The sequence below is a fragment of the Pseudoalteromonas sp. SWXJZ10B genome, assembly GCF_015864475.1.
GTDB lineage: Bacteria > Pseudomonadota > Gammaproteobacteria > Enterobacterales > Alteromonadaceae > Pseudoalteromonas > Pseudoalteromonas arctica.
The window spans coordinates 172,398-230,068 of sequence record NZ_JADYXD010000003.1 but is presented as its reverse complement, the minus strand read 5'-3'; the positions used below and the strand labels follow the sequence as shown (position 1 = coordinate 230,068).

Below are 57,671 nucleotides of genomic sequence, written 5' to 3'. Positions count from 1 at the left end.
TACAAAACCACCTGATGCAATTGCTAAATACCAGTCATGCTGTTTTAGAATTTGACACAGCACTTTAATGCCCGGCATGAGTGGCAATGCACTTTTTAGCTCTTCAATTAAGCTTTTTTCAATACCAGCCAGTTTAGCTACGCGCTGATTTAAACTCTCGCTAAAATCAAGTTTACCCGCCATTGCAAGTGCGGTTACAGAGGCAACTTCGTCGTAAACATCCGCAAGGCGTGCTATTTCGTCTATGCACTCAATAGTTATTGCAGTTGAATCCATATCCATAACCAATAAACCAGGCTCATATAAATTAGGCACAGTAGCAACTTGCACTAATTGACAATCTAGAGTGCTTGAAAACTCTTGTAGTACTAACGGGTTTATAGCTTGATCGGAGTTTTGCGCGTAAAAACACAGTGCTGGAGCTAACCCTAAATCTGGTTGATATTGGCATATAGCAGTGACGGTTTGGTTATGCATAGCTAAAAAATCAATAATGCTAACAATGTGTTTTTCTTCAAAATCACCCGCAAATGCGATGCTAAATAACCCTAATGCTTTGTTTGGTATATAATCAAGAGGTGTAAATGCACCACCACTATAGCTAAACCATTTATTTAGAGTTAAGTGTTGTAATGGTTGCTCAGCAGCTTGCTGTGCCATGTTGATTTGCGACATGGAATCTCCGTGTTTATTTTTATTTTCCTGATAATTGGCATATCATAACTGGTATTATCAACACTAAATTCGCCATCAGGTGGGGTTTAAGGTTATAGTTAGTGTAGTTGTAACATCAAATCAAAATGCTGTCAGTAGCATAAACGGTGACTATGAAAAATAACCATATTAAAAACCCTATTACTGCTTCTCAAAGAAAACGACTTGTTCGCTTAATACTAGCGGCTGGTTGTTTTGTATTACTAAGCTGGGTAGGTGTTAATAGTAGTTTTCAGAGTCATCAGTTACTTTATGATAGTGCCGATAGCACGGCAAAAAGCCTCACTCAGTTTATGGCTTTAAATGTTAAAACACCGCTTATTGAAAAAAACAAACCACAGCTCAACGCCATTTGTAACGATATAAGTAAAGATGAATTTGTACTTTCTGCGACTATTTATGATCAACAAGGCATTTTAATTGCTAGCAGTGACAATTGGCAGTCACATCATATTTATGGACAACTCCCTGACTCTACACCGGGTATTAGTAAACTAAAAACACCTTTTATGGAACCCGTGATAAGCGATGATGACCGCCCTATAGGCTTTGTGTCTGTTACTTATTTAACTCGCGCCGCAATATCCGACAGCCATAATCATTTTCATGACTTAGGTCGTCAAGTATTGTTAATGCTAGTGATTGCATGTATTTTTACGTGGCAGTTAGGGCGTGGATTAAAACGTTGGCAGGTAAATCGCTATATGCAAAAAACATCTGAACAAGAATCGTAAAGCTGCTTTGCAAGCGTCCCTCTTTCACTATGTGGCTTTAAATCACATAACGCGTTAAATACATCAGGTATATGTAATGGCGTGTTAACTTCACCTTGATGACCGCTTAACGGCATTGAAGGTGAGTCGGTTTCAAGCACTAAGTGCTCTGGCTCAATAGCAGCAATAACAGCGCGTGTTTTAACTGCGCGATCATAGGTAATAACACCGCCTATGCCAAGCTTAAAACCCTGCTTAATATAGTACTGCGCTTGTTGAAGTGAGCCCGAAAAGGCATGAATCACTCCCCCGTTTTTTGGCTTACACCGCTTAAACGATTGCGCAATTAAATCATGGCTTTGCCTATGATGCACAATAAGCGGTAAATTAAGCTCATTAGAAAGCCCTATTTGCTGCTCAAATAAATAAGTTTGTTTAGGAAGGTTTTCAATACTTCGATCAAGCCCGCACTCCCCAATAGCAACCAGCTGATGTTTATTTGTAGTCGCGAATTCAAATAACGCTTCTATGTGCGATTCGTTATGTTGCTCTAAAAAGTAAGGATGTAGCCCTGCGGCTATTTTTATACTTGGGTAAGTTGCTTTGAGTTTTATGAGAGTATGTGATTGAGCAAGCGTAATACCCGGCACAACAAACTGATTAACTCCCTTTGCTACACACTCACTTATGAGCGATTCACGATTCGAATCAAACTCGCTAAAGTCGAGGTGGCAATGAGAGTCAATAAATTGCACGGTTACTTACTCATCTTTTAATTAAGGGTTTAAGCGTGTAATTTGCCAGCTGTTATCTGCTTGGCGCTGATATATAAAGCGATCATGCAAACGATGCGCCCCACCTTGCCAAAACTCAATTTTAGTGGGTACTACACAATATCCGCCCCAAAAATCAGGCAATGGAATTTCACCTTTAGCAAACTTACTTTTCATGTTGGCGAAGGTTTCCATTAGTACTTTACGTGATGACACCGGACGACTTTGCGCTGATGCCCATGCAGCTAATTGGCTTTCTTTAGGACGAGATAAAAAGTACTTTGCCACAGCAGAGGTAGGTAATGGTTTAGCCTCGCCATATACAATAACTTGGCGTTCCATGTGGTGCCACGGAAAGTGCAAGGAAATTTTATTATTACCTTTAAGCTCTTGCGCTTTACGCGAGCCCGTATTAGTAAAAAACACAAAGCCGTTATCATCCAAATGCTTTAAAAGCACAATGCGCTGTGAAGGTTGACCGGTTTCATCAACAGTTGCTACAACCATTGCTGTTGGATCGGGTAGTTTGCTTGCTACCGCATGCTCAAGCCATGTTTCAAACTGCTTGAATGGATCATCTTGCAAGTTATCTTCGCTTAACGCGTCTTGCAGGTATTCACGGCGGATATCTTCGAGTTTCATAACAAGTCCTTTAAATAGAGCCTAGAAAAGAGCTTAGAGTAGCGAGCTTAAAACATTAGATGTTGAGTAATAACAAATATTAAGATTCAGGTATATGCGATAGCAATAAACACAGAGCCTCAGGTGCATTCGATAGTAATAAACATAGAGTCTCAGGCGTATCGTTGGGTTTCGTTTCACTCAACCCAACCTACAACGTAAACTACACAACTCAGGTATCTGTAAGTGTAGGAGTGCTAGCAAGGCAAGAAGTTTATTTATGCCAAGGAGCATACGGTTTGTATGTGACTTAGGCTAAATAAACTTCTTAACGCAGCTAAAACGAACTACACAACTCAGATATCTGCAAGTGTAGAAGTGCTGACAAGACGGAGTGCTTTTTTATGCCAAGGAGCATACATTTAGTATGTGACTTAGGCTAAAAAAGCACGACAACGCAGTCAAAGCGAACTACACGCAGCAGAAGGTGATTACATTTGCTCCATGACTTCAATGCCTAGTAGATCCAATCCCGTTTCTAGTGTTTTAGAAACCAAATTACACAGCACTAAGCGGCTGTCGCGCACGCTTGGCTCTACGCCCTCTTTAAGTACTGGGCAGGCTTCGTAAAATGTCATGTATAAGCTTGCTAGCTCATATAAGTAACCACATAATACGTGCGGTGTTGCTTCGCTGATCATTAAATCAAGTACTTCTTCAAGCTGTAGTAGCTTAAGTGCTAGTGCTTTTTCTTGAGGCTCAATAATTGTAACATCTGAATTTAATGTAGCTGCATCAACGCCTGACTTACGGAAAATACTGCGTATACGTGTATAAGCATATTGTAAATAAGGAGCGGTTGCGCCTTCAAAGCTTAGCATGCTGTCCCAGTTAAAAATGTAATCGCTGGTACGGTGCTTAGAAAGGTCGGCGTATTTAACTGCGCCAATACCTACTTTACGTGCAATCTCGCTGCGATCGCTATCACTTAAATCCGATTCACGTTCAGCTAGTTTTGCAGCTGCACGGTTAATTGATTCTTCTAATAAGTCAGCAAGTTTTACTGTGCCGCCAGTACGTGTTTTAAATGGTTTGTTATCGGCGCCCATCATGGTGCCAAACGGGCAAAACTCGTAACTTGTTTCGTCTCGTAATAAACCTGCTTTACGCGCTGTTAGCTCTACTTGATTAAAGTGTAGATTTTGACGTGCATCTACAAAAATTAAGATACGATCAGCACCTAATTTATTTGAACGATAATCACATGCCGCTAAATCTGTTGTTGCATATAAAAAACCACCGCCAGATTTTTGTACGATAAACGCAGATGGTTCACCATCTTTGTTGGCAAGTTCATCTAAAAACACAACTTGCGCGCCTTGCGACTCTACTGCAATATTTTTATCTTTAAGTAGGCTAATAATATCGTTAAGTTCTGCGTTGTATGCGCTTTCAGCCATAATATCAGCTTGAGTAAGTGTTACATTTAAACGCTTGTATACTTCTTCAGAATGCTTAACTGAGGTAGCTATAAACAGTTTCCAAAGTTTTTCACAGTGCGCATCGCCGCCTTGTAATTTAACAACGTAATTACGTGCTTTATCAGCAAAGCCTTCTTCGTCGTCAAAGCGTTTTTTAGCATCGCGGTAAAAGGTTTCTAAATCAGCAAGCGCTACAGAATCTAAATCAACACCTTGGCTAATTTGATCTTCCAAATGCGCGATTAACATACCAAATTGCGTGCCCCAATCACCCATGTGATTTTGACGTACAACCGTATCGCCTCTAAATTCAAGCGCACGCACAATTGAGTCACCAATAATGGTTGAACGTAAATGGCCTACGTGCATTTCTTTAGCAAGGTTTGGTGATGAATAGTCAACAACCACTTTTTGCGGGTTAGCATGCTCGTTTACAGCAAGCTTTGCATCACTGTTAGCGGCTTGTACGCTTTGAGCTAAAAACTCAGGCTTTAAATGAATATTAATAAAACCTGGGCCAGCAATTTCAGTCTTTTGAGCAATATCGCTTACATCAAGATTATCTATAATTTTTTGCGCAAGCTCACGTGGGTTGCTTTTCATTTTTTTAGCCGCGCCCATTGCTGCATTAATTTGGTAATCACCAAATTGTGGACGTGTGCTTTGTGTTACTGCTGGGTTTGTATCTTCAGGTAAGCCTGCGCCCGCCATAGCGGCAATGGCTTTTTCGATTAAAATAGTACGAATATTCATATTTTTTACCTTTGTAAGCCCGCCAAAGCAGGCTTTCAGTTAACTGTAGTCAGTCGATTCTAGTTTTCGCGAGTGTGGTTAAATGTCACTTCTGGGTAACGCTCTACTGATAAATTAAGATTTACACGGCTCGGCGCAATGTAAGTTAAGTTATCGCCACCATCGAGTGCTAAATTACTTTCGCACTTGCGCTTAAAGTCTTCAAACTTTTTAACATCGTCGCTGCTTACCCAACGCGCTGTATTTACGTTTACACCTTCGTAAATAGCATCTACGTTATATTCGGCTTTTAAGCGCGCTACAACTACATCAAACTGAAGTACACCTACCGCGCCCACAATTAAATCGTTGTTTATAAGCGGTCTAAATACTTGCACAGCACCTTCTTCAGAAAGCTGTACTAAGCCTTTTAATAATTGCTTTTGCTTAAGTGGATCGCGAAGACGAATACGGCGGAATAATTCAGGCGCAAAGTTAGGGATACCGCTAAATTTAAGTTTTTCGCCTTGTGTGAACGTATCACCAATTTGAATGGTACCGTGGTTATGCAAACCAATAATATCGCCCGCGTAAGCGTCAGCTGCGCGCTCACGATCGCCCGCCATAAAGGTTACCGCATCAGAAATGCTCACTTGCTTGCCAATTCGCACGTGATTCATTTTCATGCCTTGGCTGTACTTACCCGATACAATACGCATAAATGCAATACGGTCACGGTGTTTAGGGTCCATGTTGGCCTGAATTTTAAATACAAAACCAGTAAAGTTTTCTTCAGTTGCAACAATAAGTCTGTCTTCGGTTTCACGAGGCAGTGGCGTTGGTGCCCATTTAGTTAAACCATCTAAAACGTGGTCAACACCAAAGTTACCAAGTGCGGTACCGTAATAAACTGGCGAAAGCTCACCTGCTAAAAACAGATCTAAATCAAATTCGTTTGATGCGCCAATAACAAGCTCAAGCTCATCGCGTAATTGCGCAGCTAAATCTTCACCAATGGCAATATCAAGTTCTGGGTTATCAAGACCTTTAATGGTACGAACTTCTTGAATTTTATGACCCTGACCTGTTTTGTATAAAACAGCTTCGTCATTATGAATGTGATAAACACCTTTGAACTCTTTACCACAGCCAATTGGCCAAGTAATGGGTGCACAGGCAATATTTAGCTCTGTTTCAACTTCGTCAAGCACTTCCATTGGGTCGCGAATTTCACGGTCACATTTATTCATAAACGTAACAATTGGCGTTGTACGCAGGCGTGTAACTTCCATTAGCTTACGGGTACGATCTTCTACACCCTTTGCCGCATCAATAACCATTAAACACGAATCTACCGCAGTTAATGTGCGGTAAGTATCTTCCGAGAAATCTTCATGTCCTGGAGTATCAAGTAAATTAACAAGTGCGTTGTTATATGGAAACTGCATTACAGAGGTAGTAACAGATATACCACGCTCTTTTTCCATTTCCATCCAGTCAGACTTTGCATGCTGGTTAGAGCCACGGCCTTTTACAGTGCCGGCTCGTTGAATAGCTTGTCCGAATAACAATACTTTTTCGGTAATGGTTGTTTTACCAGCATCTGGGTGAGAGATGATAGCAAAGGTTCGTCGTTTATTAATTTCGCTAAGGAGATTTTGATCTGCCATTAAAAAAGTTCTTTTAGTTTGTATACGGATATTATCCACTTTAAGTATGCTGAGCTTTCAAGGCTTAAATAATACCAATTGCATTAAATTAGCGTTCTATTATAGCGATAATAAAATAGCGCAATAACAAGGCGAAATTATCACATAGAGTTATTCTCTATGAATAATTTTTAACGTAGTTAGTGAGTTATTTAATACGCTAGAACGATCTTGTTTTTAATAAAATTGGTATAGAGCAACCTCGAAAGCTCAACACACCATCAGAAAAGCCCTAAATTGGCCCTTCACATGCGATCCGTTATGTTAATCGTAATTGAAGACTATTTTCGCTGATCTTGGCCTTATAAACAATCAATGGTTGGTTATTAGCTGATCTTTTTTATTAATATGGATTTTGGGAAGCCTAACTGCAAATGAGGTACAAAAAAATCAGTAATAAGCCAAATAAATAGGATCAGCACACAATACACCAAGCCTCTGCACACCATTAGAATTTTTAAGCCTTGCTTGAGAATATAACCTAGTGGCCCGGCTAACAGCCCTGCGTTAACCCACTGGTATTTATAACTAAGAGTAAATTAGAAAATTTAATTTTAAGTGATAGCATTTATCTTTAAAAAAATGACTTTAAAAGATGTAAATTTATGTAAACTTTTTTGAACAATAAAATAACAGTTATAAGCATGTAACTTATTAAATTAAAATAACTTAATAAAATAAAAAAACACCAATACAGAGCTAAATACCATGTAACTACTGATTGTAATTTAGCCACCAAGACCGCCACAAGCTTGTGTAATAAAGTCGTAACGCATATTATTGATAGATTGCATGGAGGATAAGTCGTTTGGTCATGAAAACCAGTAAGTTAAGTATTAGATTATTATGGTATATAACACCCCTTGTTATTCTACCGCTGCTATTTTTAGGTGGCTTTACGCTCACCAATGTAACTAATTCAACACAAAAACAAGCTGATTTAATAATGAGCCGTTTTGTTGAGCAACAACAGCAAAAAATATTTAATTATATCGACTCTTTTCACTCTACAGCAAAACTACTTTCAACCTCGCCAGTACTTAGTGATTTTTTAGCAAACGACATTCGTGCCAACGGTAATTACACCCGAAAACTTGGCGCGCTTATGGATGTATTTGCCAGTTACAGTGAGGCTTATCCCGATATAATTAGCATTAATTTAGTTTCAGCCAGTGGGAAAAGCGATGCCTACTACTCTAACAACCTAACAACAGCGCCTAAAAGCTACCCGTTTTTTAATCAAGTATTGCAAAGTAATTTAAGTAAACAGCAATTTATGATTCAAAAGGATGATGGCACCACTAGTTTATATTTTATTCAACGAATTTATAGTGTTGATTACTATTTAAAACGACCACAGCAGCTTGGTTTTATTGTAATACATATAGAACCTTCAATACTAAACTCTAGTATTTTAGAAGCGCCATATAACAACACGCTTAATTTAATGTTGACTAAAGACGGGAAAATTTTATTTAGCTCCGATTATAATATGCGTGGCCAATACATAAGCGAGTACGAACTTAATCAAGTGCACGACCTCGCTGATATCGGCATGCTTTCAACTATTGAACTCTCAAGCATAGACAAAATAGAGCGAATGATTTTTGCAGTGCAAATGCCCGGCGGATATTATTACGTATCGACCATTCCCAAAGGGGTGCTTTATCAATCAGGTAAAGCCATAAGTTTAATAACAGGCTTAATTGTTATTATTTCGGTGATCACCCTGCCAATATTAATTTTTGTAGTGGTCCGCAATTTATTACTTAACCCAATTGAGTTACTCGGGGCTGCGAGTCATCGTGTTGGTGATGGCGATTTGTCGGTGCACTTACCAGCTCATACAAATGATGAAGTAGGTGTTTTATTTAACGACTTTAACCACATGGTTAATCAAATAAGGCACTACCAACAACAGCTTGAAGAATACAAACACCACCTTGAAGATAAAGTGGAAAGTCGTACCCAAGCACTTGAAGCTATGAACAGCCAACTTGAGTTAGCTATTGGCCAAGCTGAGCAAGCTAATCAACTTAAGAGTCGTTTTTTAGCTAACATGAGTCACGAAATACGCACGCCGCTCACGGCCATTATGGGCTTTACAGAGCAGTTACTACACAACGATAAAGTAGCGAATGACAAACAACACCTAAGCACTATTTTACGTAATTCAAAACACTTACTAGAGTTAATAAATAACATACTCGATTTATCTAAAATTGAAGCTGAAAAGCTGGCTGTTGATTTGTCAGCGTTAAATGTAGTGCAGCTTGTGCACGACATTGAATCAATTATTCAACCACTGGCACAAGAAAAACAATTAACCCTTAATATCGACTATCAACTGCCGCTACCTCGCACCATTTATAGTGATGTGACCCGCTTAAAACAAATACTTATAAACATTGCTAATAACGCTGTTAAATTTACCGAAAATGGCAGCGTGTCTATTTGTGTGCATTATTTACAAGCAAGTCAAAAGCTAGAGTTTGTAATTAAAGATACTGGTATTGGTATGTCTGAGCATCAAATAGAACGTGTATTTAAGCCGTTTGAACAAGCCGATGCCACAACTACACGTCGTTTTGGTGGTACAGGTCTTGGGTTGTGTATTTCTAAAAACTTAGCACTGTTACTTGGTGGCGATGTAAACCTTGAAAGTGAAGTGGGTGTAGGTAGCCGAGTTACAATTAGGGTGGCATGTCAGCTATCTGATGATCAACCCATGCTTGAATTTTTAACGCAAGACAGCCAGTTAATACCAGAGAAAGACCCTCTCTTATCGTTTGCAACCAATAGCTTCGACGCCAATATATTAGTGGCTGAGGATAACCCAGATAACCAACTATTAATTAAATTATTACTGCAAACCTGGGGTCTTGAACCCGATATTGCCAGTAATGGCGCACAAGCTGTAGAAATGGCGCTCGTAAACGACTACCAACTTATTATTATGGATATGCAAATGCCTGTAATGGGCGGATTAGAAGCGACTAAAATGCTTCGTCATGCAGCGTATGATGGCCCTATCATTGCCCTTACTGCCAATGTAATGAACCATGATATAGGCACTTATCTAGAAGCTGGTTGCGACAAAGCACTGGCTAAACCCATTGATAAAGATGCTCTTGAAAATGTACTCGTAAGCTACCTGCATCTTGAAAAAGATAATCAAAATAAATGGGATAGCCTATTAAAGAGCGAAAAGTTTCAGCAAATTGCCGATAATTACTTAGCTAACTTACCTACATATTTAGAAGAAGTTAAAGCTTTGCAGCATTGTGATGATTGGGAAGCATTAAGAGGTATAGCGCACAGTGTTAAAGGCAGTTCTGGATGCTTTAACTTTGATGAAATTTACCATAGCGCTGCGGCACTTGAAGAGAACTTAAAAAGTAACAATAAAGTACCAAGAGACGAGCTGGTAAATGATTTAATAGCAGCCATTGAGCAAGCAATTAGCGACAAAGTAACCTAAAAAGTAAACTTACAAAACGGTACAAATGCAGTACTTTAGCGGCTCTATATTTTAAATGCTAATTACCGACTTTAATTATGAAAAGTTTAAACCTAGCGCCATACCCATTAAAATAGCGTCTTCAAAGCCATTTTTAGCAGGGTTATCGCTTGGGTAGTAGTTTTTACGCACTGACATCTCAGCAAAGCCTGCGCGCTCGTACAGCGCAATAGCACGCGTATTTGATTCGCGTACTTCTAAAAAGAGGTTTTCAGCATTTTGCTGCTCACCATATTCAATAAACTGCGCTAACAACTGCCTTGCAATACCCTTACTCTGGTGACTTGGTGTTACACAAATATCCATAAGTGTAAAATCAGGCCCTGCTTTTTCACCAATATAAAAACCAATCATGCTCGCCTCATCAAATGCGGCAACATTAAAATAGCGCCCGCCTATACATGAACCCATTGTATTTAAAGTCCACGGATGGCTATGACACGCTGTTTCGATGGCCATTAATTGAGGTATTGCAGTTTCATCTACTGATTTAAAGTTTATCAAGGTGTTCACTCATTAAAGCCCATAAAGCACGCTTCTCAGAGGCGTTGAGCTGTGGGGTTGGCAATGTAAGCTTATTGTCGTTTAATTGAATCTCACTGCCCTGTACAACGCTATTTATAATAATAGGTTCTGCACTGAGTTTAATGTCTGCAAGTAGTTGCTCATTTAGCGTTAAAGAACTAGCTATCGCGCTTTGCGATAAAGTATTAGCTTGATCATTTGCTTGAGGACAATAATGTTGATTGAGTTCAAGATTTTCTATATCAAAAATAGCTGCGTAACGTGGATGCATAACAACTCAGTAGATTAGACATTTGAACAATATAAGAAGTAATAAAAACGATGTAAAGAAGAAATGGCAGGGGCGGAGAGATTCGAACTCCCAACCATCGGTTTTGGAGACCGCTGTTCTACCAATTGGAACTACGCCCCTGCAATGACGACGAATTATAGAGAAGTTTCGCCAAAGGTAAAGAGAAAAATCACTCTTTTAGTTTAACTGCTTTTTAAATAAACAAAACGGCGAATTAGCATGCTAATTCGCCGTTTTTTAATCACTTAAAATTAGTTAATTAAAACTAAAATTAATTATTCCCATTCGATAGTTGCAGGTGGTTTACCTGAAATATCGTAAACAACACGAGAAATACCGTCTATTTCATTAATGATACGGTTTGATACCACACCTAAAAACTCATAAGGTAAATGTGACCAGCGCGCTGTCATAAAGTCGATTGTTTCCACACAACGAAGTGATACAACCCAATCGTACTTACGTGCATCGCCCATAACCCCTACCGATTTAACAGGTAAGAATACAGTAAACGCTTGGCTTACTTTATGGTAAAGCTCAGCTTTGTGAAGCTCTTCGATGAAAATCGCATCAGCGCGGCGTAATAAATCACAGTATTCTTTTTTGATTTCGCCAAGTACACGAACACCTAAACCAGGTCCAGGGAAAGGATGACGATAAAGCATGTCGTACGGTAAACCTAGCTCTAGGCCAATTTTACGTACTTCGTCTTTAAATAACTCACGTAATGGCTCAACAAGACCCATTTTCATGTCATCTGGTAACCCGCCCACATTGTGGTGAGATTTAATAACATGCGCTTTACCAGTTGCAGATGCCGCTGATTCAATTACGTCTGGGTAGATTGTACCTTGCGCTAACCATTTTGCATTTTTAAGCTTTTTAGCTTGTTCATCAAATACATTAATAAACGTGTGGCCAATGGCTTTACGCTTATCTTCTGGGTCAGACTTACCTGCAAGGTCATTTAAAAACTGCTCTTCAGCTTCAACTTTAACAATGTTTAAACCAAATTTATTACCAAACATGTCCATTACTTGCTGGCCTTCGTTTAAACGAAGTAAACCATTATCAACAAATACACATGTTAGCCTTTCGCCAATTGCACGGTGAATAAGCATAGCCACTACCGATGAATCAACACCGCCAGAAAGACCTAAAATAACTTCGTCATCGCCAACGGTTTCTTTAATACGCTCGATAGCATCATCGATAATTTTTGCTGCAGTCCACAATTTTTCACAGCCACAAATATCAATAGCAAAACGCTCTAATAAGCGCTGACCTTGATGCGTGTGCGTTACTTCCGGGTGAAACTGTACGCCATAAAAACGTTTTTCTTCGTTAGACATTGCAGCATGTGGACAAGTAGATGTTTTAGCTGTTGTTGCAAAACCAGCTGGAATATCCATTACTTTGTCGCCATGACTCATCCATACGTCGAGTATGCCGTTGCCACCATCGGTAATATGATCTTCAATTGCATCAAACAATGCACAATTACCTACTTTTTCAACTTGTGCGTAACCAAACTCTTTTTTATCAGAGCTGTGTACACTACCACCTAGTTGAGCAGCCATTGTTTGCATGCCATAACAAATGCCTAACACAGGCACGCCTGCATTAAATACGTACTCTGGAGCGCGCGGGCTGTTTTCAAGTGTTGTTGATTCTGGGCCACCAGAAAGAATAATACCTTGTGGGTTGAACTCGCGGATTTGCTCTTCAGTCACATCCCATGCCCATAGCTCACAGTAAACACCAATTTCGCGGATACGGCGCGCGATTAATTGCGTGTATTGTGAACCAAAGTCTAAAATGAGAATTCGTGAATCGTGAATATCTTTGCTCATGGAGTATCTCGTAAAGTCTGATGCTAAATGTCATTTGTTAATGTAAACGACTAAAAAGAGGGCTTGCAAAGCAAGCCCAGTATATTAAATTAATTACGCTGCTTAACCTAAGCGGTAATTTGGTGCTTCTTTAGTGATTTGCACATCGTGTACGTGCGATTCACCCATACCCGCTGAAGTAACGCGTACAAACTGTGGTTTTGTATTAAGCTCTTCAATTGTTGCACAACCCGTTAAACCCATAGCACTACGTAAGCCACCTACTTGCTGATGAATAATCGTTGCAATTGGACCTTTGTAAGCTACGCGACCTTCAATACCTTCAGGTACTAACTTGTCTGCTTCGTTTGATTTTTGGAAGTAACGATCTGATGAACCTTCTTTTTGATCCATCGCGCCCAATGAGCCCATACCACGGTAAGACTTGTAGTAACGACCTTGGTATAATTCAACTTCACCTGGTGCTTCTTCTGTACCAGCGAGAAGAGAACCCACCATTACACACGATGCACCAGCAACAAGTGCCTTAACAATATCGCCAGAAAAACGAATGCCGCCATCAGCAATTACAGGAATGTCGCGACCTTTTAAGCCTTCAACAGCATCTGAAATAGCTGTAATTTGTGGAACGCCACAACCGGTAACAATACGTGTAGTACAGATAGAACCTGGGCCTATACCTACTTTAACTGCGTCGGCGCCAGCGTCTGCAAGTGCAATCGCACCTTCTGCTGTAGCTATGTTACCGGCAATAATTTGTAAGTCTGGGTACTCTTTGCGAGTTTTAGTAACACGGTCAATAACACCTTGAGAATGACCATGCGATGTATCGATAAGTAAAACATCAATACCCGCTTCTACTAATGCAGCAATACGCTCATCAGTACCAGCACCAACACTTACAGCAGCACCTACACGTAAACGACCTTGGTCGTCTTTACATGCGTCTGGTTTGTCTTGGGCTTTTTGGTAATCTTTTACTGTTATCATGCCTTTAAGTTTAAAAGCGTCATCAACAACAAGGATTTTTTCAATGCGGTGTTCGTGCATTAAGCCTAAAATTTCTTCGCGAGCTGCGCCTTCTTTAACGGTAACAAGCTTTTCTTTTTTAGTCATAACGGTAGAAACAGGCTGTTCAAGCTTAGTTTCAAAACGCATGTCACGGCTAGTTACAATACCAACAAGTACATTGTCGCTATCGGTAACTGGAAAGCCTGAAAAACCTTTTTCGTGTGAAAGCTCAATAGCGTCTGCTATTGTTAAATCGGCAGTCACCGTTACAGGGTATGAAACAATACCTGCTTCGTAGGTTTTAACTTTACGTACGTTTTTCGCTTGTTCTTCAATAGTCATGTTTTTATGAATAAAACCAAGACCACCTTCTTGCGCAAGGGCAATAGCTAAACGAGCTTCTGTAACAGTATCCATAGATGCTGAAATAAGCGGCAAGTTAAGTTTGATACCACGCGTTAAGCGAGTTGAAATATTTGCCGTGTGTGGCAAAACAGTAGAATGACCAGGTACTAAAAGTACGTCATCAAAGGTAAGAGCTTCTTTAGCGATTCTAAGCATTTTGGCAACTTCTCACATGTGGATCTAAGATAAGGAATTGCGGCCAAATTTTAACAGCGTTGTTGCCATGAGTAAATAATATTTAGCAAATATTTATGATAAAGTAGTGCAATAAATAGTTTTAGGTTGTTTTTTATGTTTTCGAAGCCTTCGCAGGCGGTTTACACCGTTTCACGCCTTAATAGAGAAATTCGCACAATCCTTGAGCAAGGTTTTGCATCTTTAGTGCTCACGGGCGAAATTTCTAACTTTATTACCCCTGCATCTGGACATTGGTACTTTTCGTTAAAAGACGATAAAGCACAAATTAAAGCCGCAATGTGGCGAGGCAATAATCGCAACCAAAGCTACCGCCCTGTAAATGGCGCACAAGTTACAGTAAAAGCGCGTGTATCGCTTTATGAACCTCGCGGTGACTACCAGCTTATTGTTGAGCATATGGAACCCGCAGGCGAAGGTCAGCTAAAACAAGAATTTGATGCGCTTAAAATGCGTTTAGCCGCCGAAGGATTATTTAGCTCTGCTCACAAACAGCCATTACCCCAAAATATTAATCGCATTGGTGTTATTACCTCAGCAACCGGCGCTGCTATAAAAGATATTTTAACGGTACTCAAACGCCGTGCACCGCAGCTAGAAGTCATCATTTACCCTGCTATGGTACAAGGCAAAGAAGCGCACGTGCATTTAATTAACCAAATTGAATTAGCCAACACACGTGATGAAGTAGACGTACTTATTTTAGGGCGAGGCGGCGGATCACTTGAAGATTTATGGTGTTTTAATCACGAACAGCTCGCCCGCGCTATTTTCAAAAGTGAATTACCGATAGTAAGTGCGGTAGGCCACGAAATAGATACCACTATTAGCGATTACGTTGCTGATGTTCGTGCAGCGACTCCATCAGCCGCAGCTGAGCTTGTAAGCCCTAATACGCAAGAGTTACACAACAAAGTAACGCAATTAGTTAATCGTTTATCTAACGCGTTTAAGCACGGCATTGCCGACAAGCGCGCACTAGCAACGCAGTTACAACACCGCCTTAATTTATGTCATCCGCGTAATCAGCTTAATCAAAAATCACAACGTTTGGATGAGCTAAGCATTGCGCTGCAACAGGCGATGCGTAATCGTTTATACCAACAAGAACGCACACTCAATAACTTAACGCCGCGTTTAATGCGCCAATCACCCGATAAAAAACTCGCTACAGCAAGCCATCAACTTTCGCAATTACAAGCTAGGCTAAACCAAGCTATACAACATCAGTTACAGCAAGCGAATAATAGCTTAGCACTGCAAGCAAGCAGGTTAGATTCAGTAAGTCCGCTTAATGTTTTAGCGCGCGGCTATAGCATCACTAAAACACAACAAGGCAAAGTGGTTAAATCTGTGGGGCAAATTAAAACAGGCGATGTTTTGATTACAGAGCTCGTTGATGGCTCTATAGAATCACAGGTTATACCTGTTACATAAAGTTGGTATTACTTAAAACTCTGTACTTAGCAACAATTTAAGCTCGCTATCGCTTGATGTGGAGGTAGTGCTTTTAAATTGTTGCCAAAACTCTTGCTTCATCAACTTGTCGTTTAGCTCTCGCCATTGAGAATTATCAAATGTGTCGTTATCCGCGGGTGCGGCAAGTTCAAATTCACATATCGTCGTTTTACATTTTGCGCTAACAACATCGGGTATAATCGCTAAATCAGCTGTTAATAAAAAATCTTGTAATGCCATTTCAGTACGATAAGCCCATTCTTCGTCACGCGTTTGCTTTTCAAATTTATCACGTAAAATCTTCTCAAAATCTGAAGGACCTCTCATTTGCTTTAAAATGCTTTTAACTGTCGCTTTCTGCTCAGCAAGTTGCTGCTTAAGCTGAGTTACTTGCTCTTCTAAAGGTAGCTCATCAAGCATTTGGGTTTCTGAATAGGTTGGAGGCGTCTCTTCAGCGGGCTCTATACTAGCGACTTGCTCAGGTACTGCAGAGTCTGCATTACTTAATACCTCATTACTTTGTTGTCCAGTATGAAGCTTTTGCTGTTTTGCATAACTTGGCTGCGACTTAACAGATTCTGGATGACTTGAAGCTGCATTAAAGTAGCTCCAAGTTAAACCTACACCCGCAATAAACCCAATCCCTAGAGCCAATAAACTATTCTTGTTCATGTTAATTCCTTTTAAGTTTTATTATTTTTAATTACTTATAGCATTGCACTCGTGTGCGATTCGTTTTCAGGCTCAGGATTTGCTAAAAAGTTTTGGTTCATACTTTGCGCCGGACACTCACAATCCGGTCGACCAATAATTTTAGCGGGCACGCCAACAGCGGTTGTGTGTGGTGGAACATTGCTAAGTACAACTGAGCCCGCACCAATTCGTGCGCCCTCACCTACTTCAATATTACCAAGTACTTTAGCGCCGGCGCCAATTAATACGCCCGCTCTAATTTTGGGATGACGATCACCCTGCTCATTGCCTGTACCGCCAAGCGTTACAGATTGCAAAATTGATACATTATCTTCAATTACCGCTGTTTCACCAATAACAATACCGGTTGCGTGGTCAAACATAATGCCTTTACCCACTTTACATGCTGGGTGAATATCGACCCCAAACACTTCAGAGTTACGGCTTTGAATAAAGCGCGCTAGCTCTTTGCGGTTTTGTTGCCACAAGCAATTAGCCAAACGGTGCGCCTGAATAGCATGAAAACCTTTTAGATTTAATATAACCGTAAGATAGGTTTCTGATGCAGGGTCGCGGTCTTTTACCGCTTTAATATCCTCAGCAACAAAAGATAGCATACGGTCACATTTTACAAATGCTTGATCGAACAGCTCTCGGATAGTGAATGCCGATACCACCGCATCAGCCAACTTATTAGCAACAATAAAGCTCAATGCCGAACCTAAACAATCATGATTCAAAATGCATGAATAAACATGACTTGCTAATAATGGTTCACGTGTTACTACATCGTTAGCTTCTTCGCGAAGCTGTTGCCAAATTGCATGACGCATAATACTGCACTGCCTTAAGTTGATATAAAATAGCCTTTTCCCAAGTCTAACGGATTTAAAGCCTAAGGTGTTAATCCCTTAGTTATTTGTTCTGGTTATTAGATATAACTAGCACCCAGAAATGATATTTTAAATACGTACCCACTTTTTAGATTAAGCTATACGACAGTTGCTAAAATTTCCAATACATACTTAAAATATAATAAATTAATAAAAATCAAAAGCTAACAACATATGACAGTTCACCTGTCATATGCCAAAATACATACTGGCGTACAGCTGACGGCGTAAATAACAAAAACAAACGCTAAATTAGCATCATCAACTCAACAAGGATAACGATGATGAAAAACGATGTATTAAATACAAGAAAATTAGGTTACAAATTTTACTTTCAAGATGGCGATAATCAAATAGCGTGTTTTGGTAGCTACTTTACAGGGAAAGAAGAAGTATACGTAAATGATGAACTTATAAGTAATAAGCGTAACCAAAGGATTCACAGTGGCCATCAATTTAATATTGGTGACAATGATTTTAAAGTAATGTTTGAAATGCGTAATATTTTAACTGGCAGGTTAGAGTGCTCACTTTATAAAAATGGCCAATTTATAAAAAGTTATGAACAATCATCATTATTAAATAACCCAAAAACTTCGTTAAAAGTGCTTTTTGGCTGCTTTTTTGGAGGCCTAGTTGGTGGCTACTTGCTAATTATAATTTTAGAATTCTTGATTGGGAAATTTTAAAATGCAACTTAATCCTAAAACAATAAAAGAACTTAGGCAGCAATTTAATTGGACGCAACAGCAACTTGCCGATGCCTGCGATGTAAGCTTGAGAACAATCCAACGGGTAGAAAAAGAAGGCGCGGCATCAAAAGAAACCACAATGGCTTTATGCGCGGTTTTAGAAGTACGCCAGGGTAAATTAATTAAGCTTGATGAAGATACAACACCTCTCGGTGGTGCAACAACTTTAAACAAGCACACTATAACCACGGTGTTAGCATTGTCATCAGTAGTCAGCTTCATATTAGGCATGATAACTGTTTTTTTTATTATGAAATAAGGAGCTGCAGCAATGTCAAAATATGAGTCGAAAGAGCTACGTGGCCACATCACTTTAGTTGTAATAATAAGTGCAATGATACTTTTTGGGTTAGGTGTAAAAATTGGTTCAATACTATATCCAATACCATAAAAAATGCCCCAATATATGGGGCATTTTAATTATCTTAACTTATATAACTATTTAAACCTTCATTGAAATACTTTATCAACTTTCATCACTTCAATATTTTTTGCAGGAATTGCTAATTTGTAATCAGCAATTACTTTATCTTCAGCCACTAATTCGGCAGGTTTATCGGTATTGTAAACCATTGGTGATGTTTGCTCAGACGCTAAACGTTTTTGCATATCAGCGCCGTCTGCGGTTATAAACACATATTGAACGTTGTCTGTTTGTAGGTTTTCTTTAATAACGCGATTTACATCAGCAACGCTTAGCGTTTTAAGTTTGTTAGTGACGTAACTTACAAAGCTATCTGTGTTGTAAAATTCGCTATCAAGTGCGTAACCTAATTGGCGGTTTTGACTTGCAACCATTTGCGGTACAAAGTTAATTAAAAAGTTACGCGTGGCTTCAAAGTCATCTTCGCTCATACCATTTTTAATTAGCTTATCTAGCTCAAATAAAGCCGTACGAGTTGCAAAGTGCGCATCGTTATTAGAGCGAAGTGGGCGTAACCACACTTGAAATATTTGCTCAGAGCGCCCTAGGTTTGCATCAGGCTTGGTTTGAAACATACCACGTGGAAAGTATTCAATGTATGCGTAATCGCCGTAGTTCATGCCGCGGGTTTCACGAATGCGCTCATACAAAAAGCTGTTAGAACTACGGTGCTCACCAAAGTACGAACGCACAAGCCAAAGTGCTGTCCAGTCTTCGCTACTTCTTATTGTATCAATAGGAAAACCAAACGATACCGCAGTCGATTGCGCCGACTTTTCTACAATAGTTGCATGATGACCTTTAAGCGCTGGTGCATCAGGAATACTTAAACGGCTTTGATCACCTTTTGGTAGCGTTGCAAAATCGCTCATCATTTTAGCTTTAAGTTTTGCAGGCACAGCCCCAATTAAGCCAACCGTGAGTTTAGATTGCGTAAGCTCGCTGTTATAAAATGCTTTAACGTCATCCAGCGTCAACGCTTCTAAATCAGAAATATCACCGTAGTTGTAGCTTTCATAAGGATGATTTTTGTAAAGCGCGCTGTATAGCACTTCTTTGCCTAGCTCTTCATCGTTAGATGCTTTTAAGCCTGACTTAATACCGTCGATCATTTCTTTTTTGAGGCGTTTAAAGTCATCCTCTCTAAAGCCTGGGTTTAGTAATTGATCGCTCACAAGTGTATACCACTGCGACGCGTTATCTTTATGAATACGTCCTTGAAACGACAGCATTTCTTTATCTATTTGATAACCAAAGCTACCCGCAAGCGGATAAAGTGCTTTTTGAATATCTTTATAGCTTGTCGCCTCTGAGCCACCTTGTGCAAGCATAGCCGCAGTTAACGCAGCAACGCCTTTTTTGCCTTGAGGGTCGGCAGCCGCACCGGTATTGAATAAAAAGTTAACATCAATTAATGGCGAGCTATTGGTTTTATCAAGTACTTTAAATACAGGAGCCGCAGGTGCTTGTTTAAGCTTTGCAGTAAGCGCATTTAAATCAACTTCTTGCTCAAAACTTGGCGCTTCATCAAGTGCCGACATTGTTAATGTGGTACGTGCGTTATCAGTAAAGTATTTATTAGCAACAGCTTTAATATCTGCGCTGGTGATGTTATCTGCCGATTTATACAGCTGGTTTATAACCTCAGGATCGCGCTCAAAATGCATGTAGCTGGCAAGGGTTGATGCAATCGCTTGCGACGAATCTAAACCATTAATAAAGCTGTATTTAAGGTTCGATTTTAAATCACTCAGCTTTTGCTCATCAACAAGCTCAGTGCGTGCTTTTGCATAAGTTCGGTTAATGGCATCGCGTGCAGTGGCTAAATCGTCTGCGTTTTCTACTTTAACAAATACGTGTAATAAACCCGGATCTTTAGTCTCTGGGTTATAGGTAAACATTTGGCTGGCAATTTGTTTGTCGACCACTAGCTCTTGATATAAATCTGAATTACTTGAAAAATAAAGCTGTGAGATTAAATCAAGCGCCGCTCTGTCTTTTTTAGCAGGCTCCCACGCAGCGCCTTTGTACGATACAAGTAACCAATGCCCTGGTAGCGCTTCATCTTGCTGGTGCAAATATTTTGGTGCTTGTTGCACAGGCTCTGCCTTAATGTCAGCAACGTAGTTACCTTTTTTCCAGCTGCCCCAATGCTTTTTAACCATAGCCATTGTTGCTTGTGGCTCTACATCGCCCACAATTACAATCGATACATACTCAGGCTTATAAAATTTAGCAAAAAACTCTTTACCGTACGCCATTTGATCGGGCATCGCTTCTATGTCTTTAAAAAAGCCCATAGTGGTGTGTTTATACGTGTGCTTATCAAACGCTTCTTCGCGTACAGCGCTTAATAATTTACGAACTGGGCTCGCGTTGTTTTTTAAGTACTCACCTTTTACCGTTTGTGCTTCGGTTCTAAATTGCTCTTCGGTGTAGGTTAAGTTTTGAAAAATATCAGCTTCAAGCTCAAGTACTTTATCAAGATGCTGCTTTGAAAAGTTTAAATGGTAGTTGGTGTAATCGTTTGTTGTATACGCGCGGTTATCAACACCTGAATTTTTTAATATGTCTGAATACACATCTTCAGGGTATTTTTGTGAGCCTTTAAACATCATGTGTTCAAAAAAGTGAGCAAAGCCTGTTTTGCCCTCTTCAACTTCGTTACGCGACCCAACCGATACCGGAATTTGAAGCGACACTACATCAGGGTAATCAGTTTTAACAACCATGACACGTAAGCCGTTTTCTAGCTCTTCAATTAAATAATCTTGCGAAAAAACACGATCATCAGCTTTATTTACTTGTTCTTGTTGTGCTGTTGTTTGCGTGCTTTGGTTTTGTTGCATGGCGCAACCTGTTAACGCCAGCGATACCGCTAAGCTGGTTGCTAATAATTTAAATTTCATTGTTGTCCCTTTTTAAATTGAGCAAATTTGTTGTCAGATTTAACTCTTTAATTATGCCCCAAAGCCAATAAATATAAGAGCCCCAAGGGAATTTATTATGTAAACAACTGTGTCAATTATAAATAATGGGAACAAGCACTATGAATAAACATCATGTTAGTTGAAAAACTTTCACTAAATAAATCTATCTAGACGTCTAAATGGCTGCTATATTAAATCCATCAAAACAAACTTAGCTGGAATGAGGATTATGGCTTTATCACTAAAAGAGAAGATAGTGGACACCAACCAAGGTGTTTATCTTATTGGTACTACCCCGCCTAAAATTGGCACCGATAAAGCGCAATTAAAAACCATTGCAGAAAAGCTATTAGGTCGCTTACACGAAATTGAATACGACGGCGTAATAATTTACGACATTCAAGACGAAAGCAGCCGAACCAATCAAGACCGCCCATTTCCATTTAAACAAACCGTTGATCCGCGTGAATACAGCCATTTAATTCGTAATTTATCTGCACAAGATGTAATTACTTATAAAAGTGTGGCGCAGCGTGGCGTGGGTGAATTTAAAGATTGGTTAAGTGAAACTAAAAACGACTACGATTTACAAAATGTAGTTTTAGTAGGTAGCCCGTCATCGGTAGGCGATATCAAGTTAAGTCTGCCAGATGCATATAAAGCATTGGCTGAGCAATCAGATGATTTCTTTTTAGGTGGCGTTACTATTGCTGAGCGCCATTCAAGCAAACGAAATGAGCACGAACGATTAATAGAAAAAACAGCACAAGGTTGTCAGTTTTTTATATCGCAAGCTGTTTACGACGCACAAGCGACTATAGAGTTAATCACTAGTTACGCGCGTACATGTAAAGCACAAGGTATTACACCACAACGTATTATATTAACGTTTACCCCGTGCGGCGGCGAAAAAACCTTAGACTTTATGAAGTGGTTGGGTATTTCAGTGCCAGAAGCTACAAAATGGCGCATGCTTGATGCAGACAATACATTAAGCGAATCAGTGCGTATTTGCCGCGAAAACCTCGACTTAATAATTAAAAGCTGTGCGCATTTAGATGTACCGCTGGGCCTAAATATTGAAAGCTTAACAAACCGTAAAGAAGAAATTGACGCGTCAATTAACTTATACCGTTTATTAAAAGCCATTATGGAATTGAACCTTGCGGAAAAGCTAATAGCTTAAAGGCTAGGTAAGAGCTAATTAACACCCTTCTTGGCAAGCCTCATGGCTTGCTTTTTTATGTCCGTACTTTGAAAAATGAATTAATAAATACAAGTAAAAATTTGCAGCTTAAGCTATTTATTGAAGCTGTTTTTGGTTATTACTCTCAAGCCTTTTTAAGGCAAACCCCATAGAGGAGCACATAACACCAAAAACTATTCCCTCATTAGATATAAATCTAATGCTAGTAAACGTTTCAAATAAGCTTATTATTGCTAAGGAAAAAATAAAACCTATCGCAGAAAAAACCAGCCAAGTTTGTGTGGCATGAGTCATGACGAACCTCCTTTTACTATTGTGCCTTTTTAGCGAGCTTATACGCTTGTTTATTTTTATACATTGCGTGGTCTGCATCATTTAATAGCGCTTCAAAGGGCTGCTTTTGTTTATTAGTAAAACTATAACCAATACTAAGCGATAAATCGCAAACGTCTTCTTTGAGTAAGGCTTTTGAATACTCAGTCGAAATTTTATCCATGATGTAGTTAATCTTGCTTTTATCGCTTACTTGCATTACTGCAACAAACTCATCGCCACCTAAGCGCCCTACTATATCAGCATCTCTTAAATGCGTTTTTAGCGTATCCGCCAATATAATTAAGGCTTTGTCGCCCACTTCATGTCCGCAGGTGTCGTTTAATTTTTTAAAGTCGTTTATATCGATAAACAAACAACACACGTCAAAGCCTAAACGTAGCGCTAAGTTAAGTTTTTGCTGGGCTAATAAGTTAAGTGCTCGGCGATTATAAATATTCGTTAATGAGTCTAACATGGCTATTTCGCGCATTTGCTCATAGCTATACACAAGCGCTAGGTCGTCTTCAATCAAATCACGTAGTTGTTCTATGAGTTCAAAATATTCATCGGTATAGCTTGTTTTCTGAGTGTCTTTTAAGCATAGCGTGCCAAATACTTCGCCTTCAGGCCAATGAATAGGTAAACCTAGGTAGGATTCAACACCATCTTCAACTACTTCTGGTAGGGTGTTCCATGCATCGTTATTACTTGCATCATTAACATATAAAATATTTTTAGTTTCAGCAACGTACCGACAAAACAGAGGTGTTTGAGGAGGAAGTATAGGATTGGTCTCAAAGTTAGAGCCACCTTCGTTACTTCTAATAACAACGCGATAGCCTTTGCTTGTTGCCTGAACTATATAACCAGACGGGGCTGAAAAAAGCCCCGTTATAAGGTCGATTGTTTTTTGCCATTTATGCAAAGATATTTGGCCATCAATACCAGAAAATGCCCATTGATCAATTTCAAACATTGCTTTACCTCGGCTATTTAGTAGCTCCAGTATAGGCAAAAAAGCAAAGTAAAAGCTATTATTTGCGACGTCTACTTGGCTCTCTTTTACCAGTGATGCGTTTTTTATCGCGATCTTTTCGCGACTTGTTAGTATTTTTACGATTATCTTTTGGCTTTTTATTAGGATCTGGCTCGTAACCTTCTAACCACTGCGGCGTTAAACGCGTATCGAGTAGTACTTCAATTTCTTCTAGCAGCCATTGCTCATCAAGACTTACCAGCGACATAGCAAGTCCTTGTTCACCAGCACGACCTGTACGGCCAATACGGTGCACGTAATCCTCGGCAATGTAAGGTAGTTCAAAGTTAATTACGTATCTAAGTGTAGAAATATCTAAACCACGCGCAGCTACATCGGTTGCAACAAGTACGCGTGTAATACCTTCTTTAAAGTTTTGCAATGCACGGTCGCGTGCGCCTTGCGATTTGTCGCCATGGATTGATTCGGTTTTTAAACCGTCTTTACACATTTCTTTAGCAAGCTGATCAGCCATTTGTTTTGTGCGAGTAAAAATAAGCACTTGGCGCCAGTTTTTCATACCAATCATGTGCGATACAAGTTCGCGCTTACGATCCTCATCTACAGCGTAAATAACTTGCTCTACTTCAACCGCGGCTGAGTTACGTTTATCAACTTCAATTAGTTCTGGGTTTTTAAGTAACTTTTTACTGAGTTCAAACACGCTGTCATCAAACGTAGCTGAAAATAGTAAAGTTTGGCGATCGCCCGGGATATGTCGCAATATACGTCTAATTTCATCAATAAAGCCCATATCAAGCATGCGGTCAGCTTCGTCAAACACTAAGGAGTCTACACTTGAAAGTACCACACTGCCTTTAACTATATGATCAAGCAAACGCCCAGGTGTTGCCACTATAACTTGCGCTGTTTTAAGTGCTTTTATTTGAGGGCCAATACTTGCGCCACCATAGGCTAAAGCGCCATTGATATTAGTGCCTTGTGCGTACTTTTCAAAGCTTGCAAATACTTGCTGAGCAAGCTCACGGGTTGGCGTTAAAATGACTACACGTGCAAGGCCTTGCTCATCTTTTTTAGGGGTATTTAAAAGCTTATGTAATAAAGGTAAAACAAAGGCGGCAGTTTTACCCGTACCTGTTTGCGCGCTGCCCATTACATCACTTCCGGCTAAAATAGGCGGAATAGTTTTAATCTGAATTGCGGTAGGTTGAGTGTAATTATTTTGCTCAATCGCTGTTAATAATAACGGGTCGAGATTAAGTGATGAGAACGTAGTGGCAGACATAGGCTTAGCTTTAAAATAACAAAGAGCGCTATTGTACGCATATTACTGTACTGCGTAAATTAACCAGTCCAGAAAAGTATTTAATCGTGGTTGCTCACTTTCACTTTAGCGCTAAAACAATAAAAAAGGCGCTAAATAACAGCTGTATTTAGCGCCTTTTATAATTTTATGTAGCTTTAAGCTGGCTTTAGTGTCGCTTTACGCTCGTTGTAAAACGCTATTAAATCGTCAACTGTTGCTTGGCAGTATTCGCGTATACCCGAAACTACCATATGCTTTTCACCACTACCCACTTTAACGCCGTTTTCTAACAGGTTAAAACGAAGTGTAATTTTTCCGCGCTTGCCGGCGTACTCAAAACTAGGCTCTGCAAACTCAAGTTCTGGTGCTGTAATATCAAGATTATCAAGGTTGATAAGCATTGATTCGTAAATGATCATTGGGCGAGCAGGGTTAATCATTACCTCTTGCTTACCCATTAATGGAATAATTACATGCGGGAAAGTAGTACCAGAAAACTCAACATAATTTTTTATTAGGCTATTAGTCAGTGCTGGGCATTGGCTGGTTTTACCTTTGCGCTTTACCTTTAAAATAACTTTTTCGCCATTGGTTACATCAAACTCATCAGCCCCTTCAGGGAAGTTAAGTTTGGTGTTTTCATCAACCATACCGGCAAAAGTAAATTCCATTTGTTCACTAATACCGTAGCGGTCTAGTACCAATGAAAAAAGTAAGTCTCCTGGCGCGCAAAACTTTTTGGCATCTTTGTCGTGAAGTGGATTGTAATCGTCAGCAACGCATTTAGCGAATCGACAACCTTGCTCACGAGAGATAGAAACATAATCAGCATGCTGCTGAAAAAAAGGACTTAACATAGTTTGTTCACTGCTTAAACTGCTTATAACCTATCTATATTACCAGAAAAAAAATACTGAGAGGTCGAATCTGTTAGATTAGTTGCTAAATAAAACAGAGCAATAAAAAACAATGACCTTTTATTTATTAGCGCTATCAATTATATGTGTTTTTCCGTACTGCAAAATATCAATAATGCGGCAACCCCTTTGGCACTACTTACTAGCTTTAAGTGTTGTAAGTGCATATTTTCAAGGTTATATAAATTTATATGCCCTGCTGTTAACCGGGCTTTACGTTGTTTTATACTACTGTGCGCTAAATACAAAGCAGGCAATAATACGCGCTACTTTAAGTACTGTTTTTATAGTTTCCTCATTGGCATTAGCACTTCATTGGATGCCTGGTTTTAATAACCTCCCTATTGTTATAAACGAGCGTATTACAAGCGATGCGATTGCATTTACCCTTTATGCTAATTTTGATAAAGCTATGGCGGGTTTATTTCTTTGTGCTTACTTTTATTCGAATAAAAAAGCTTTAAAAGCAGACTCTAATAAAGCGGGCCCATTAAACGTTAAACAACCCATTTTAATAGTTATTGCTACTGTTTTAGCTACGCTCACTGCGGCTTTAATGCTTGGACTTGTAAGCTTCAACCCTAAGGTTCCTGGCTTTTGGTTAGCCTTTATTGCTATTAATCTTTTATTTACCTGTGTTGCCGAGGAAGCTTTATTTCGAGGTTTACTACAAACTAAGCTTAGCAAAATAATTACACCTACCCGTTTAGCAATACTTGCCCCTGTAATTACTGCAGGTATTTTTGCTTTGGCACATTTTGCTGGAGGAATTAACTATGTATTGGTTTCATTTATTGCAGGCTTGGGGTATGGCTATGTTTTTTATAAAACGCAGCGCTTAGAGTGGGCTATTTTATGCCATTGGTTGGTTAATGTTTGCCACTTCTTTTTGTTTACTTACCCGATGCTCAATAAAATCTAAATACATTTACAAATGCTAACAATTTACTTAGTAGTAAACATTGCCCGCATTTGATTTTGTTAGTAATTTACTATTTCAAATAATAAGTTAAGGGACTAATAAATATGCTACGTTTTATAACGGCAATAACAGTGCTCGCCACAATAACGGGTTGTTCAAGCATGACTTATCATACAGATATAGACAACGGCGTTTTATCTCAAGAAATTGGCACCTACGTTAATAAAAGAGATTTACAGCAATTTTATAGCGACCAAGAAGCACACGAAAGTGGCGCTACACTCCTAGGCCGAATAGAAGGTGAAAGCTGTGATGGCGACGGTATGGGTAACAATAATGTAAGCTATAACCGCTCTAAATCAAACGCAATTGATTTACTTAAAGCTGATGCCATGCGCAGAGGCGGAAATGCTTTTACTATTAATTCTTGTAGTGAAACGTCTGTATCGTATTGCGACCTATCTGTTTTATGCACCGGACAGGCCTACGACTATTAATAAGTAAAAGTGCAAATTATATATTAAGCGCAAAGCTAAGTAGTACGCGCTTTCCAGACTCGATTTTAGATACGCTGTGTTCGTACTTATCGGGTCTGAATAAATACACGCGATTAAATAAATTTATAATGCATTTTGAGCATTTAAATACCCCACCCGCTTTAGGTTTTTCTAATACAAAGTTGAGCTTGTAATAGCGCCCTTGCTGCACAGGGTCAATATGGTTCATTACGCTGTGATTAGTTGGGTAAGTAACAAGGTTTATCGAAAATGTATTACTGCTAAAAATAGCTTTGTTTTTAACGGTTGCAATCATACTGCCTCCATATTGTTTATGTGTCTTATTGTATCATTGGGCTGGGTCTTACTTCGTTTTTAAACGAGACTAAAACGCCATGATATATAGCCAATCAGACTAGGGTCTGTTGTTCTTTGCGGATTAAAATTCATTCAAACTAGGGGCTATTTAATCGCGGCGCGAGATTTGTAACCTAGTGGGCTAAGTAAAAACCGAGCAACAAAGAGTAAGTAGCCCCTAGGAAGAACCCTTTGGGCAGCGCCTGTTTGGCATTAATGCTACGTTATCGCCCATTTATGGGGAATAACCACACTGCATAGGCTCTGCCTTGCCTAAATACCAAACAGACTGCTGTAAATTTAACCTTGAAAGAACAACAGACCCTTATATAAAACTATCTGACACAAAAAAGCCGAGCTTAATAAGCTCGGCTTTTATAAGTGCATTTTAGTAATTATGCACTTGGGTATTCGCGGTACGCACGCTCTATATTTTTAGCCTGCTTTTTAGAAATACCTAAATGAGCAAGTGCAACACGTAAACGAGCACGTGATAAGTCAGACCCCAATATTTCCATTGCATCAAGCACTGACGTACTTGACGTTTTGCCAGTAATTGCGACAAATATTGGCTCTAAAAAGTCTTTAATCTTAAGCTCGTGGAATGTTGCAACTTCTTTTGCAATTGCAAAAATAGCGGGCTTTTCAAAGCTACGTAAACCTTCAAGCTGCCATACAAAAAATTGTAGCGCTTGGCGAATCACGTTTTCGTCTGCTTTGCCGGCTGTTAATAGCGCAGGATCGTAAGTTGGAATACCACCTACAAAGTGCCCTGCAAGCTCAACCATATCCGACAGCGTATTAATACGAGTTTTAACTTCTGGTAATATTTTAGCGAGCATTTCGCCATTAAACTTCCAATCAACAAAGCGCTGAATTAACTGCTCGTCGGTTAGGTTTTCGCGGATCCACATGCCGTTTAACCAGCTTAATTTATCTACGTCGAATACCGGACCACCAAGCGATACGCGCTTCATGTCGAAGTTTTCAATCATTTCATTGAGTGTGAATTTTTCACGCTCATCAGGCATTGACCAACCCATACGGCCTAAATAGTTAAGCACGGCTTCTGGCAGGTAGCCCATTTCTTTATAGTAGTTAATAGACGTTGGGTTTTTACGCTTAGACAGCTTTGATTTATCTGGGTTACGTAATAACGGTAAGTGACCAAGTACTGGCGCTTCCCAACCAAAATCTTCATAAAGCTTTAATAGCTTAGGCGCTGAGTTAATCCATTCTTCACCACGGAAAATATGGCTAATTTCCATATGGTGGTCATCAACTACGTTCGCTAAAAAGTACGTTGGAAAACCATCTGCTTTTAAAAGTACTTGCATGTCTACGTTTTCCCACGGGATCTCAATTTCATCACGTAGGTAGTCGTTAAACTTAAATGTGCCTTCGCTTGGGATTTTCATACGTATAACGTAAGGTTTGCCTTCAGCTAAGTTTGCTTTAATTTCTTCATCTGTATGGTTTAAACCACGACCGTCATATTTAGGGCGTAGGCCTTCTGCCATTTGCTCTTCACGCATTTGATCAAGCTCTTCGCTTGTTGCAAAGCAGTAAAACGCTTTACCATCGTCAACTAACTGATGCGCGTATTTTTTATATAAATCGCTACGCTCAGATTGACGGTAAGGACCAAATTCGCCACCCACATCAGGACCATGATCCCACTCAAGCCCTAACCAACGTAGGCTATCCATAATCGCAAGTTCAGACTCTGGCGTGCTACGTACTTGGTCTGTATCTTCTATACGAAGTACAAATTCACCGCCTTGTTGTTTAGCAAAACAGTAGTTAAATAAGGCGATATAAGCGGTGCCAAGATGCGGGTCACCAGTTGGCGACGGGGCAACACGGGTGCGAATTGTCATGGTATATTCTCTTTAAATAAGTGAGATAGTAAAAGTGGTTTATGCAGCTACTTTGTTTAAGTAAGCAATAATATCGTTTGATTCGTACAGCCATTGTACTTGGCCGTTTTGCTCTATACGCAGGCAAGGCACTTTAACTTTGCCGCCTTGCTCTAGTAGCTCTTGACGATATTGCTCATTGTCTTTTGCATCACGCGTTTCTATGTTTAAGCCTTCGCGTTTAATAGCGCGACGTACTTTTACACAAAACGGGCATGCTTTAAATTGATACAGTTTAAATTGTGAGGTTTGCTGATCAAGCTGTGCTTGCTCGTCGCTTGCACGCTTTTTACTGCGAGGAGTAAATACAAAATTAAAGAATAAGATTATACAACCTAAAAACCAACGAACTAATTTCATGTTCTGTGCTCTGCTTACAACAATTTAAGGAGCCAGATTTTAGCACAAATTTACAATCAAAAAAGTGTAATACTGCGAGAATTACACTCAAGTAATTTAATTTACTAAAAGTGCTTCTATAGCAATACCATATCATCCCTATGAAGTACTTCTGCGCCACTATCGTAATCGAGTAATAGGCCTATTTGACTAGAGTGCGCACCCTTTATTTTATTTACCTCGGTACTACTAAAGCGCGTTAAGCCCCGTGCAATTACTTGATTTTTATTATCTATTAAATCAATTAAATCACCGCGTTCAAAACGTCCAAATGCATTAGTAACGCCTTTAGCAAGTAAGCTTGCGCCTTTATTTTGCAGCGCTGTAATAGCACCTGCATCTATAACAATTTGGCCGGTACTTTTAGGCCCGGCTAGTAACCATTTTTTACGGCCATCTTTTGGAGCGGTGAGTTTTAAAAAACGCGTGCCTGGTAACTCGTCACTCATGCATTTTAAAATAACGTTTTTACCTGCGCCTTTAGCAATAATAACTTCAACGCCTGCGCGCCTTGCAATGTCAGCGGCTTGCAGTTTAGTCGCCATGCCGCCAGTACCTAAGTTTGTACCACTGCCACCAGCAAGTTGGCGCAGCTCATCGTTTATATGTGTTACTTCGCCAATGAGGGTGGCATCGGCATTTGTGCGAGGATCGCTGGTAAATAACCCTTCTTGATCGGTAAGTAGCAATAATTTATTAGCATTAGCCAAAATAGCGACAAGTGCCGATAAATTATCGTTGTCGCCTACTTTTATTTCACTGGTAGCGACTGCGTCATTTTCGTTAATGATGGGCACAACGTCGTAATTTAATAACGCATTGAGTGTATCGCGGGCATTAAGGTAGCGCTCTCTGTCGTCTACATCAGCGCGAGTAAGCAGCATTTGCCCTACATTTACCCCATATAAAGCAAACAAGCTCTGCCAAATATGAATAAGTTGACCTTGTCCAATTGCAGCAAGCATTTGTTTATCAATTAAGCTTCTGCCACAGGGTTTTAATAGTTGTTCGCGCCCAGCAGCTACCGCGCCGCTCGATACTAAAATAACCTGATGCCCCTGCTTTTTAAGCTCGCAGCATTGGCGTACTAATTCAACCATATGTGCTTTGTCTAGCTTATCGGTGCCACCAGTAAGAACGCTTGTACCAAGCTTTACAACTATTACCTGTTCCCTTTGCATGTGCTTTTTACTAATCATTAATTAAAGATGAATTAATTTATACCAGCTCGGTATTTTTGAACAAGTTAAAAATATTCATGCTAGGATCTGATTTTATTAAATTATGTAAATTACTCTCTATGCCTGCCAGTTTATGTTTAATTATTGCCACCTTTTTATGGGGCAGCTCTTTTATAGCGCTCAAATACGCCATTGCTATTTATGACCCTGCATTGGTAATATTTTTACGCATGCTCACCACGTTAGTTTTATCGCTTTGTTTATGGCGCTATGTTATTCGGTTTGAGTATTTAAAAGGTGACTGGAAGTATTTAGTGGGTATGTCGCTTGCTGAGCCTTGTTTGTACTTTTTATTTGAAGGCCATGCAATGGAATATACTTCGGCTTCGCAGGCCGGTGTTATTGTATCGTGCTTGCCTATAATTATTGCGCTACTTGCCTTTTTATTACTTAAAGAATACATAAGCAAAGCCATTGTTGTTGGTTTTACGCTGTGTATTGGCGGCAGTATTTTACTTACGCTTCTTTCACCAAGTTCTGAGCAGGCACCTAATCCGTTGTTGGGTAACTTTTTAGAGCTTATGGCTATGGTGTGCGCTGCATTTTATACCGTAAGTATTAAACATTTAGCTAATCGCTACTCGCCCCTGACTTTAATTGCGTTGCAAGGTATTAGTGGCAGCTTGTTTTTTGCGCCATTTTTATTTTTTATCGACCTACCAAGCGAAAACCAACACGACTTAACTGCGCTCATGAGCATTTTGTATTTAGGTTCGTGTGTAACCCTTGGCGGCTACGGCATGTACAACTATGCAATTAGCAAGGTATCGGTATTAACCGCTGCTGCGTACTCTAATTTAATTCCTATTTTTACACTTATTTTGTCAGCTATTATTTTGGGCGAAGTGCTCAACGTTTGGCAATGGCTGAGCATATTTGTGGTATTTATTGGCGTAATGATAAGCCAGCGCCATCAAGAGCTCGTGGTTGATATACCGCTTAGCGAATCGGGCGAAGACATTTGCGCAGATACAAGCAATCTTAAATCAGTACCCGAGGCAAGCGAATCAAAAGGATAACAGGTAAGCAAATACAGCCCAGGTGTTTGTAAAAATGAGTTTTGGGATTGATGAATAACCTCAATCCCCGTTACTTTATAATTTTGTATCACCCCACTTTGCAGCTGCAAAGTAAACGCTTCCCCCACTTTTGCGTTTTGTAAAAATGCAAAGTGGGTGTCGTTATGCCCTGCTATTAGCGCGCCTTTTTCGTTTCCAAATTCTTTTCCGCCAAGCTCCCCTGCGGGTAAAAATTGGCTAGGCGCAAATGCTAAATTACGACCACTCGCTCCAGCCAATACGCTTAATGTTTTATTATGGCTTGGCCAATCAAGCTTTGCAGTAACGTAGCTGTCGGCGTAATACCACGGCCTTACTTTAATCCCGGGTGATTTAAGTGCCTCTTGCCATGCCTGTTCAATTAATACTTGAGCAAGCCACGCTTTTGCCTGCATATAAGTACCGTGACCAAATAATCCAAGCCCAGCTATTAGTAAGCCCACGCTTAGCCACCTTTTCATTTTAAGTCTCTTTTCATTTAGGGATTCGCTCTGTGTTTAAATTTAAGAGCGCCAAATCCTAATAATAAAATACAGCCTAATAATATGTGCAGCCTACTTTGCCCATCTGTTTGTGGTAAACGCATCGCCATACCTTGTGGTACTGCATTAGTAGCTTGCGCCGTTTGCTCTGCCACTTCTTTTATTTGAGTTTGTTCAATCGCTATAAAAGCAGTAAACGGGCTAAGTAATTGATGAGTAAGTGCAAGCTCCTGTACTTCATCTTTAACGGTATTTTGCTCGTTGTATAAAAGTAATGACTTAATTTTTTGGCGCGCCCACAGTTTTGCTATACCTTGAGCGCTTGAGCTATTTTGTGTACTTAATTTAATACTTAAAGGCCCTTGTGCTGTTTGCCCAGCAAGTACCACACTTTTAGCATTATTAAGTTTTATAGCGACCATGATAGGCTCGCCAAAATATAAATCAGGTAGTGGTGATGGCCAAAAATCTAAGTTGTTACCGCTTTCATCGCTTAGCGCCAAATTAGTAATAGCCGGATGTGCAAGTTTATCAAACAACTGCTGCATTTTAGGTTGCACCTCACTTGTGCTGCCTATAAACGTAAATGAGCCTTTGCCTATATCTGCCGCTCGGCGCATAAAAAAGCTGTTAGGTGCGCTGCCAATACCCACTGTAAATAAGCGGCTATCACCTAATTTACTTTGAATATTTTTGAACAATGCGTCTTCATTACTTACGCTACCATCAGTTAAAAATACAACTTGGCGTACAAAACCATCAAACTCGCTGCCATCAAGTACGGCATTAAGGGCACCTTGTATTTCAGTGCCGCCATCGGCTTCGAGGCTATAAATAAATCGCTCTGCACGGCGTAAATTAAAGTCGCTGGCTATAAGTGGTTTATCGCTCATTGGAGTCACTATGTTATCAAAACCAATAATGTTAAAACTGTCGTCGCTATCAAGTAATGACAGCGCATAAAACAACGCTTTTTTAGCTTGCTCCATAGATTGCCCGTGCATAGAGCCAGACGTATCAACTACAAATACCATTTCGCGAGGTAATCGCTGAGTTTGTGTAAAGTGATCCCCCGGTGGCATTAGCATAGCAAGCCCATATCGGTCACCATTTTCAAACTGCTGAGTAAAAAATGCGGCTTGAGCTTGCTCTTTTTGCAGCGGTTTAAACTCAAGTACAAAGTCGCGATTAACTGCATTTGTCTCATTTAACGCTATTTTATATTGCCCAAATGCTGTGTTTTGTACATCAACATTATGAAATTTAGAATTGATATCCACCAGTTCTAAGCCTACATCTATATCAATGTTTAAGCTAAATTTACTACTTGGTACGTTATCAGTTTGAGTACTATTTTGAGTGATGTTTTGAATGCTGTAAACAGGGCTTAACCACCCAGTTGGCAATGGGGTAACGTGCGTTTGGTGTTGAGTATTAACCTCAACCTCACCACTAATCGCGTGATAACGCGGTGTAATGGTAGTCGGAAATCTAATAGCAAATGTGCCGCTGCTGTAGTCAATTATCTCTTGATACTCAAGCTCAATAATTACTTGCTCACCCGGGCCAATATTTGCCACATTCGTAATAAACATATTGGCGCGTTGCTGGCGTACAAGTGCAGCTTGCTTACCTGTTTTTTTAGCCTCTTCGTATTTTTTTTCGGCCTCCACTTTTTTATCAATTTGGCCTTTAATGACTCGCTCACCAATGTGCATGGTCATGGCATGCACGGCGCTTTCATCAGGCAATGGAAAAACGTAGCGCGCATTAACTGCAAACGGGTTTTCGTTTTGATAGGTTTGCGTTACTACAACATGGTTGATCAGACCGGTTAAGGTCATATTGGCGTCGCTTTTTAATATTATAGCTGGGCCTGCTGGCGCACCACTGCTATCAAAAAGCTCTAACTTGGGTGATTGTGCATGGCTTTTAAAGCTTGCTAACATCACAAATATATTTAGTATAAAAAGGCTTACCCATTTAAGGGTAAGCACTTTGGTTGGTTTACTCAATATCAACATAAATCACTCCATCGAACGCTTAGCTTTACTTAAATTCAGTTAGGTTTAGTTACTCGCCGTTTGGCCATTTACACTGTTCATTGAGCGAGTGGTAAGCGTTACGCGTCTATCAAAAAAGTTATCTTCTACCGTGTTGCTGTTAGCCAATGTTTGCTGCTCGCCAAATGCCTGCGTGCTTAAGCGCTTGTGGCTCACACCGTGTTTTATTAAATAGCTTTGCACGGCATTTACACGCGCTTTAGAAAGTAAAAGGTTAGCTTGCTCATCGCCGCGCTGATCGGCAAAACCGCTTAAATCAAGCGCGAGTTGTGGTTGGTTGTTTAACAAGGTAACAAGTTGGTCTAACTGCAATGCAAAATGCGGGGCAATAACACTTGAACCTGTTTTAAATTGCACCGTCATCGCTAGTAAGTTATTTATTTGAGCCTGAGTTAACTGCTCATTTTGATTGGCAAGTACCTCTAACTGTTGCTCTAACATATTGTTGTGGTTAAGCACGTGTTGGTAATCGTTGGTTTTTTCTTTCATGACCGTAATGGCACGCTCTTGCTCTGCAATTTTGTTATCAGCTACTTTTGAATCGCCTATTAAGCCACCGGTAAATGCCCCAATAAACGCACCAATTGGCCCACCTACTACGCCGCCAATAATAGCGCCTGCACCTAAACCAATAGCCGTTTCTTTATGGGCTTCTTTTGATGGTGTGTTAGATGTTGAAGCAATTGCTGGAGTACAAAAACTAGCAACGAGTGTTAACGCAATTAATGTCTTCTTCATGATTTGATCCTTAAACTTACTTTAAATTTGTGATGTTTTGTTTTGATGGCTCTATTAAAACAAGTTCAAGTGGCAACAAAGGGGAGCAAAAATGGCAAACTGCTGAGCAATTGTGGCAAAAAAATGGCAATTGCCTTTTTAAGCGTACTTAGCTTAAAAACTTCGTTATAGTGCACAACAGAGCCGATAGGATAATGATTAGAATGAAAAAAATAGCCATCGTTGAAGATGAACCCGCAATCCGCGAAAACTATATAGAGATGCTTAGCGCACAGGGCTACCAAGTGAGTGGCTTTTCAGATCGCGCCAGCGCAGAAGCTGAATTTAAAAATGCCCTACCCGATTTAGCCATTGTTGATATTGGCCTAGGCCATGAAATAGATGGGGGGTTTTTACTGTGCCAAACATTGCGATCGCTTTCTAAAACACTGCCTATTATTTTTTTAACCGCCCGCGATAGCGAAATAGATACCGTATGCGGCCTGCGTATGGGCGCCGACGACTACCTGACAAAAGACATAAGCTTGGCTCACTTGGCTGCACGTATTGGTGCTCTATTTCGCCGAATGGAAGCACTTGAACAACCCGCTGATGCAAATGCACTCATAGCACGAGGGCAGTTAACGCTCGACACGCAACGTATGCAGGTGTTTTGGCAACAACAACTCGTTGATTTAACCGTAACCGAATTTTGGATGCTGCATTCACTCACCCAGCGACCAGGCCATGTTAAAAGCCGTAACGAATTAATGAGCGATGCAAAAATTTACGTAGACGACAGCACAATTACTTCACACGTAAAACGTATTCGTAAAAAGTTTGTAGCACTCGATGACGCCTTTGATTGCATAGATACCGTGTATGGTATGGGCTACAGGTGGGAACAACACTAATGCTACGATTTGGCCTGCGCAGTAAATTTATATTACTTTCATGTTTTTTGTTTTTGCTACCGTGGCTTGGCTACGAGTACGTATGGGAGATGGAAAAGTTTTTACGCCAAGGCCAAGAAAAAACCCTAGTAGGCACCACTCGCGCACTTGCGACTGCATTACATGAGCGCCCCGCATTATTTGACGAACAAACCAACTTTTTAGACCAAGTAGTAAAAGGCCGCGATTTATACGCGTATAATCTTAAAAACCCTATTCAATTAGACGGTAAACTCACCGATTGGGACAGCTACCAACCACTCTTTTGGCATTACGATAAACGCTACTTACAAAAAACAGACAGTACTCATAAAGCCAGCAATTTGTCGTTTGATCATATGGTGGGCAAGTTTGATACTTACTTATATGCGCTATTTAAAGTAACTGACGACACGCTTATCTATCGCGCTAAAAATAGCTTAAGCATTACCAATAACGACTATTTACAAATTGGCCTAAAAACCCCTGACGGCCAATTTAATACCTACATTATTGCGCCGCGCCAAAACGGTTGGGTTAATGCGTTTGATGCTAAAACCAAAATACCTTTTACAAAAATTCAGGGGTATTTTGAAAGTACTGACACTGGCTACAATGTAGAGCTACGCTTTCCTATAAGCATGCTGGGCAACAAACTTGGCTTTGCCATTATTGACATTGATAGCAAAGAGGCACTGCTAGAGCCAAAAATAATGTCGACCTCAAACTTAAATAACCCAAGCGATTTAGGCTCGGTATTAGTCCCTTCTCCAGAAATTAGCCGTATTTTAAAAGGCATGGGCCACAGTGGCAGCCGTATTTGGGTAGTCGATAATCATCATCGGGTATTGGCACAAACCGGCACTATTCAAAATGCCGATGGCGTATGGGCTGATGGACTTGCTAACCAGGCACCTGAAACTTGGTGGCAGCGCTTTGAGCAAAATTACTTGCACCCAATTTACTATAAAATATTAACGCGCCCAGAAAACGAGTTTTTAGATACCCTGCACGATGTAGCTTCTATGCAAGGCACGCACTTAGCAAAGGCATTAAAAGGCCAACCTGCATCGTCATGGCGCTTAACCCCCGACAGCAAAGCCGTTATTTTATCGGCCGCTTACCCTATTTGGATTCAAGATCAAGTAATTGGCGCGGTAATAGCAGAGGAAACCACAAACGGCGTACGTACGCTGCGTAATAAATCACTCGAAAAACTATTCAACGTTATTTTAGCCGTGATGCTAATTGGTACTGTCACGCTATTCTTTTTTGCCTCGCGTATATCGAGCCGTATTAGGCGACTGCGCGATACAGCTGAGCAAGCAATTGATGCACAAGGGCGTGTTACCGGCAGTATTAATTACAGTGATGCTAATGATGAAATTGGCGATCTGTCTCGTAGTTTTTCAAACATTGTCAGCCGACTTGGTGGCTATACCGATTACTTAGAAAATATGTCGTCGCGATTATCACACGAGCTGCGCACGCCTGTTGCCGTAGTGCGCTCGTCCCTCGAAAACTTACAAAGCTTGCCGCAAAACGAGCTGAGCCAAAAATACCTCGATCGTGCCAGTGAAGGCGTTGAACGCTTAGGTAAAATAATAACTACCATGAGCGAAGCCACTCGCCTCGAGCAAAGTATTCAAAGTAACGAGCCTGAGCCTTTTGATTTACAAAAAGTAATAAATGGCTGTATGCAAGGCTATCAGCTTACTTACCCAAACCAGTTATTTGCGCTTGATGTATGCCAAAGCAAACTACCCATGCAAGGTGCACCGGAGTTTATAGCTCAGCTGCTTGATAAGCTTATTAATAACGCGCTGGAGTTTAGTGAAGCCAATACGGCGATTAATGTAAGCCTTAAGCAGAGCGAAAATAAAGCAACATTAATAGTGAGTAATACAGGCCCTGCGTTACCCGAAGGACTCACTGAGCATATTTTTGATTCTATGGTGTCGGTACGTAGCCAGCAAATGCAGCAACAGCCACATTTGGGGTTAGGTCTTTATATTGTAAGGCTGGTGTGCGACTACCATAAAGGCAGTGTAACAGCGCAAAACAACGAACAAGGTGATGGTGTCGTATTTACCGTAACACTGCCGTTAGTAAATGGTTAAGGCTGTATTTATACCGTTATATTTGTACCGTTATATTTATAGCCACAGCATTATATGCAAATAGTAAGTACGCAATAAGTTAAATTCAGCTGTATATTTTTAGTTAAAAAGAGTTACTTTAATTTACCTTAACTCCATATAAATTAACAAATAAACCCCTCTCGTCCCTCAAAACCTGCCGGTTACAATTTAGTACAACTTCAAATGTAACTATTCACTTTTAATTCAGTCGAATGACCATACCCTACATCATATTAAAGTATTAAATTGAAGGAATACTCATGAAACCATCACTAGAGCGTGAAGAACTAGACTTTATTTTTGACTTATACAGGCCCTCTAAAAAACCTGAGTCTGAAAATGTAAAACCAAAAAGTACAAACTACAAAGAGCTAAGAAAGCACGACGCGACTAAAAACCAAGGCGTATCGCACTACTTAGTCTAATTTTATTACGCTTGGGACTTCTCATGTTCTAAAAATGCTTTAATGCAGTTTATTTCTGCAAGTTTTACTTCTTCGCCTATTTCAGGGCCTTTTTTGCCATTTTTAAGTGCATTTTGCACTACCTGCTTCTTATCCATTTTTTGCAGTTCAGTATGAATTGCTCGCAGCTTAGCTGATTGCGGGTATGGCTTATCAACAAGTGTTTCACCACGCCCTTGTGCATCGCATTGGCATGCTTGGGTAAACGCTATAAAACGTTCTGGGTGTACCAACGCATTTAAGTTAGTCACTATTAGCTTGTGAATGGTTTGCGGCCTTAACTGATCAATCGTGTGGCAAAGGGTGTGATTATCACTGGTGAGTACACCAATGTCGCGAAAACGATTAGGTACTTTTAAACGCTCACAAAACTTTTCAACTACCGCAACACCTTCGCGTTCGTGCCCACGTAGGTTTCCATATTTTTTAAAACTAAGCGCTTTTCCAAAATCATGGGTTAGTGCAGCAAAACGTGTTTCTAAATTAAAATTTAAATCGGCTGCACGCCTAAGTACCAGCATAGTATGTACAAATACATCACCTTCAGGATGATGGTTTGCCGGTTGCGGTACATTAACCATGCGCTCAAGTTCTGGAAAAATACCTAAGCCTTGCAGTGCTTCAAAATAAAGCTCAGGGTGCTTTTCACCCAGTGCTTTTTCAGTTTCAAGCCACACGCGCTCAGGTACTAAATGATTTAGCTCACCTTTATTTTTAAGCTCGCGCATTAATGCATACGTACTTGGGTGAATACGCCAATCACTGCCATAGCGCGCTAAAAAACGGGCAATACGCAGTACTCGAACAGGGTCTTCTACAAATGCCTCAGTGGTGTGGCGCAGTGTTTTATTTTGTAAGTCAGCTTGGCCATTAAACGGGTCAATAATATTACCGTGTTCATCAAGCGCCATTGAATTTATGGTTAAATCGCGCCTTGCTAAATCTTCTTCGAGCGTTACCGTAGGGCTGGCATCAACCACAAAGCCTGTATAGCCTTTGCCACTTTTTCGCTCTGTACGCCCAAGTGCATATTCTTCTTTTGTTTTTGGGTGTAAATAAACTGGAAAGTCGCTACCTATTGGTACAAAACCGAGCGACTGCATTGTGTCTGGCGTTTCACCAATCACTACATAATCGTTATCTTTTGATTTTATATTTAGCAGTTTGTCGCGCACTGCACCACCAACGAGGTAAACTTTTTTTAAGTTACTTTTCACTTTATTCCCATAAACATTAATAAAATTGTTTGATACTAATCATAACATTAATTAAAAAACTCTGCGGTGTTTGCCAAGCTTAAGTAAGCTCATTACAATGGCGCATTATTTTCAGCTATAGCCTCACAATTAATGAAAAACCATTCATCAAAAAAAGAACTTATGTTACTACCCATTTTATTAGTGGTTATTTTAATGTGTGTGGCGGGTCACTTTTTACTACAAGCAAATTTTCAAGACAGTAATGTGGTTGAATACATGTTAGCAGCACTGCCGTTTGCTATGTTTGGATTGGTTATTGTGGCGTTTAAAATGGCGGCTAAAAGCGAAAAGGATGAACAAAACGAGCAGGACTCTTAATCCTACTCAGTTTTAGCTACTTATTATAATTTAAAGTATGTGATAGCCAAACCAGTCTGGCTTTATAGGCTGCGATATACCGCTGGGCGTGAGCTTAATGTTTAGCTGGCTGTCGAGTAAATCAATGGCAAAGCAATCGTCTACGTCATATAAATCATCTTTATGGATATGGCTAAGCCCTGCTAGCAAATCGCTTTTAGCTCGCTCTTTAGCTTCATGGCTACTGCTTGCAACATACAGTGCAAAGTCGTGTTGCTCAGCCATAGAATCACTTCTGTAAGCGCCTAAATTTACAAAATAGAGTTGTTTATTTTGTTCAACGTACGTATCAACAATCTCTACTTTAAAGCCATCAATATCATTAATTGCCATGTAGCTATCCATGTGAACACTACTTCTGTCGCCTACCCATTGGCTTTTTAACTTTGTATAAGTTTGCTCAATGTTTTGCCCTACAACAAAACGAATATCATGCATTTCAATGTGGCAACCTTGAATCCGGCCACCTAAATACACCATAAATAACTGCATGCTTTTCCTTAACCTAAATTATCAACATCAATATTATGCTTTTTAATCAACTTATAAAAATCTGAGCGATTGCGCTTAGCGAGCTTAGCGCCTTCGGCTACGTTACCACCTGCCATTTTTAAAGTGTTAATCACATAGTCGCGCTCAAACTCTTTTTTAGCGTCGTTTAGTGATAATGGTTCTACGTTTGTTTCGTTACTATTTAGCGCAGCTAATACTAAGTGCTCTGAAATAACATCGCTTGGCGTTAATGCTACAACCTGCTCTACTACGTTTTGTAGTTGGCGGATATTACCTGGCCAGTCGTAACGCACAAGCGCATGCATAGCATCGCTTGCAAAGTGTTTTTCATTTTGCTTCATGCGCTTAGCAATACTTGCACTAAAGTGCTGTGCTAATAAGCTTATATCTTCGCGGCGCTCACACAGTGGCGGTAATTTTAAATTAACTACGTTTAAGCGATAGTATAAATCTTCTCTAAATTGCTGGTTTAAAATAGCTTCAGGAAGATTTTTATGTGTTGCCGATACAATACGTACATCGATTGCTATTTCTTCTTGAAAGCCTACGGGGCGAATTGTTTTTTCTTGTAATACGCGCAGTAACTTAACCTGCAAGTTAAGTGGCATATCGCCTATCTCGTCTAAAAATAGCGTGCCGCCCTCAGCTTGTTGAAACAAGCCTTGGTGATCTTTAATTGCGCCCGTAAACGAGCCTTTTTTATGACCAAATAATTCTGACTCTAAAAGCTCACCCGGTACAGCGCCGCAGTTAATTGCAACGAAAGGGCCACCGCTTACATGACTATGCTGATGAATCGCCTGTGCGAGTAACTCTTTACCTGTACCACTAGCCCCCGAAATCAATACATTAACTTGCGTTGGCCCAAGTAGTTTTACTTGCTCTAACAAGTGCAGCATTGCACCACTGCGCGTAACTATATTACTTTTAGGTGCTGCTTCATCTGCATTAACACCATGTATTTCTATCGCTTTAGCAAGGCTGTCAAATAGCTCATCTTTATCTACAGGTTTAGTTATAAATGCAAAAATGCCCTGCTTAGTTGCCTCTACTGCATCAGGAATTGAGCCATGCGCTGTCATCATAATGACAGGTAATGCAGGGTAGCGGCTTTGCAGCTGACGATGCAGTGCCATGCCATCCATTTCATCCATACGTAGGTCGGTAATAACGGCGTCAAACACTTGGCTTTTAAGTATTTGTAGTGCGGTTAAGCCGCTTTCACAGGTCGTTACTTCGTATCCTTTTGATTCGATACGAATAGCGAGCAGTTTTAATAAGCTAGAGTCGTCGTCAACGAGTAATACTTTTGCACCTTGCACTTTAGTTGCTGCCATAGTTACTGCTCCTTAGTTTCTTCTCGTAGTAAAAGCTGCTGCTCAATAGTTGCTAACGATGAGAGGGTTTCTTGCATTTTATTGTTAAGTGCTTGCTGCTCTTTTTTAGCATTTATTTGCATAGTCACTTGCTGCTTTTGAAGCCATAAATATTGCTTTATATCATCTGGCCAAAAGTAAGCTAAATCGAGTTTTAGCAACTTAGTCATTACCGTATTTGGATCATCATTTATGTTTAAGCACATAAATTTAAAAAAACGTTTAAGATCGTTTTCACCTGTAAAAATATCTTTTTTTGGCACCAATTTAAATCCGCCACACTGATTAGCGTGCCATGCAATAACTTGCTCTGCAGGCGGATAGCTTGGTTCAATTTTTGGTCTGGGTTTTGGACTAGGTTTACTGTTTTTGTCGTTCGTTATTTTGGTATCGACCACAGGTGCAGGTGTAATTGACACACGCTCTTCTTGCCCATTAGTAATTTCACAACCTGATATAACCATGCTGCTACTGAGCACACATAAAATAGCGATTAAACGCAAGCGCATGTTAATTAACTCCTAGATTTTTTGTTATGGAAATTTTAATTGAAAACCGGCAACCATGCGGCTCGTTATGCTCAACAGTAAGTGTACCTCTTAGCTGTTCAACAGACTCTTTCACAATAGTTAAGCCAAGCCCACTGCCTTGCAGCGTAACATTTTTACTGTGTTTACCTTGATAAAACGCGCTGAAAATTTGGGTTTTTTCTTGCTCTTTAATACCGCAGCCTTTATCAAGTACAGCAATGCAAAGTTGGTTTTGCTCAAGTGCTAAATTAATAGTAACGATCTGCTTATCTTCTGAGAATTTTAAGCCATTTGAAATAAGCTGAATTAAAATCATCTCAATAAGCTCACTAGGTAAAGCAAGCGGTTTATTTGGTAAGTTATTTTGCCATTTTAGAGCCTGCTCACGCGCACTTAAACGATGTTCAAAATGGCTATTAATTTTATTAATAAGATAGCTAAACTCAACTTCGCTTAGGCTGTCTTTACTGGTGCGAATCGCATTATAACTCAGCAGGCTGTCAATCATTGTACGAAGGCGCACCATAGATTGGCTAATAAGCTCAAGTACTGCTTTTTGCTCAGTAGTAATTGGGCCTACTATTTCATCAGTTAGTAAGTCAGTGCCTTCGACCATTGAAGCAAGCGGCGTTTTTAGCTCATGGGTAACATGGCGTAAAAAGGTATCTTTTTGCTGCTCAAGCATGTGAAGTTGCTCTTGCACCCATTGGAGTTTTTCTCCTAGCTCAACTAGCTCAGCGGAGCCTTTCACAGATATTTTTTGCTGCCAATGCCCCTGCCCTAGCTTATCAATAACCGTAGTTAACCCTTTTAGTCGCCCACTTATACGCCATAAAAAACCACCACCAACAATTAAAGTAAGTGGAATAAGTGCCACCAGCCAGTTTATAAATGAAGTTTGTAGGCTTGTAAGCTCATTTTGGTTATTGGTAATTTGCGCTTCATTTTTATCACGTAACCATAAAGTAAGCTCAGCAACTAAATCGCTCACTGGCACAAATAGCTCCGCTTGCTGTTGTTTTTTCTCAACAAGCTCTACATGCGCTGTTTGTAAGGTGGCATATAAGCGTTGCCATTGGTGGGTGTAATCTTTATCCGTGTTTACAAATTTAAGTTCATCAATACTTTGCAGGGATGATTGCCATTTATCGACAATGAGCTTATCTAACGATTCGCTTTTTAATACCCAGTTTTGCCTAGTGGCGCGCTCAAGGCTGTTGAGTTCTTGTTTTAGAGTATTAAACGATTTGGTAACTTGGTAGTTGTTACTCACGATACTTTGAGTCACTGCTAATTGCTTGTTAAGCGCATTTAAAAATACAATCACCACTATAGAAAGCGGGAGTAACGAAAGCAGCATACTCATTGCAAATTGCCCAATTAAATTAGGCCGCCAGTTAAGCATTGCATGGTATTTTTTAGCTATGGTTGCTGGCATTTCGTTTAGTCCTTTTAAGTTAAGCGTTCTATTATTAAGTGCTTACCTTATACACTAGCTGAACCAGCAATTATATTTAATACGATTAACAGCCAGCGCTACAAAAACAATGTGTCGCCAAATAGAGACAACGTAAACCATTGATTTTTAAACCCTACCTTTAATCTCACTACATAGTGTTGCAAAAGACGCACAAAAATTACAATAAACCCCGTAAAAACTTCCCACCCCTTTTAAGTTAAAAATATAAACACTTGAAAATTAACAACAATTATTTTTGGCATCATTTTTGTAATAGGAGTAATAACTTTAATCAATAAGGAAATAATTATGAACAAACGCATTTTAGTAATTTCATCATTACTGGCTTTAGGCTTTTTAGGCGCTAACGCACACGCAATGGACGTTCACGCGACTTTTAACGAGCTTGATAAAGACAGTAACGGCACATTAAGTGAAGCCGAAGCAGGTGAAGATGCCGTTCTACACGAAAATTTTTTACAAATTGATACTAATCAAGATGGGCAATTGTCGCTAGATGAATTCAAAAAATTTATTCAATAAACTCATTTAATAAGGAACGTGATTATGAAACAACTTATAGCCGCTTTTTCATTAATGTTTTTAGCAATTAGTGCCACCGTAATTGCATCGCCAACAAACGTGCGCTTTGCCCATTTAGATAAAGATATGGATGGACAAATATCTATTGTAGAAGCAAAGGAAGACAAAGAAGTAATGAGACAATTTGCCGACTTAGATGAAGACGGTGATGAAAAAGTCTCAAAAAAAGAATTTGAAAGCTTTAAGCCTTAATGAGTAATTACTGATTAAGCTTTACTTAAGCTTGTTACAAGTAAACTGAATTTAAAAGCATTTGCCATAATCCCTGAGGGAGTGTGTAAAAGGATTTAATGTTGGGAGTTAAATTACGGCAAGTGCTTTTTTCCTTTTTACTTTATTTTAGCCACGAACTTTTAATACATCTTTTGGAAGGAAAACCATGAAGATACTTTCCCTTGTTATAAGCATTTTAATGCTATTAAGTTTTGATGCCGCGGCACTTGATGTAAAGCAACGCTTTGATCACCTAGATAGCGACAAAAGTGGCTATTTAACACACGACGAACTTGATCCCCAACCACAACTTTTAAACACCTTTGTAAAATGGGACAAAAACCAAGATAACCAAATTTCGCTAGTCGAATTTAAAAGTTATCTAACTAACAACCTTTACTAAGTGATTTGTATGAAAAGTATTAGCTATATAACGCTGCTGGCGTTTAGTATTTTTAGCACATTTAGTTTTGCCGCAAGTAACGACATTGCAAAGCAATTTAAAAAGCTAGATAGGAATAAAGACGGTTTTTTATCACGTTCAGAAACCGCTATAGACCCGGCTTTGTGGTCACGGTTTTCAAGCTACGACAGTGACAAAGACGGTAAATTAGCATTAAATGAATATGGCTTATATGCAAGTAAGTAGTTTTATAGCTAGGTAAAAAAACACCTAGCTTATTATATTTATATCTATTAATTACGTTCAGGTTTTATTTTTAGAACAATGCGCCAAATACTCTGCATCAGTAGGTTTTGGGCTTACCATAAAATCCATTTTGAGATAAGTTAGAACAGGTTGATTACTCGTATTTTCAGTTGTCGCTTTCCAGCGCCATAAACCCACAGCAGCTGCCGCATTATTATCAAACACGCCCTCTGGGTAAGACGAGATAACCTTATACCCTTGGGCTTCACCTTGTGAATTAATTAACATAGCAAGCTCAACACAACCTGAAATACTTTTCTTTGCAGCTTCTATCGGATATCGCGGCTCTACTCTTTTAACAACATCCCAGTATTCACCGGCCTTACTTCGCAGGTCAGGACTCGATAAATCAATAAAACTCGGCATTTCATCGCTTACTTGTTTATCAGACGTTGAACTACAGGCTATTAGCATCATACTCAAGGGGAGTAATAAATAGAGAGCTTTCATAGCATTTCCTTATTCTTGATGCTTATTTAGTTATTTGTAATATTCGTATTAAACTCATACCCATCAGATTTTATAAAGGTTCGAGCTAAAATATTACACAAACTGAAAGTAACTTTAAAGTGAGGTAAATAAGTACTTTTTTTTCAAACCTTGTAATTTTTCTCGTTACTTGAAATGTTTCATCAGTAGGAGATTTTTTTAATTTTACCTGTTACTTGAAATGTTTCGCCAGCCGGACAATTTTTTAGATATTTTTTACCTACAGGTATTGAATCAATCATGAAATCAATTCTGATATGCGTAAGTACAGGTTGTTTAACTACATTTACGTTAGTAGGCAGCCAGGCCCATGTATTTAAAGATTGAGCTGCTGCTTCATCAAATAACCCTTTAGGATATGAAGAAATTACTTTATATCCTTGCGCCTTACCCTCAGAATTAATAATAGTCATGAGTTCTACACAACCTGCAAGACCTTTTTTTGCAGCAGCTATTGGATATCGTGGTTCTGTTCTTGTGGAAATATTCCAATAGTCTTTCACCCTGTCGCGCAGCTCAACACTTGATAAATCTATATAATCGCGTATTTCAGCATTTGATACATCAGTATGGTTTAGCTTTTCTACACTTTTATCTGCAGTAGGTGTCGATCCACATGCCGCAAGTAATGAAGTTAATGGGAGTAATAAATAGAGGGCTTTCATAGCGTTTCCTTATGCTTTATTGATTGTTTTACATACTAAATAATTACATCAATTACCTATTTTGTAAACAGTTAATATAGAGAAAAGCCTTAAAATGAGGTCTATCAATTCATTGGTATTATAAAATCAAGTTTGTTAATGTAAGTAAATTAACAATAAAAATTAAGTAACTATGCCACTCAAAAAAATAATCAAACCACTCATACTAGCCAGCCTTTGCGCTAGTTCTAGTTACACTCTCGCACAAACAAAAGTAATTTATAACGCCAATGGTTATACCCCTTTATACAAAGGTGAAGTACAGCAGTTTTCTACCCTCGTTATTAAAAATGGCAAGGTAGTTAAGCTCGGTAGCGAAACACTTAAAGATAGCTACCCAGATGCCAAGCTAATTGACGCGCACGGTAATACCTTATTACCTGGCTTAATTGATGCTCATGGGCACGTTATTGGCCTTGGCGACAATTTATCGCAACTTGACGTACGCGGCGCAACATCGGTTGATGAAGTAACAAATAAACTAAAAGTATTTGCCGATAACAAACAAGGTTGGATTATTGGGCGAGGTTGGAACCAAGAGCTTTGGGCTGATACACGCTTTCCTACAGCTAAAGATTTAGACAAAGTAGTGAGCGATCGACCTGTGGTTCTTTCGCGGGTTGATAGTCACGCCATTTGGGTTAATTCAAAAGCGCTCGAACTTGCTGGTATTAACGCCCAAACAAAAGCGCCTGAAGGCGGTGAAATAATTAAAGACGAATTTGGCAATCCTACGGGTATTTTTGTAGATAAAGCAGAATCGCTAATTACCCAGCATATGCCAGCCCCTTCAAAGCAAGATATAAGTGACTCACTAGATGCAGCAGGTAAGCATTTATTAAGTTTAGGCATTACCTCTACTCACGATGCAGGTATTGATAAAGCCACATGGGAGGTTTACAAAGAGCGCGGCGACCTTGGTAATTTACCGCTACGTATTGTGGCAATGTTAAGTGGTGCAAGCCCTGATTTAAATACAATGTTAAAGGCAGGCCGATACCACGACAAAAATGACTTTATGGAAATTCGCAGTGTTAAAGTTTACGCCGATGGCGCACTTGGCTCTCGCGGAGCCGCTCTGATTGAAGAATACGCAGACAGACCTGGTCACCATGGTTTAATGCTTGAAACACAAGAAAAACTCGAAGCGCTCTTTACACAAAGCTTTAAAAGCGGCTTTAGCGCAAATACCCACGCCATTGGCGATAAAGCAAATAAAGTAGTACTTGATGCTTATCAAAATGTGTTTAAAAAAACGGGCGGTATATTACTACGTAACCGAATAGAGCACGCACAAATTGTAACGCCTGTGGATATCCCTCGCTTTAAAGCGTTAAAAATAATCCCTTCAATGCAGCCAGTACATGCCACTTCTGATATGCATATGGCAGAGCAACGCTTAACTGAAAAACAATTAAGCGGTGCCTATGCTTGGCAAACATTTTTACAGCAAGGTTCGGTGGTTGCGGCAGGCTCTGATTACCCTGTAGAGCTTGCAAATCCATTTGATGGTTTGTATTCAGCCATTACACGCATGGATCATAACAAACTACCGGAAAACGGCTGGCGCGCAAGTGAAGTACTAAGCCGCGAAGATGCATTACGTGCATTTACTCTCGGTGGCGCTTATTCAGCTCATCAAGAATTTAAGGTGGGTAGTTTAGAAAAAGGTAAATGGGCCGACTTTATTTTAATTGATAAAGACTACTTTAAAGTGCCTGTTGACGAGATATACAAAACAAACGTGCTGCAAACATGGGTAGCAGGAATAAAAAGATACGAAAAAACTAAAACAGAAAATACCACCGAAAAATAAAACTAAAAAAGGGTTAACGCAAGTTAACCCTTTTGGGTTGTGTAGGAAGGCACTTTTAGCTAAACATGTTTTTCACATCTTTTAGCATGTCGTTGTACTCATCACTTGTGAATAGCTGCATAGACGGTATAACGCCTTTGTCTATATACGTTTGCAGCGCTGCTGACTTATCAGAAACCTGTAATGTTCCCTCTAAAATAGCGCCTACTCGAATAAAGTCTACGTAACTAACTTTATCAGGTTTGTAACTTGGATCTGCCCAGCTTAGAGCTACATCAACAAACTCTTTAGGAAATTCCCACGCTTGCATAATCGACGAGCCAATTTTCCCACTCAGCTTTTGAATTGCGTGCGCTAAAAAGCTTGGGTTGGCAAACACTTCAGGGTGGCGCTCAGCTTCTGTTAAAATTGGTAATACACCAATATTGTAAACAAGCGCAGCTAATGTAATTGAATCACGATTTAATGAAGTGTGTTTATTGTTTTTTAAGTAAAACTCCATGAGTGTTATTGAATGGCTAGCAACGGTTAATGTTTTTTGCCAAGCCTTGCCCATGTAGCCTTTAATTAGCTCATTGTTTGATACAAATAATTGCTCCATAGCCATAGCCGTTGCAATATTTTTAATTTGGCGCAACCCAATGCGAGTCACTGCTTGTTGTAAATTAGATACTTTTACAGAACGTCCCATAATCGCACTATTAGCTACTTTTATCATACGAGCTGAAAGCGCTGGGTCTTGTGAGATTACATCTGACATTTGCATTAAATTCACATCAGGGTTATCTGCAGCTTGGCGAACCTTAATCGCTACTTCAGGTAGCGTTGGTAAAACCAACGTATCGTTATTTATTCTATCGACTAGAATCGTTAATAAAGCGTTTTCTGTAGACATAAAGCTGCCGTCCTTTTGTGTTCAGCCTGTAAAGTAACTGCAAACTCAGGCAGTTAATTTTCGTATTAGTAATATAATTAGTATTGTCTAACTTACCGATAAAGTTAAGAAAGTTATAGAAGTTTATTTTTATTTATAATGCTTTATCGCTCATGCTTGCCTTACAACGCCAAATACTTGCTATTTACTATTTAGTTTTGCTTTAATGCACTCACAATAAGGAAGCGTTTGTACATATTTAGTCTTTTAACTAAAGCAGTACAAATTATTAAACTTACTTTTTAACAGGCAATATAATGATCTTAAATAAAATTAGCCAAGCAATTATGCTCTCTGGTGTCGTTTTTCTTAGTGCATGTTCTGAACAAGCGCCGTCTTCTACCGACAACACAGCCACAGAGCTTGCTCAAAAAAGCAGTGCACAATCAGGCCCTGAGCTTATTAATGCAAATAACCAACGTTTAGATATTTACACCGACTTTAGCTTACAAAGTGATTTATCGCACTTAAGCGATAACCAACGAGCAATGGTTGCAAAGCTTATTGATGCTTCAAAAATAATGGACGAGTTATTTTGGAAACAATCTTTTGGCGAAAATAAAGACGCTTTTTTAGCAAAACTAAACGACGACAAAGTACGTAAATTTGCCGATATTAACTACGGTCCATGGGATCGTTTAAATGGCGATGAAGCGTTTTTATCCAGCTATAAAGAAAAACCTCTTGGCGCACAGTTTTACCCTGCCGATATAACCAAAGAAGAGTTAAACAATGCAGATGTTGAAGACAAAACAGGCCTTTACTCTGTAATTAAGCGTGATGAGCAAGGTAAGCTTTACAGCGTGCCATATTCAAAAGAATACGCTAATGAGCTTGCAAAAGCCGCTGACCTTTTACGTCAAGCTAGCAAACTTGCTGACGATAAAGAGTTTGCTAACTATCTAAACTTGCGTGCTGATGCTCTACAAAAAGATGACTTCCAAGTATCTGACTTTGCTTGGATGGATATGAAAAACAACCCAGTAGATGTGGTTATTGGTCCAATTGAGACCTATGAAGATCAATTATTTGGTTACCGCGCAGCTTATGAATCTTACGTACTTATTAAAGATTTAAAATGGAGCGAACGCTTAGCTAAGTTTGCCGCATTTTTACCGGAGCTTCAAAAAGGCTTACCCGTTGATGCTAAGTACAAACAAGAAGTACCAGGCTCTGACGCCGATCTAAATGCCTATGATGTTGTTTACTACGCAGGGCATTCAAACGCTGGCAGCAAAACAATTGCAATTAACTTACCAAACGATGAGCAAGTACAGCTAGAAAAAGGAACTCGTCGCCTGCAACTTAAAAATGCGATGCGTGCTAAATTTGATAAAATTTTAGTACCTATTTCAAAGCAGTTAATTGTACCTGAGCAGCGTAAACACATTACTTTTGATGCATTTTTTGCCAATACGATGTTCCATGAAGTCGCTCACGGTTTAGGTATTAAGAATACAATCACAGGTAAAGGTACTGTTCGTCAATCATTACAAGAACACGCAAGTGCGCTTGAAGAAGGTAAAGCCGACATTTTAGGCCTTTACATGATTGAGCAATTACTTAAAAAGGGCGAAATTACAGAAGGAACTATTGAAGATTATTACACGACCTTCATGGCGGGTATATTCCGCTCAGTTCGTTTTGGAGCATCAAGTGCGCATGGTAAAGCAAATATGATCCGCTTTAACTTTTTTGCTCAAGAAGGCGCTTTTTCTAAAAATGAAGAAGGCCTGTACCGCGTTAATATGGAAAAAATGAGCATTGCAATGGCCAAGCTTTCTCGCTTAATTTTAACCTTACAAGGTGATGGCGATTACGAAAAAGTAGATCAACTAATTGCAACGCATGGCGATATAAAAGAAGAACTTGCTGAAGACTTAGAAAAACTAAGTAAAGCAAATATCCCTGTAGATGTAACGTTTAAGCAAGGTAAGGAAGTACTAGGGCTTAAGTAATTTTAGTTAAACTTAGCTAAACCCTAAAAAAGCGTTGCAGCTTAAAACTGCAGCGCTTTTTTTAACTCTGTAATTTGTACATCTGTATACGGCACAACTGGATACTTACCCCAAATTGGCGCAGGCCATGCAGCATCAGTAGTAAAGCGTGCAATATGGTGAATATGTAATTGCGGCACCATATTACCCAAAGCCGCTATGTTTAACTTATCAGGGCTAAACACATCCATTAATAATTTACTTAGCTTGGCTGACTCTTTTAAATACACAATTTGATCATCCTCAGATAAATCAATTATCTCTTTTAAGTTAGCCTGCCTAGGCACTAATACAAACCACGGATATTGGCTGTCGTTCAATAAAAGTACTTTACACAGTGGCCAATCGGCAAGCTCTATACAGTCACGTTTAAGTTCTGGCGCTAGTTTAAATTCAGGGTTAGTCATTGTTATTTCCTACTTTGTCTTTAATAATCGCCACTTTATAGCATTTAGTTGCAGTTGCACACGCTTGGCTTTACCATCAAAGCAATATTTATAATAAGCTAAGGCAACCTTGTGCTAAAAAAAATAAAACACCTCTCACTAGCCCTCCCATTAATGGTTGGCGCTATTAGTGTTCAAGCAAAACCTTTATCGTTGGAGCGTATTTTTGACGATCCGAGCCTTTCAGGTAAATCACCTGTACAACTTAAATTTTCGCCTGACGGCAGCCGTGTAACTTATTTACAAGGCAAAAGCGATGACTACAACCGCTACGATTTATGGGAATACAATCTAAAAGATAACACCAACCGTGTGCTAGTTGATTCGGCAAAGTTATTTTCAGGCCCAGAAAACCTATCTGATGAAGAAAAAGCACGCCGCGAACGCCAACGTATTTTTGGTAAAGGCATATTAGAATACAAATGGTCTAAAGACGGTAAGGCACTTTTATTCCCACTTAACGGCGACCTTTACTATTACGATTTAGCCTCTGCTAAAAGTAAAAAACTAACCGACACTGAAACATTTGAAACCGACGCACGCTTTTCACCTAAAGGTAACTACGTATCATTTATTCGAGAGCAAAATCTTTATGCTTTAGAGCTTGATTCAGGTAAAGAGATTCAGCTTAGTAAAGATGGCGGTGGCGTAATTAAAAACGGTATGGCCGAGTTTGTTGCTCAAGAAGAAATGAGCCGCATGACGGGTTATTGGTGGTCAGGGGATGAAACTAAAATTGCCTATACCCGTGTTGACGAAACACCAGTAAAAGAAGCTATCCGTAACGAAATTTACGCTGATGAAGTTAAGTTATTTAACCAACGCTACCCGTTTACAGGTACCGACAACGTTAAAATTCAACTGGGTGTTGTTAAACTTAACGATCAAAAAGTAAATTGGATTGATTTAGGTAAAGATGAAGACATTTATATAGCGCGTGCTAAATGGCTGAAAGACGGCAATACATTGTCGTACCAATGGCAAAATCGCTCGCAACATAAATTAGAGCTGCGTTTTTATAACAGCGAAACTAAAGCACAAAAAGTAGCACTAACCGAAAACAGCGATACATGGATTAACCTACATTTTGATCTTGAGTTTTTAAAAGACAAAAAGCACTTTGTATGGGCATCTGAGCGCGACGGTTTTAAACACTTATATCTGTATCGCACAAACGGTCAACTTGTTCGCCAAATTACTTCTGGCGATTGGGCTGTTGATAGCTTAAAAGGCATTGATGAGAAAAAAGGCATTGTTTACTTTGCTGGTCGTAAAGACACTCCTCTTGAGAGCCATTTATACAGTGCGCCTTTATTTAAAAAAGGCGATGCCAAACGTATCACCGAAAAAGGTCAGTACCATAATGTTGTGCTAGCAAAAGACAGCAAAACCTTTATCGATAATAGCTCATCTGATAACACACCAAATTCAGCAGCGCTTCGCAAAATAAACGGCGAATTTATTACATGGCTTGAAGAAAATAAGCTTGATAGTAACCATCCGCTTACCCCTTATTTAAGCGATTTAACAAAACCAGAATACGGCACAATTAAAGCCGAAGATGGTCAAGTTATGCATTACCGTTTATTTAAGCCAAGTAACGTAACCGATGGCAAAAAGCATCCTGTTATTGTTAATGTGTACGGCGGCCCGCATGCTCAGCGAGTAACGAATAGCTGGCGCAGTAAAAACTTGTACTTTCAGTACATGGCACAACAAGGTTACGTAATTTTTCAACTAGATAACCGTGGTTCGTACAACCGTGGTAAAAAGTTTGAAGATGCTATTTATAAAAACCTAGGCGTGGTTGAAGTTGCCGATCAAATTAAAGGCGTAGAGTTTTTACGTACGCTTGATTACGTAGATCCACAACGCATCGGTGTTTATGGCCACAGCTACGGCGGCTACATGGCGCTTATGACTATGTTTAAAGCAGGCGATTACTTTCAAGCCGGCGTATCGGGTGCTCCTGTAACCGATTGGGCTCTATACGATACGCATTACACAGAACGTTATTTAGGTCATCCTGATACAAATGCTAAAGGTTATGAGGACAGCGCAGTATTTCCATATGCAGATGGCTTAAAAGGCCCATTAATGATTTATCATGGAATGGCTGACGACAACGTATTATTTACGCATTCAACTAAATTGTTTAAACAACTACAAGATAACGAAAAACAGTTTGAAATGATGACCTACCCAGGCTCTAAGCACAGCCTACGTGGTAAACAAGTGCAAACACACTTACATCAAACAATTACAAACTTCTTTAATCGCCATTTTGACGTTAAATAAGCAAGTAAAGTAATAACAGACTAAAGGCTGATTGATAAATCAGCCTTTTTTTTGCATTAATAGGCGTTAAGCCTAGATTAAACTCTTTTTTTAGCTACGCTTATTCTATGCGCTAAAGCGCACACTTTTTGAGGATAAATGTATGCCTAATCTACGAAGTTTTAGTATATCCCAGCGTTTTTCACTGTTAATAGCCATAGTTGTATTTGGACTAATAGTACTTAGTATATCGAGCCTAACTCATCAATATAGTTCGCTAAAAGACGAGCAATACATAAAAACACAAAATGTAGTAGAAACTGCGTACAGTATAATCGAGCATTATCATGCGCTTGAACAAAATAACACTCTCACTCAACAACAAGCTCAATCACAAGCACTTGATGCAATAAGAGCACTGCGCTACGACAAAACCAATTACTTTTGGATTAACAATTACCAGCCAACAATGGTTATGCATCCTATAAAACCTGCGCTTGAAGGAAAAGACTTAACCAATAACAAAGACCCTGACGGCAAAACATTATTTGTTGATATGGTAAATATAGTGAAGAAAGATGGCGAGGGTTTTATCCCTTATAAATGGCCAAAACCAGGTAAAGATAAACCTGTTGAAAAAATCGCATTCGTTAAAGGTTTTAATCAGTGGCAATGGATTATTGGCTCAGGTGTTTATCTTGATTCAATTGACGAAGCATTTAGCGAGCAACGTAATCTAATAGTCGTCAGTGCAATAATTATGATTATTGCTGTTATTTTACTTAGTTACTTTATAGGCAAGAGCATTTTAATACCTACTCGTTTAGCAGCCGATATGATGAAAGATATTTCACAAGGTGAAGGCGATTTAACTCGTACATTAAATGAATCCGGTAACGATGAAATATCTGAACTATCACACTCATTTAATTTATTTGTTTTAAAAATGCGAGAGTCTCTTGTTCATGTATCACAAAGTGCAAACGATGTAAGCGAGCATGCGCATACAGTTGATGATTCAAGTAGAACAAGCCACTCGTTTATTGAGCTTCAAAACGATAGCTCAACCCAAGTTGCAGCTGCCATGGAGCAAATGACTCACCAAATACATGATGTAAGCCGTAACGCCGAAGCCGCAGAGCAAGCAGCTAAAGATGCAGCACAAAACGCATCAACGGGTAAAAATGTGGTTGCGCAAACAATTACAGCAATAGAAACACTCTCAAGCAACATAGAAACAGTCAGCCGTGTAACAGAAGATTTAGCCAACGAGAGCCATAATATAGGCTCTGTACTTGATGTAATAAGAAGTATATCGGAGCAAACAAACTTACTGGCATTAAACGCTGCCATTGAGGCTGCTCGCGCAGGAGAGCATGGCCGAGGATTTGCTGTTGTTGCAGATGAAGTAAGAACACTGGCCAGTCGTACAGGGCAAAGTACCGACGAAATTCAAACCATGATCACTAAACTTCAAGAAGGTGCAAAAGCAGCAGTAGAAGCAGTTAAATCAAGCCAAGCACTTTCAGTTTCTACCGTAGATCAGGCGTCATCTGCCAATACTTCACTTAATGAAATAGAACGACTTGTTTCAATTATTACCGAAATGAACAGCCAAATAGCTCGCGCCACAGAGCAACAAACTCAAGCTGCCGACGAGGTTAATTTGCGTATTAATGAGCTATCTCAATCAACTGAGCAATCATTAAATAATACTAAACAGCTTACCGATGCCAGTGATAATCTTAAACAAAGTAGCCAAGAGCTTTCAAGCGTAGTTAATCGTTTTAAATTAGATTAACCCTAACCCATATAATTATCATAAAATGCAAAAGCCCTTAATTAACAGGGCTTTTTTATTGCATATAAGTTTTTAGCTTACAAACAGTAACGTGCAAACAAGCTCGTTACTGATGCAGCCGTTGGCTTGCCATGCTGCCAATCACCGCCTTCAACACCGCTTCCTGCAATGTCCATATGCACATAAGGCAAAGGTTGTGCAGAGTCGTTACCGTGTTTATCAAGCCCACCAACAATAGCCATAAACGCCATAGGGAACTGATGTCCACGAGCAGTAACTGCAGATGCCGCATTATTACTAGAGAGTACATCGTCTGCTAGCGTGCGTGGTTTAATAAAGTCGTAATCTTCACGGCGAGAGCGCGATACTTCTGCGCCATCGGCCCACAAATCTCCAAGGTCAGCTATTTGACGTGAAACACCAGCGCTACGAGCTGGACCGTTTTCAACATACGCACCGTAAGGACCCATTGCACGTGCCGCGTGACCCGTTAATGTAGCAACAGTAAACAACGTTGGGTTTATTTCGCCTTTAGCTAAATCTTTCATTTCGCTAAGCAG

54 protein-coding genes and 1 tRNA gene (2 of these 55 cut by a window edge) are annotated in these 57,671 nt (G+C 39.6%); 21 read left to right on the top strand and 34 right to left on the bottom strand.

The window, feature by feature from the left end; all coding sequences use genetic code 11:
* Window positions 1-675 carry the 5' portion of a phosphoserine phosphatase SerB gene (gene serB, locus I6F54_RS04625; RefSeq protein ID WP_165740678.1) on the bottom strand. It extends 354 nt beyond the left edge of the window, so the window shows 675 of its 1,029 coding nt (coding positions 1-675); it begins with the start codon at window positions 673-675; its stop codon lies beyond the left edge, outside the window.
* Between the two features lie 152 nt (window positions 676-827).
* Here serB and I6F54_RS04620 point away from each other — a divergent pair, with 152 nt between their 5' ends.
* Window positions 828-1,448: an AhpA/YtjB family protein gene (locus tag I6F54_RS04620; protein ID WP_007581635.1), complete on the top strand. Its 621-nt coding sequence runs from the start codon at window positions 828-830 to the stop codon at window positions 1,446-1,448.
* On the opposite strand, the gene I6F54_RS04615 is transcribed toward I6F54_RS04620, so the two are convergent.
* The 4 genes from I6F54_RS04615 to prfC all read right to left on the bottom strand — a co-directional run bounded on the left by I6F54_RS04615 (window position 1,415) and on the right by prfC (window position 6,704).
* The gene (locus I6F54_RS04615; RefSeq protein WP_165740679.1) at window positions 1,415-2,182 is read right to left on the bottom strand and encodes a TatD family hydrolase; all 768 of its coding nucleotides are present in this window, start codon (window positions 2,180-2,182) and stop codon (window positions 1,415-1,417) included. The two genes, I6F54_RS04620 and I6F54_RS04615, sit on opposite strands and share 34 nt — an antisense overlap.
* A gap of 21 nt (window positions 2,183-2,203) precedes the next feature.
* Window positions 2,204-2,842, bottom strand: a complete 639-nt coding sequence (gene pdxH / locus I6F54_RS04610; RefSeq protein ID WP_197139964.1) for a pyridoxamine 5'-phosphate oxidase — start codon at window positions 2,840-2,842, stop codon at window positions 2,204-2,206.
* Window positions 2,843-3,312: 470 nt separating this feature from the next.
* Complete coding sequence (argS, locus tag I6F54_RS04605; protein ID WP_197139957.1) at window positions 3,313-5,055, bottom strand: arginine--tRNA ligase; 1,743 nt, start codon at window positions 5,053-5,055, stop codon at window positions 3,313-3,315.
* Between the two features lie 59 nt (window positions 5,056-5,114).
* The gene (gene prfC, locus I6F54_RS04600) at window positions 5,115-6,704 is read right to left on the bottom strand and encodes a peptide chain release factor 3 (protein WP_007581628.1); all 1,590 of its coding nucleotides are present in this window, start codon (window positions 6,702-6,704) and stop codon (window positions 5,115-5,117) included.
* Window positions 6,705-7,557: 853 nt separating this feature from the next.
* Here prfC and I6F54_RS04595 point away from each other — a divergent pair.
* Window positions 7,558-10,224, top strand: a complete 2,667-nt coding sequence (locus I6F54_RS04595) for an ATP-binding protein (RefSeq protein WP_007581624.1) — start codon at window positions 7,558-7,560, stop codon at window positions 10,222-10,224.
* Window positions 10,225-10,299: 75 nt separating this feature from the next.
* Here the strand turns inward: I6F54_RS04595 and rimI are convergent, their stop codons facing one another.
* From rimI to guaB, 5 genes are all read right to left on the bottom strand, one after another.
* A complete protein-coding gene (gene rimI / locus I6F54_RS04590) occupies window positions 10,300-10,767 on the bottom strand; it encodes a ribosomal protein S18-alanine N-acetyltransferase (RefSeq protein ID WP_165727697.1) in 468 nt (155 codons plus the stop codon).
* Window positions 10,754-11,059, bottom strand: coding sequence for a hypothetical protein (locus I6F54_RS04585; protein ID WP_165727592.1), 306 nt, complete (start codon window positions 11,057-11,059; stop codon window positions 10,754-10,756). The genes rimI and I6F54_RS04585 overlap by 14 nt, the downstream gene beginning before the upstream one ends.
* A gap of 64 nt (window positions 11,060-11,123) precedes the next feature.
* Window positions 11,124-11,200: transfer RNA gene (locus I6F54_RS04580), tRNA-Trp, on the bottom strand.
* A gap of 155 nt (window positions 11,201-11,355) precedes the next feature.
* A complete protein-coding gene (gene guaA / locus I6F54_RS04575) occupies window positions 11,356-12,933 on the bottom strand; it encodes a glutamine-hydrolyzing GMP synthase (RefSeq protein WP_165727593.1) in 1,578 nt (525 codons plus the stop codon).
* 102 nt (window positions 12,934-13,035) lie between these two features.
* Window positions 13,036-14,505 (bottom strand): IMP dehydrogenase, encoded by a 1,470-nt coding sequence (gene guaB, locus I6F54_RS04570; protein WP_165727594.1) that lies wholly within the window; start codon window positions 14,503-14,505, stop codon window positions 13,036-13,038.
* A 135-nt stretch (window positions 14,506-14,640) separates the two neighbouring features.
* Here guaB and xseA point away from each other — a divergent pair, with 135 nt between their 5' ends.
* A complete protein-coding gene (gene xseA, locus I6F54_RS04565) occupies window positions 14,641-15,981 on the top strand; it encodes an exodeoxyribonuclease VII large subunit (protein WP_165721065.1) in 1,341 nt (446 codons plus the stop codon).
* A gap of 12 nt (window positions 15,982-15,993) precedes the next feature.
* Here xseA and I6F54_RS04560 read toward each other — a convergent pair whose 3' ends face one another.
* Both I6F54_RS04560 and cysE read right to left on the bottom strand, forming a co-directional pair.
* Window positions 15,994-16,674 carry a hypothetical protein gene (locus tag I6F54_RS04560; RefSeq protein WP_197139948.1) on the bottom strand — a complete coding sequence of 227 codons (681 nt, stop codon included), beginning with the start codon at window positions 16,672-16,674 and terminating at the stop codon, window positions 15,994-15,996.
* 35 nt (window positions 16,675-16,709) lie between these two features.
* A complete protein-coding gene (gene cysE / locus I6F54_RS04555) occupies window positions 16,710-17,528 on the bottom strand; it encodes a serine O-acetyltransferase (protein WP_165727596.1) in 819 nt (272 codons plus the stop codon).
* 344 nt (window positions 17,529-17,872) lie between these two features.
* On the opposite strand from cysE, the gene I6F54_RS04550 reads away from it, so the two are divergent.
* Window positions 17,873-18,277 (top strand): hypothetical protein, encoded by a 405-nt coding sequence (locus I6F54_RS04550; protein ID WP_197139946.1) that lies wholly within the window; start codon window positions 17,873-17,875, stop codon window positions 18,275-18,277.
* A gap of 1 nt (window position 18,278) precedes the next feature.
* Window positions 18,279-18,599 (top strand): helix-turn-helix domain-containing protein, encoded by a 321-nt coding sequence (locus I6F54_RS04545; protein ID WP_024598636.1) that lies wholly within the window; start codon window positions 18,279-18,281, stop codon window positions 18,597-18,599.
* 191 nt (window positions 18,600-18,790) lie between these two features.
* Here the strand turns inward: I6F54_RS04545 and I6F54_RS04540 are convergent, their stop codons facing one another.
* Complete coding sequence (locus tag I6F54_RS04540) at window positions 18,791-21,673, bottom strand: M16 family metallopeptidase (protein ID WP_165727598.1); 2,883 nt, start codon at window positions 21,671-21,673, stop codon at window positions 18,791-18,793.
* Between the two features lie 250 nt (window positions 21,674-21,923).
* Between I6F54_RS04540 and I6F54_RS04535 the strand changes: the two genes are divergently transcribed.
* Window positions 21,924-22,880, top strand: coding sequence for a methylenetetrahydrofolate reductase (locus tag I6F54_RS04535; RefSeq protein WP_197139944.1), 957 nt, complete (start codon window positions 21,924-21,926; stop codon window positions 22,878-22,880).
* A gap of 117 nt (window positions 22,881-22,997) precedes the next feature.
* Here I6F54_RS04535 and I6F54_RS04530 read toward each other — a convergent pair whose 3' ends face one another.
* The 4 genes from I6F54_RS04530 to I6F54_RS04515 all read right to left on the bottom strand — a co-directional run bounded on the left by I6F54_RS04530 (window position 22,998) and on the right by I6F54_RS04515 (window position 26,376).
* The gene (locus tag I6F54_RS04530; protein WP_165727599.1) at window positions 22,998-23,195 is read right to left on the bottom strand and encodes a hypothetical protein; all 198 of its coding nucleotides are present in this window, start codon (window positions 23,193-23,195) and stop codon (window positions 22,998-23,000) included.
* 16 nt (window positions 23,196-23,211) lie between these two features.
* Complete coding sequence (locus I6F54_RS04525) at window positions 23,212-24,192, bottom strand: sensor domain-containing diguanylate cyclase (RefSeq protein WP_169044225.1); 981 nt, start codon at window positions 24,190-24,192, stop codon at window positions 23,212-23,214.
* 58 nt (window positions 24,193-24,250) lie between these two features.
* A complete protein-coding gene (locus tag I6F54_RS04520; RefSeq protein ID WP_024593280.1) occupies window positions 24,251-25,498 on the bottom strand; it encodes a DEAD/DEAH box helicase in 1,248 nt (415 codons plus the stop codon).
* Between the two features lie 176 nt (window positions 25,499-25,674).
* Window positions 25,675-26,376, bottom strand: coding sequence for a DUF3581 domain-containing protein (locus tag I6F54_RS04515; RefSeq protein ID WP_007581602.1), 702 nt, complete (start codon window positions 26,374-26,376; stop codon window positions 25,675-25,677).
* Between the two features lie 112 nt (window positions 26,377-26,488).
* On the opposite strand from I6F54_RS04515, the gene I6F54_RS04510 reads away from it, so the two are divergent.
* Together I6F54_RS04510 and I6F54_RS04505 are read left to right on the top strand one after the other, a co-directional pair.
* Entirely contained in the window at window positions 26,489-27,358 is an 870-nt protein-coding gene (locus I6F54_RS04510; RefSeq protein ID WP_165727601.1) for a CPBP family intramembrane glutamic endopeptidase, read from the top strand.
* A 104-nt stretch (window positions 27,359-27,462) separates the two neighbouring features.
* A complete protein-coding gene (locus I6F54_RS04505; RefSeq protein ID WP_024593283.1) occupies window positions 27,463-27,855 on the top strand; it encodes a hypothetical protein in 393 nt (130 codons plus the stop codon).
* Window positions 27,856-27,871: 16 nt separating this feature from the next.
* Here the strand turns inward: I6F54_RS04505 and I6F54_RS04500 are convergent, their stop codons facing one another.
* The 4 genes from I6F54_RS04500 to proB all read right to left on the bottom strand — a co-directional run bounded on the left by I6F54_RS04500 (window position 27,872) and on the right by proB (window position 31,711).
* Window positions 27,872-28,171, bottom strand: coding sequence for a hypothetical protein (locus tag I6F54_RS04500; protein WP_021032137.1), 300 nt, complete (start codon window positions 28,169-28,171; stop codon window positions 27,872-27,874).
* Between the two features lie 436 nt (window positions 28,172-28,607).
* Window positions 28,608-30,092, bottom strand: a complete 1,485-nt coding sequence (gene gltX / locus I6F54_RS04495) for a glutamate--tRNA ligase (protein ID WP_007581594.1) — start codon at window positions 30,090-30,092, stop codon at window positions 28,608-28,610.
* Window positions 30,093-30,131: 39 nt separating this feature from the next.
* Window positions 30,132-30,491 carry a glutaredoxin family protein gene (locus I6F54_RS04490; protein WP_007581591.1) on the bottom strand — a complete coding sequence of 120 codons (360 nt, stop codon included), beginning with the start codon at window positions 30,489-30,491 and terminating at the stop codon, window positions 30,132-30,134.
* 116 nt (window positions 30,492-30,607) lie between these two features.
* Window positions 30,608-31,711, bottom strand: a complete 1,104-nt coding sequence (proB, locus tag I6F54_RS04485; protein WP_165740286.1) for a glutamate 5-kinase — start codon at window positions 31,709-31,711, stop codon at window positions 30,608-30,610.
* A 119-nt stretch (window positions 31,712-31,830) separates the two neighbouring features.
* Here proB and I6F54_RS04480 point away from each other — a divergent pair, with 119 nt between their 5' ends.
* Window positions 31,831-32,790 carry a DMT family transporter gene (locus I6F54_RS04480; RefSeq protein WP_165727698.1) on the top strand — a complete coding sequence of 320 codons (960 nt, stop codon included), beginning with the start codon at window positions 31,831-31,833 and terminating at the stop codon, window positions 32,788-32,790.
* On the opposite strand, the gene I6F54_RS04475 is transcribed toward I6F54_RS04480, so the two are convergent.
* From I6F54_RS04475 to pdsO, 3 genes are read right to left on the bottom strand one after another with little or no spacing between them, the layout of a single operon-like run.
* Window positions 32,685-33,290 (bottom strand): class GN sortase, encoded by a 606-nt coding sequence (locus I6F54_RS04475; protein ID WP_165727604.1) that lies wholly within the window; start codon window positions 33,288-33,290, stop codon window positions 32,685-32,687. The two genes, I6F54_RS04480 and I6F54_RS04475, sit on opposite strands and share 106 nt — an antisense overlap.
* 17 nt (window positions 33,291-33,307) lie before the next feature.
* A complete protein-coding gene (locus tag I6F54_RS04470) occupies window positions 33,308-35,329 on the bottom strand; it encodes a marine proteobacterial sortase target protein (RefSeq protein WP_197140067.1) in 2,022 nt (673 codons plus the stop codon).
* A gap of 51 nt (window positions 35,330-35,380) precedes the next feature.
* On the bottom strand, window positions 35,381-36,112 hold the full coding sequence (pdsO, locus tag I6F54_RS04465) for a sortase-associated OmpA-like protein PdsO (protein ID WP_197139942.1): 732 nt from the start codon (window positions 36,110-36,112) through the stop codon (window positions 35,381-35,383).
* Window positions 36,113-36,315: 203 nt separating this feature from the next.
* Between pdsO and pdsR the strand changes: the two genes are divergently transcribed.
* The 3 genes from pdsR (at window position 36,316) to I6F54_RS04450 (ending at window position 39,589) form a co-directional block, all read left to right on the top strand.
* Window positions 36,316-37,005 (top strand): proteobacterial dedicated sortase system response regulator, encoded by a 690-nt coding sequence (gene pdsR, locus I6F54_RS04460; RefSeq protein WP_197139940.1) that lies wholly within the window; start codon window positions 36,316-36,318, stop codon window positions 37,003-37,005.
* Window positions 37,005-39,143 (top strand): proteobacterial dedicated sortase system histidine kinase, encoded by a 2,139-nt coding sequence (gene pdsS / locus I6F54_RS04455; protein ID WP_197139938.1) that lies wholly within the window; start codon window positions 37,005-37,007, stop codon window positions 39,141-39,143. Before pdsR ends, pdsS begins: the two co-directional genes overlap by 1 nt.
* Before the next feature lie 281 nt (window positions 39,144-39,424).
* The gene (locus I6F54_RS04450) at window positions 39,425-39,589 is read left to right on the top strand and encodes a hypothetical protein (RefSeq protein ID WP_007581574.1); all 165 of its coding nucleotides are present in this window, start codon (window positions 39,425-39,427) and stop codon (window positions 39,587-39,589) included.
* A 5-nt stretch (window positions 39,590-39,594) separates the two neighbouring features.
* Here I6F54_RS04450 and I6F54_RS04445 read toward each other — a convergent pair whose 3' ends face one another.
* Window positions 39,595-40,845, bottom strand: coding sequence for a multifunctional CCA addition/repair protein (locus I6F54_RS04445; RefSeq protein WP_197139931.1), 1,251 nt, complete (start codon window positions 40,843-40,845; stop codon window positions 39,595-39,597).
* Window positions 40,846-40,977: 132 nt separating this feature from the next.
* Here I6F54_RS04445 and I6F54_RS04440 point away from each other — a divergent pair, with 132 nt between their 5' ends.
* Window positions 40,978-41,205 (top strand): hypothetical protein, encoded by a 228-nt coding sequence (locus I6F54_RS04440; protein ID WP_007581571.1) that lies wholly within the window; start codon window positions 40,978-40,980, stop codon window positions 41,203-41,205.
* 30 nt (window positions 41,206-41,235) lie between these two features.
* On the opposite strand, the gene I6F54_RS04435 is transcribed toward I6F54_RS04440, so the two are convergent.
* Genes I6F54_RS04435 through I6F54_RS04420 form a run of 4 tightly spaced genes read right to left on the bottom strand, consistent with a single transcriptional unit; the run spans window position 41,236 to window position 45,101 of the window.
* Window positions 41,236-41,736, bottom strand: coding sequence for a DUF1543 domain-containing protein (locus I6F54_RS04435; RefSeq protein WP_197139929.1), 501 nt, complete (start codon window positions 41,734-41,736; stop codon window positions 41,236-41,238).
* An 8-nt stretch (window positions 41,737-41,744) separates the two neighbouring features.
* Window positions 41,745-43,094 carry a sigma 54-interacting transcriptional regulator gene (locus I6F54_RS04430; protein ID WP_197139927.1) on the bottom strand — a complete coding sequence of 450 codons (1,350 nt, stop codon included), beginning with the start codon at window positions 43,092-43,094 and terminating at the stop codon, window positions 41,745-41,747.
* 2 nt (window positions 43,095-43,096) lie between these two features.
* Complete coding sequence (locus tag I6F54_RS04425; protein WP_197139925.1) at window positions 43,097-43,642, bottom strand: hypothetical protein; 546 nt, start codon at window positions 43,640-43,642, stop codon at window positions 43,097-43,099.
* Window position 43,643: 1 nt separating this feature from the next.
* Complete coding sequence (locus tag I6F54_RS04420) at window positions 43,644-45,101, bottom strand: sensor histidine kinase (RefSeq protein WP_197139923.1); 1,458 nt, start codon at window positions 45,099-45,101, stop codon at window positions 43,644-43,646.
* A gap of 330 nt (window positions 45,102-45,431) precedes the next feature.
* Here I6F54_RS04420 and I6F54_RS04415 point away from each other — a divergent pair, with 330 nt between their 5' ends.
* The 4 genes from I6F54_RS04415 (at window position 45,432) to I6F54_RS04400 (ending at window position 46,587) form a co-directional block, all read left to right on the top strand.
* Window positions 45,432-45,665 (top strand): cag pathogenicity island protein Cag25, encoded by a 234-nt coding sequence (locus I6F54_RS04415; RefSeq protein ID WP_007581561.1) that lies wholly within the window; start codon window positions 45,432-45,434, stop codon window positions 45,663-45,665.
* 24 nt (window positions 45,666-45,689) lie between these two features.
* Entirely contained in the window at window positions 45,690-45,917 is a 228-nt protein-coding gene (locus tag I6F54_RS04410) for a hypothetical protein (RefSeq protein WP_007581559.1), read from the top strand.
* A 187-nt stretch (window positions 45,918-46,104) separates the two neighbouring features.
* Window positions 46,105-46,341, top strand: a complete 237-nt coding sequence (locus I6F54_RS04405) for a hypothetical protein (protein ID WP_007581558.1) — start codon at window positions 46,105-46,107, stop codon at window positions 46,339-46,341.
* A 9-nt stretch (window positions 46,342-46,350) separates the two neighbouring features.
* Complete coding sequence (locus tag I6F54_RS04400; protein WP_024598659.1) at window positions 46,351-46,587, top strand: calcium-binding protein; 237 nt, start codon at window positions 46,351-46,353, stop codon at window positions 46,585-46,587.
* 57 nt (window positions 46,588-46,644) lie between these two features.
* Here the strand turns inward: I6F54_RS04400 and I6F54_RS04395 are convergent, their stop codons facing one another.
* Together I6F54_RS04395 and I6F54_RS04390 are read right to left on the bottom strand one after the other, a co-directional pair.
* A complete protein-coding gene (locus I6F54_RS04395) occupies window positions 46,645-47,097 on the bottom strand; it encodes an energy transducer TonB (RefSeq protein WP_197139921.1) in 453 nt (150 codons plus the stop codon).
* Between the two features lie 182 nt (window positions 47,098-47,279).
* Complete coding sequence (locus tag I6F54_RS04390; protein WP_165739630.1) at window positions 47,280-47,801, bottom strand: energy transducer TonB; 522 nt, start codon at window positions 47,799-47,801, stop codon at window positions 47,280-47,282.
* Between the two features lie 172 nt (window positions 47,802-47,973).
* Here I6F54_RS04390 and I6F54_RS04385 point away from each other — a divergent pair, with 172 nt between their 5' ends.
* Window positions 47,974-49,656 (top strand): amidohydrolase, encoded by a 1,683-nt coding sequence (locus tag I6F54_RS04385; protein ID WP_197139919.1) that lies wholly within the window; start codon window positions 47,974-47,976, stop codon window positions 49,654-49,656.
* Window positions 49,657-49,711: 55 nt separating this feature from the next.
* Here I6F54_RS04385 and I6F54_RS04380 read toward each other — a convergent pair whose 3' ends face one another.
* Window positions 49,712-50,551 carry an HDOD domain-containing protein gene (locus tag I6F54_RS04380; protein WP_024590070.1) on the bottom strand — a complete coding sequence of 280 codons (840 nt, stop codon included), beginning with the start codon at window positions 50,549-50,551 and terminating at the stop codon, window positions 49,712-49,714.
* A gap of 296 nt (window positions 50,552-50,847) precedes the next feature.
* On the opposite strand from I6F54_RS04380, the gene I6F54_RS04375 reads away from it, so the two are divergent.
* Window positions 50,848-52,548 carry a dipeptidyl-peptidase 3 family protein gene (locus tag I6F54_RS04375; RefSeq protein WP_024590071.1) on the top strand — a complete coding sequence of 567 codons (1,701 nt, stop codon included), beginning with the start codon at window positions 50,848-50,850 and terminating at the stop codon, window positions 52,546-52,548.
* A gap of 41 nt (window positions 52,549-52,589) precedes the next feature.
* On the opposite strand, the gene I6F54_RS04370 is transcribed toward I6F54_RS04375, so the two are convergent.
* Entirely contained in the window at window positions 52,590-52,994 is a 405-nt protein-coding gene (locus I6F54_RS04370; RefSeq protein ID WP_101217522.1) for an HIT domain-containing protein, read from the bottom strand.
* 111 nt (window positions 52,995-53,105) lie between these two features.
* On the opposite strand from I6F54_RS04370, the gene I6F54_RS04365 reads away from it, so the two are divergent.
* Both I6F54_RS04365 and I6F54_RS04360 read left to right on the top strand, forming a co-directional pair.
* Window positions 53,106-55,331 carry a S9 family peptidase gene (locus I6F54_RS04365; protein ID WP_165727617.1) on the top strand — a complete coding sequence of 742 codons (2,226 nt, stop codon included), beginning with the start codon at window positions 53,106-53,108 and terminating at the stop codon, window positions 55,329-55,331.
* Window positions 55,332-55,473: 142 nt separating this feature from the next.
* Window positions 55,474-57,111: a methyl-accepting chemotaxis protein gene (locus I6F54_RS04360; RefSeq protein WP_165739620.1), complete on the top strand. Its 1,638-nt coding sequence runs from the start codon at window positions 55,474-55,476 to the stop codon at window positions 57,109-57,111.
* Between the two features lie 77 nt (window positions 57,112-57,188).
* On the opposite strand, the gene I6F54_RS04355 is transcribed toward I6F54_RS04360, so the two are convergent.
* Window positions 57,189-57,671, bottom strand: partial view of a M17 family metallopeptidase gene (locus I6F54_RS04355; protein WP_197112398.1) — the end only. It continues 1,038 nt past the right edge of the window; the window shows 483 of its 1,521 coding nt (coding positions 1,039-1,521); the start codon falls outside the window, past its right edge; it ends in the stop codon at window positions 57,189-57,191.

Coding starts and splice junctions, on each gene's coding strand:
- I6F54_RS04405 (WP_007581558.1), top strand. CDS start 46,105: ATGAAGATACTTTCCCTTGTTATAAGCATTTTAATGCTATTAAGTTTT.
- I6F54_RS04370 (WP_101217522.1), bottom strand. CDS start 52,994: ATGACTAACCCTGAATTTAAACTAGCGCCAGAACTTAAACGTGACTGT.
- I6F54_RS04520 (WP_024593280.1), bottom strand. CDS start 25,498: ATGTCTGCCACTACGTTCTCATCACTTAATCTCGACCCGTTATTATTA.
- I6F54_RS04620 (WP_007581635.1), top strand. CDS start 828: ATGAAAAATAACCATATTAAAAACCCTATTACTGCTTCTCAAAGAAAA.
- I6F54_RS04360 (WP_165739620.1), top strand. CDS start 55,474: ATGCCTAATCTACGAAGTTTTAGTATATCCCAGCGTTTTTCACTGTTA.
- argS (WP_197139957.1), bottom strand. CDS start 5,055: ATGAATATTCGTACTATTTTAATCGAAAAAGCCATTGCCGCTATGGCG.
- I6F54_RS04550 (WP_197139946.1), top strand. CDS start 17,873: ATGAAAAACGATGTATTAAATACAAGAAAATTAGGTTACAAATTTTAC.
- I6F54_RS04525 (WP_169044225.1), bottom strand. CDS start 24,192: ATGTTTGAAATTGATCAATGGGCATTTTCTGGTATTGATGGCCAAATA.
- I6F54_RS04500 (WP_021032137.1), bottom strand. CDS start 28,171: ATGATTGCAACCGTTAAAAACAAAGCTATTTTTAGCAGTAATACATTT.
- I6F54_RS04450 (WP_007581574.1), top strand. CDS start 39,425: ATGAAACCATCACTAGAGCGTGAAGAACTAGACTTTATTTTTGACTTA.
- I6F54_RS04425 (WP_197139925.1), bottom strand. CDS start 43,642: ATGCGCTTGCGTTTAATCGCTATTTTATGTGTGCTCAGTAGCAGCATG.
- proB (WP_165740286.1), bottom strand. CDS start 31,711: ATGCAAAGGGAACAGGTAATAGTTGTAAAGCTTGGTACAAGCGTTCTT.
- I6F54_RS04395 (WP_197139921.1), bottom strand. CDS start 47,097: ATGAAAGCTCTCTATTTATTACTCCCCTTGAGTATGATGCTAATAGCC.
- cysE (WP_165727596.1), bottom strand. CDS start 17,528: ATGCGTCATGCAATTTGGCAACAGCTTCGCGAAGAAGCTAACGATGTA.
- I6F54_RS04515 (WP_007581602.1), bottom strand. CDS start 26,376: ATGTTAAGTCCTTTTTTTCAGCAGCATGCTGATTATGTTTCTATCTCT.
- I6F54_RS04595 (WP_007581624.1), top strand. CDS start 7,558: ATGAAAACCAGTAAGTTAAGTATTAGATTATTATGGTATATAACACCC.
- I6F54_RS04440 (WP_007581571.1), top strand. CDS start 40,978: ATGAAAAACCATTCATCAAAAAAAGAACTTATGTTACTACCCATTTTA.
- I6F54_RS04490 (WP_007581591.1), bottom strand. CDS start 30,491: ATGAAATTAGTTCGTTGGTTTTTAGGTTGTATAATCTTATTCTTTAAT.
- I6F54_RS04530 (WP_165727599.1), bottom strand. CDS start 23,195: ATGACTCATGCCACACAAACTTGGCTGGTTTTTTCTGCGATAGGTTTT.
- I6F54_RS04535 (WP_197139944.1), top strand. CDS start 21,924: ATGGCTTTATCACTAAAAGAGAAGATAGTGGACACCAACCAAGGTGTT.
- I6F54_RS04540 (WP_165727598.1), bottom strand. CDS start 21,673: ATGAAATTTAAATTATTAGCAACCAGCTTAGCGGTATCGCTGGCGTTA.
- I6F54_RS04475 (WP_165727604.1), bottom strand. CDS start 33,290: ATGAAAAGGTGGCTAAGCGTGGGCTTACTAATAGCTGGGCTTGGATTA.
- guaA (WP_165727593.1), bottom strand. CDS start 12,933: ATGAGCAAAGATATTCACGATTCACGAATTCTCATTTTAGACTTTGGT.
- I6F54_RS04420 (WP_197139923.1), bottom strand. CDS start 45,101: ATGCCAGCAACCATAGCTAAAAAATACCATGCAATGCTTAACTGGCGG.
- I6F54_RS04400 (WP_024598659.1), top strand. CDS start 46,351: ATGAAAAGTATTAGCTATATAACGCTGCTGGCGTTTAGTATTTTTAGC.
- I6F54_RS04430 (WP_197139927.1), bottom strand. CDS start 43,094: ATGGCAGCAACTAAAGTGCAAGGTGCAAAAGTATTACTCGTTGACGAC.
- I6F54_RS04510 (WP_165727601.1), top strand. CDS start 26,489: ATGACCTTTTATTTATTAGCGCTATCAATTATATGTGTTTTTCCGTAC.
- I6F54_RS04410 (WP_007581559.1), top strand. CDS start 45,690: ATGAAACAACTTATAGCCGCTTTTTCATTAATGTTTTTAGCAATTAGT.
- I6F54_RS04545 (WP_024598636.1), top strand. CDS start 18,279: ATGCAACTTAATCCTAAAACAATAAAAGAACTTAGGCAGCAATTTAAT.
- I6F54_RS04385 (WP_197139919.1), top strand. CDS start 47,974: ATGCCACTCAAAAAAATAATCAAACCACTCATACTAGCCAGCCTTTGC.
- gltX (WP_007581594.1), bottom strand. CDS start 30,092: ATGACAATTCGCACCCGTGTTGCCCCGTCGCCAACTGGTGACCCGCAT.
- xseA (WP_165721065.1), top strand. CDS start 14,641: ATGTTTTCGAAGCCTTCGCAGGCGGTTTACACCGTTTCACGCCTTAAT.
- pdsO (WP_197139942.1), bottom strand. CDS start 36,112: ATGAAGAAGACATTAATTGCGTTAACACTCGTTGCTAGTTTTTGTACT.
- guaB (WP_165727594.1), bottom strand. CDS start 14,505: ATGCTTAGAATCGCTAAAGAAGCTCTTACCTTTGATGACGTACTTTTA.
- I6F54_RS04480 (WP_165727698.1), top strand. CDS start 31,831: ATGCCTGCCAGTTTATGTTTAATTATTGCCACCTTTTTATGGGGCAGC.
- pdxH (WP_197139964.1), bottom strand. CDS start 2,842: ATGAAACTCGAAGATATCCGCCGTGAATACCTGCAAGACGCGTTAAGC.
- I6F54_RS04375 (WP_024590071.1), top strand. CDS start 50,848: ATGATCTTAAATAAAATTAGCCAAGCAATTATGCTCTCTGGTGTCGTT.
- I6F54_RS04560 (WP_197139948.1), bottom strand. CDS start 16,674: ATGAACAAGAATAGTTTATTGGCTCTAGGGATTGGGTTTATTGCGGGT.
- I6F54_RS04505 (WP_024593283.1), top strand. CDS start 27,463: ATGCTACGTTTTATAACGGCAATAACAGTGCTCGCCACAATAACGGGT.
- I6F54_RS04390 (WP_165739630.1), bottom strand. CDS start 47,801: ATGAAAGCCCTCTATTTATTACTCCCATTAACTTCATTACTTGCGGCA.
- pdsS (WP_197139938.1), top strand. CDS start 37,005: ATGCTACGATTTGGCCTGCGCAGTAAATTTATATTACTTTCATGTTTT.
- I6F54_RS04415 (WP_007581561.1), top strand. CDS start 45,432: ATGAACAAACGCATTTTAGTAATTTCATCATTACTGGCTTTAGGCTTT.
- prfC (WP_007581628.1), bottom strand. CDS start 6,704: ATGGCAGATCAAAATCTCCTTAGCGAAATTAATAAACGACGAACCTTT.
- I6F54_RS04435 (WP_197139929.1), bottom strand. CDS start 41,736: ATGCAGTTATTTATGGTGTATTTAGGTGGCCGGATTCAAGGTTGCCAC.
- pdsR (WP_197139940.1), top strand. CDS start 36,316: ATGAAAAAAATAGCCATCGTTGAAGATGAACCCGCAATCCGCGAAAAC.
- I6F54_RS04585 (WP_165727592.1), bottom strand. CDS start 11,059: ATGCATCCACGTTACGCAGCTATTTTTGATATAGAAAATCTTGAACTC.
- I6F54_RS04380 (WP_024590070.1), bottom strand. CDS start 50,551: ATGTCTACAGAAAACGCTTTATTAACGATTCTAGTCGATAGAATAAAT.